The organism is Methylosinus sp. RM1, assembly GCF_011378635.1.
Lineage (GTDB): Bacteria > Pseudomonadota > Alphaproteobacteria > Rhizobiales > Beijerinckiaceae > Methylosinus > Methylosinus sporium.
Genome location: NZ_WOVC01000019.1, coordinates 1 through 57117, shown reverse-complemented (window position 1 = coordinate 57117; position 57117 = coordinate 1). Strand labels below are relative to the sequence as shown.

46 protein-coding genes and 1 pseudogene (1 of these 47 only partly in view) are annotated in these 57117 nt (G+C 66.2%); 27 read left to right on the top strand and 20 right to left on the bottom strand.

Going from position 1 to position 57117, the window contains the following annotated elements:
• Positions 1 to 1707, bottom strand: partial view of a response regulator gene (locus tag FMZ75_RS13830; protein ID WP_166143573.1) — the 5' portion only. 558 nt of this gene lie to the left of the window's left edge; 1707 of the gene's 2265 nt are visible here — the first part of the coding sequence; it begins with the start codon at positions 1705 to 1707; its stop codon lies beyond the left edge, outside the window.
• Positions 1708 to 1895: 188 nt separating this feature from the next.
• Between FMZ75_RS13830 and FMZ75_RS13825 the strand changes: the two genes are divergently transcribed.
• A complete protein-coding gene (locus tag FMZ75_RS13825) occupies positions 1896 to 6230 on the top strand; it encodes a DEAD/DEAH box helicase (protein WP_166143571.1) in 4335 nt (1444 codons plus the stop codon).
• A 24-nt stretch (positions 6231 to 6254) separates the two neighbouring features.
• Here FMZ75_RS13825 and FMZ75_RS13820 read toward each other — a convergent pair whose 3' ends face one another.
• From FMZ75_RS13820 to FMZ75_RS13810, 3 genes are all read right to left on the bottom strand, one after another.
• Positions 6255 to 7241 carry a sulfate ABC transporter substrate-binding protein gene (locus FMZ75_RS13820; protein WP_166143600.1) on the bottom strand — a complete coding sequence of 329 codons (987 nt, stop codon included), beginning with the start codon at positions 7239 to 7241 and terminating at the stop codon, positions 6255 to 6257.
• Positions 7242 to 7385: 144 nt separating this feature from the next.
• Positions 7386 to 8321, bottom strand: coding sequence for an extensin family protein (locus FMZ75_RS13815; protein WP_166143569.1), 936 nt, complete (start codon positions 8319 to 8321; stop codon positions 7386 to 7388).
• A gap of 152 nt (positions 8322 to 8473) precedes the next feature.
• Positions 8474 to 8962: a DUF2852 domain-containing protein gene (locus FMZ75_RS13810; RefSeq protein WP_108915252.1), complete on the bottom strand. Its 489-nt coding sequence runs from the start codon at positions 8960 to 8962 to the stop codon at positions 8474 to 8476.
• A 204-nt stretch (positions 8963 to 9166) separates the two neighbouring features.
• On the opposite strand from FMZ75_RS13810, the gene clcA reads away from it, so the two are divergent.
• Positions 9167 to 10753 carry a H(+)/Cl(-) exchange transporter ClcA gene (gene clcA, locus FMZ75_RS13805; RefSeq protein ID WP_166143567.1) on the top strand — a complete coding sequence of 529 codons (1587 nt, stop codon included), beginning with the start codon at positions 9167 to 9169 and terminating at the stop codon, positions 10751 to 10753.
• On the opposite strand, the gene FMZ75_RS13800 is transcribed toward clcA, so the two are convergent.
• The 5 genes from FMZ75_RS13800 to FMZ75_RS13780 all read right to left on the bottom strand — a co-directional run bounded on the left by FMZ75_RS13800 (position 10750) and on the right by FMZ75_RS13780 (position 17094).
• A complete protein-coding gene (locus FMZ75_RS13800; RefSeq protein WP_166143565.1) occupies positions 10750 to 11370 on the bottom strand; it encodes a TetR/AcrR family transcriptional regulator in 621 nt (206 codons plus the stop codon). The two genes, clcA and FMZ75_RS13800, sit on opposite strands and share 4 nt — an antisense overlap.
• A gap of 154 nt (positions 11371 to 11524) precedes the next feature.
• Positions 11525 to 13048, bottom strand: a complete 1524-nt coding sequence (locus tag FMZ75_RS13795; RefSeq protein ID WP_166143563.1) for a SpoVR family protein — start codon at positions 13046 to 13048, stop codon at positions 11525 to 11527.
• Positions 13048 to 14355, bottom strand: coding sequence for a YeaH/YhbH family protein (locus FMZ75_RS13790; RefSeq protein ID WP_166143561.1), 1308 nt, complete (start codon positions 14353 to 14355; stop codon positions 13048 to 13050). The genes FMZ75_RS13795 and FMZ75_RS13790 overlap by 1 nt, the downstream gene beginning before the upstream one ends.
• A gap of 33 nt (positions 14356 to 14388) precedes the next feature.
• A complete protein-coding gene (locus FMZ75_RS13785; protein ID WP_108915256.1) occupies positions 14389 to 16332 on the bottom strand; it encodes a PrkA family serine protein kinase in 1944 nt (647 codons plus the stop codon).
• A 318-nt stretch (positions 16333 to 16650) separates the two neighbouring features.
• Complete coding sequence (locus tag FMZ75_RS13780; protein ID WP_166143559.1) at positions 16651 to 17094, bottom strand: Fur family transcriptional regulator; 444 nt, start codon at positions 17092 to 17094, stop codon at positions 16651 to 16653.
• A gap of 165 nt (positions 17095 to 17259) precedes the next feature.
• Between FMZ75_RS13780 and FMZ75_RS13775 the strand changes: the two genes are divergently transcribed.
• Together FMZ75_RS13775 and FMZ75_RS13770 are read left to right on the top strand one after the other, a co-directional pair.
• A complete protein-coding gene (locus FMZ75_RS13775; protein WP_142862170.1) occupies positions 17260 to 18507 on the top strand; it encodes an argininosuccinate synthase in 1248 nt (415 codons plus the stop codon).
• A gap of 131 nt (positions 18508 to 18638) precedes the next feature.
• The gene (locus FMZ75_RS13770) at positions 18639 to 20000 is read left to right on the top strand and encodes a TAXI family TRAP transporter solute-binding subunit (RefSeq protein ID WP_246728970.1); all 1362 of its coding nucleotides are present in this window, start codon (positions 18639 to 18641) and stop codon (positions 19998 to 20000) included.
• Between the two features lie 5 nt (positions 20001 to 20005).
• On the opposite strand, the gene FMZ75_RS13765 is transcribed toward FMZ75_RS13770, so the two are convergent.
• The gene (locus tag FMZ75_RS13765) at positions 20006 to 20779 is read right to left on the bottom strand and encodes a Fic family protein (RefSeq protein WP_166143555.1); all 774 of its coding nucleotides are present in this window, start codon (positions 20777 to 20779) and stop codon (positions 20006 to 20008) included.
• Between the two features lie 207 nt (positions 20780 to 20986).
• Between FMZ75_RS13765 and typA the strand changes: the two genes are divergently transcribed.
• Together typA and FMZ75_RS13755 are read left to right on the top strand one after the other, a co-directional pair.
• Positions 20987 to 22807, top strand: a complete 1821-nt coding sequence (gene typA / locus FMZ75_RS13760) for a translational GTPase TypA (RefSeq protein ID WP_166143553.1) — start codon at positions 20987 to 20989, stop codon at positions 22805 to 22807.
• Between the two features lie 198 nt (positions 22808 to 23005).
• Positions 23006 to 23509, top strand: coding sequence for a hypothetical protein (locus FMZ75_RS13755; protein WP_166143551.1), 504 nt, complete (start codon positions 23006 to 23008; stop codon positions 23507 to 23509).
• A 25-nt stretch (positions 23510 to 23534) separates the two neighbouring features.
• Here the strand turns inward: FMZ75_RS13755 and otsA are convergent, their stop codons facing one another.
• The 3 genes from otsA to otsB are packed head-to-tail and all read right to left on the bottom strand — an operon-like array spanning position 23535 to position 27486.
• The gene (gene otsA, locus FMZ75_RS13750; RefSeq protein ID WP_166143549.1) at positions 23535 to 24923 is read right to left on the bottom strand and encodes an alpha,alpha-trehalose-phosphate synthase (UDP-forming); all 1389 of its coding nucleotides are present in this window, start codon (positions 24921 to 24923) and stop codon (positions 23535 to 23537) included.
• On the bottom strand, positions 24920 to 26740 hold the full coding sequence (locus tag FMZ75_RS13745) for a glycoside hydrolase family 15 protein (RefSeq protein WP_166143547.1): 1821 nt from the start codon (positions 26738 to 26740) through the stop codon (positions 24920 to 24922). Before FMZ75_RS13745 ends, otsA begins: the two co-directional genes overlap by 4 nt.
• A complete protein-coding gene (gene otsB / locus FMZ75_RS13740) occupies positions 26737 to 27486 on the bottom strand; it encodes a trehalose-phosphatase (protein WP_166143545.1) in 750 nt (249 codons plus the stop codon). The genes FMZ75_RS13745 and otsB overlap by 4 nt, the downstream gene beginning before the upstream one ends.
• A 240-nt stretch (positions 27487 to 27726) precedes the next feature.
• On the opposite strand from otsB, the gene putA reads away from it, so the two are divergent.
• The 8 genes from putA to FMZ75_RS13700 all read left to right on the top strand — a co-directional run bounded on the left by putA (position 27727) and on the right by FMZ75_RS13700 (position 39648).
• Entirely contained in the window at positions 27727 to 30795 is a 3069-nt protein-coding gene (gene putA / locus FMZ75_RS13735) for a bifunctional proline dehydrogenase/L-glutamate gamma-semialdehyde dehydrogenase PutA (RefSeq protein ID WP_166143543.1), read from the top strand.
• 90 nt (positions 30796 to 30885) lie between these two features.
• A complete protein-coding gene (locus FMZ75_RS13730; protein ID WP_166143541.1) occupies positions 30886 to 32055 on the top strand; it encodes an isovaleryl-CoA dehydrogenase in 1170 nt (389 codons plus the stop codon).
• 39 nt (positions 32056 to 32094) lie between these two features.
• Positions 32095 to 33702 (top strand): carboxyl transferase domain-containing protein, encoded by a 1608-nt coding sequence (locus tag FMZ75_RS13725; protein ID WP_166143539.1) that lies wholly within the window; start codon positions 32095 to 32097, stop codon positions 33700 to 33702.
• 44 nt (positions 33703 to 33746) lie between these two features.
• A complete protein-coding gene (locus tag FMZ75_RS13720) occupies positions 33747 to 34517 on the top strand; it encodes an enoyl-CoA hydratase-related protein (RefSeq protein WP_370464719.1) in 771 nt (256 codons plus the stop codon).
• Positions 34507 to 36492, top strand: coding sequence for a biotin carboxylase N-terminal domain-containing protein (locus FMZ75_RS13715; RefSeq protein WP_166143535.1), 1986 nt, complete (start codon positions 34507 to 34509; stop codon positions 36490 to 36492). Before FMZ75_RS13720 ends, FMZ75_RS13715 begins: the two co-directional genes overlap by 11 nt.
• Positions 36489 to 37409, top strand: coding sequence for a hydroxymethylglutaryl-CoA lyase (locus FMZ75_RS13710; RefSeq protein WP_166143533.1), 921 nt, complete (start codon positions 36489 to 36491; stop codon positions 37407 to 37409). The genes FMZ75_RS13715 and FMZ75_RS13710 overlap by 4 nt, the downstream gene beginning before the upstream one ends.
• A complete protein-coding gene (locus tag FMZ75_RS13705) occupies positions 37406 to 38455 on the top strand; it encodes an enoyl-CoA hydratase/isomerase family protein (RefSeq protein ID WP_108915269.1) in 1050 nt (349 codons plus the stop codon). The genes FMZ75_RS13710 and FMZ75_RS13705 overlap by 4 nt, the downstream gene beginning before the upstream one ends.
• A complete protein-coding gene (locus FMZ75_RS13700; RefSeq protein WP_166143531.1) occupies positions 38452 to 39648 on the top strand; it encodes an acetyl-CoA C-acyltransferase in 1197 nt (398 codons plus the stop codon). The genes FMZ75_RS13705 and FMZ75_RS13700 overlap by 4 nt, the downstream gene beginning before the upstream one ends.
• A 3-nt stretch (positions 39649 to 39651) precedes the next feature.
• Here the strand turns inward: FMZ75_RS13700 and FMZ75_RS13695 are convergent, their stop codons facing one another.
• Positions 39652 to 40773, bottom strand: coding sequence for a Glu/Leu/Phe/Val dehydrogenase (locus FMZ75_RS13695; protein WP_166143529.1), 1122 nt, complete (start codon positions 40771 to 40773; stop codon positions 39652 to 39654).
• A gap of 150 nt (positions 40774 to 40923) precedes the next feature.
• On the opposite strand from FMZ75_RS13695, the gene pdhA reads away from it, so the two are divergent.
• The 7 genes from pdhA to FMZ75_RS13660 all read left to right on the top strand — a co-directional run bounded on the left by pdhA (position 40924) and on the right by FMZ75_RS13660 (position 47965).
• Positions 40924 to 42009, top strand: coding sequence for a pyruvate dehydrogenase (acetyl-transferring) E1 component subunit alpha (gene pdhA / locus FMZ75_RS13690; RefSeq protein ID WP_166143527.1), 1086 nt, complete (start codon positions 40924 to 40926; stop codon positions 42007 to 42009).
• Complete coding sequence (locus FMZ75_RS13685; RefSeq protein ID WP_166143525.1) at positions 42002 to 42982, top strand: alpha-ketoacid dehydrogenase subunit beta; 981 nt, start codon at positions 42002 to 42004, stop codon at positions 42980 to 42982. The genes pdhA and FMZ75_RS13685 overlap by 8 nt, the downstream gene beginning before the upstream one ends.
• Positions 42979 to 44103, top strand: coding sequence for a dihydrolipoamide acetyltransferase family protein (locus tag FMZ75_RS13680; protein ID WP_166143523.1), 1125 nt, complete (start codon positions 42979 to 42981; stop codon positions 44101 to 44103). The genes FMZ75_RS13685 and FMZ75_RS13680 overlap by 4 nt, the downstream gene beginning before the upstream one ends.
• A 78-nt stretch (positions 44104 to 44181) precedes the next feature.
• A complete protein-coding gene (locus FMZ75_RS13675) occupies positions 44182 to 44526 on the top strand; it encodes an SPW repeat protein (protein ID WP_142862153.1) in 345 nt (114 codons plus the stop codon).
• A gap of 510 nt (positions 44527 to 45036) precedes the next feature.
• A complete protein-coding gene (locus FMZ75_RS21350; RefSeq protein WP_207783438.1) occupies positions 45037 to 45546 on the top strand; it encodes a hypothetical protein in 510 nt (169 codons plus the stop codon).
• A gap of 232 nt (positions 45547 to 45778) precedes the next feature.
• The gene (fixJ, locus tag FMZ75_RS13665; RefSeq protein ID WP_142862152.1) at positions 45779 to 46402 is read left to right on the top strand and encodes a response regulator FixJ; all 624 of its coding nucleotides are present in this window, start codon (positions 45779 to 45781) and stop codon (positions 46400 to 46402) included.
• 6 nt (positions 46403 to 46408) lie between these two features.
• A complete protein-coding gene (locus FMZ75_RS13660) occupies positions 46409 to 47965 on the top strand; it encodes an ATP-dependent DNA helicase RecQ (protein ID WP_166143521.1) in 1557 nt (518 codons plus the stop codon).
• A gap of 20 nt (positions 47966 to 47985) precedes the next feature.
• Here the strand turns inward: FMZ75_RS13660 and FMZ75_RS13655 are convergent, their stop codons facing one another.
• Complete coding sequence (locus FMZ75_RS13655) at positions 47986 to 49836, bottom strand: cation:proton antiporter (protein ID WP_166143519.1); 1851 nt, start codon at positions 49834 to 49836, stop codon at positions 47986 to 47988.
• Positions 49837 to 50042: 206 nt separating this feature from the next.
• Between FMZ75_RS13655 and FMZ75_RS13650 the strand changes: the two genes are divergently transcribed.
• Complete coding sequence (locus tag FMZ75_RS13650) at positions 50043 to 50741, top strand: spore coat biosynthesis protein F (RefSeq protein WP_142863421.1); 699 nt, start codon at positions 50043 to 50045, stop codon at positions 50739 to 50741.
• 27 nt (positions 50742 to 50768) lie between these two features.
• On the opposite strand, the gene FMZ75_RS13645 is transcribed toward FMZ75_RS13650, so the two are convergent.
• Positions 50769 to 51077 (bottom strand): carboxymuconolactone decarboxylase family protein, encoded by a 309-nt coding sequence (locus FMZ75_RS13645; RefSeq protein ID WP_166143517.1) that lies wholly within the window; start codon positions 51075 to 51077, stop codon positions 50769 to 50771.
• A gap of 109 nt (positions 51078 to 51186) precedes the next feature.
• Between FMZ75_RS13645 and FMZ75_RS13640 the strand changes: the two genes are divergently transcribed.
• Positions 51187 to 51738 (top strand): TetR/AcrR family transcriptional regulator, encoded by a 552-nt coding sequence (locus FMZ75_RS13640; RefSeq protein WP_142863423.1) that lies wholly within the window; start codon positions 51187 to 51189, stop codon positions 51736 to 51738.
• Here FMZ75_RS13640 and cobU read toward each other — a convergent pair.
• From cobU to FMZ75_RS13625, 3 genes are all read right to left on the bottom strand, one after another.
• Positions 51717 to 52232: a bifunctional adenosylcobinamide kinase/adenosylcobinamide-phosphate guanylyltransferase gene (gene cobU, locus FMZ75_RS13635; protein ID WP_108915282.1), complete on the bottom strand. Its 516-nt coding sequence runs from the start codon at positions 52230 to 52232 to the stop codon at positions 51717 to 51719. The two genes, FMZ75_RS13640 and cobU, sit on opposite strands and share 22 nt — an antisense overlap.
• Positions 52233 to 52282: 50 nt before the next feature.
• Positions 52283 to 52705: a SufE family protein gene (locus FMZ75_RS13630; protein WP_108915283.1), complete on the bottom strand. Its 423-nt coding sequence runs from the start codon at positions 52703 to 52705 to the stop codon at positions 52283 to 52285.
• 102 nt (positions 52706 to 52807) lie between these two features.
• On the bottom strand, positions 52808 to 53158 hold the full coding sequence (locus FMZ75_RS13625; RefSeq protein WP_166143515.1) for a hypothetical protein: 351 nt from the start codon (positions 53156 to 53158) through the stop codon (positions 52808 to 52810).
• Positions 53159 to 53407: 249 nt separating this feature from the next.
• Here FMZ75_RS13625 and FMZ75_RS13620 point away from each other — a divergent pair, with 249 nt between their 5' ends.
• The 4 genes and pseudogenes from FMZ75_RS13620 to FMZ75_RS13605 form a co-directional block, all read left to right on the top strand.
• Complete coding sequence (locus tag FMZ75_RS13620) at positions 53408 to 55249, top strand: PAS domain-containing sensor histidine kinase (RefSeq protein ID WP_246728969.1); 1842 nt, start codon at positions 53408 to 53410, stop codon at positions 55247 to 55249.
• Complete coding sequence (locus FMZ75_RS13615) at positions 55242 to 55910, top strand: peptidoglycan-binding protein (RefSeq protein WP_166143513.1); 669 nt, start codon at positions 55242 to 55244, stop codon at positions 55908 to 55910. The genes FMZ75_RS13620 and FMZ75_RS13615 overlap by 8 nt, the downstream gene beginning before the upstream one ends.
• 74 nt (positions 55911 to 55984) lie before the next feature.
• A complete protein-coding gene (locus FMZ75_RS13610) occupies positions 55985 to 56335 on the top strand; it encodes a DUF1491 family protein (protein ID WP_166143511.1) in 351 nt (116 codons plus the stop codon).
• 168 nt (positions 56336 to 56503) lie between these two features.
• Positions 56504 to 56713, top strand: a pseudogene (locus tag FMZ75_RS13605) (transposase); the annotation flags it as partial.
• A 163-nt stretch (positions 56714 to 56876) separates the two neighbouring features.
• Here the strand turns inward: FMZ75_RS13605 and FMZ75_RS13600 are convergent.
• The coding region (locus FMZ75_RS13600) for a transposase (protein WP_207783437.1) at positions 56877 to 57117 on the bottom strand (241 nt) is incomplete at its 5' end.

The window sequence follows — 57117 nt, the reverse complement described above, 5'->3', positions numbered from 1 at the left end:
CCGGCGCTTCCACGCCTCCTCGGCGAGCTTGCGGCCATTGGTGTCCGGCATCACCACATCGGTGAACAACAGGGAAATATTCGGGCACACCTCGAGCTGGCGCAGCGCGGCGGCGGCGCTCTCGGCGGCGAGCACATTATAGCCGAGCTCGGCGAGCGTGTCGGCGGTGAGATCGCGCACGCGCACATCGTCCTCGACGATCAATATCGTCTCGCTCTTCTCACTGCGCGGCGTGGAGCGCGCATGAGTGGCCGCGGCCGGCGCCACAGTCGCCGGACCGTGATGGCGCGGCAGATAGAGCTTGATCGTCGTGCCGAGGCCCTGCTCCGAATAGATGCGGACATGGCCGCCCGATTGCCGCACGAAGCCATAGACCTGGCTGAGGCCGAGCCCGGTGCCGCGGCCGGCCGGCTTGGTGGTGAAGAAAGGATCGAAAGCGCGCGCGACAGTGTCGCGGTTCATTCCGGTTCCGGTGTCGGTGACGGCGATCAGCACATATTGGCCCGGCGGAATGTCCAGCTCGCGCGCGGAATAATTCTCGTCGAGATAGGCGTTGCTCGTCTCGATCGTGAGCTTTCCGCCTCGAGGCATGGCGTCGCGCGCATTGAGCGCGAGATTGAGGATCGTCGTCTCGAGCTGGCTCGGATCGGCGAAGGCGCGCCACAGGCCGCCTGCGAAGACCGCCTCGAGACACACATCCTCGCCGAGCGTGCGGCGGAGCATCTCGGCCATCGTCGAAACCATTTTATTTGGGTCGATCGGCTCTGGCGCGAGCGGCTGGCGCCGCGAGAAAGCGAGCAGGCGATGCGTCAACGTCGCCGCATGTTCGGCGCCTTCCAACGCGCCGTCGAGATAGCGCAGCGTCTCCGCCGGGTCGGTCGAAAGTCGTCGCTTGGCGAGATTGACGCTGCCGATGACGACGGCGAGCATATTGTTGAAATCATGCGCGAGCCCCCCGGTGAGCTGGCCGATCGCCTCCATTTTCTGCGATTGCCGCAATTGCTCGGCGAGCTGCTCGCGCTGCGCCGCCTCCGCCGAGAGAGCGACATTGACGTCGCGCAGCTCCGCTTGCGCGGAGGCGATTTCGTTGAGCCGGTTGCGCAGCAGGCCGATCGTCGCCGCGCCGATGAGAATGGTGACGGAAATGGCGATCGCCGCTCCTGCGCGCAGCAGCGATCCGCTCCGCTCCACGATGCGCGATTGCGTGTCGATCATCTGCTGTTGCCGCGCGGATTTGGCGTCGAGACCGACGCGCAGGCGCTCCATGCTCGCCCGGCCGGAGCCCGCGCGCACGACCGCCAAAGCTTCCTCATGCCTTCCGCTCGCCTGCAGCTCGACCGTCTTGCGCATTTCGGCGAGCTTTTCATTGGCCAATCCGCGCAGCGCCTCCAGCGCGTCGCGCTCCTCGCCGGGCTCGCTCCCGCGCGTGAGAACGTCGAAATCCCCGGCGATATGGGCCGTCGCGGCGTCGAGCGGGGCGAGATAGGCCGCGTCATTGGTGAGCAAATATCCGCGCTGGGCCGATTCGGCCTCCTGGAGGCGATCGAGAATGCTGTGCTGAATCTGCTTTTCGCCGATCAGCTGGCCGACGTCGCGATAATCGGTCGCCTGCTTGCCGACGAAAGCGAAGGCGGCGAACAAGGACGCCGCGAGTATGGCGAAGCCCGCGTAGAGAAAGGACGATGTGTCGATGAATCTGGTGCGCATGTAACTCCTTTCGGCGCAATGGCGGGTTCGTCCGCTCGACGGCGGCGTGGCGCGCCCGACGGCAATGCTGGTCGCAATTCGCCTGCGGCTCGTCGCGCGCGGGCGAAATTTCCAATTCTCGCTGTTGGCCTGCGGGCTGTTCGCCGCTAGCCTAAGAACTCTCCGGGGCCCTTCCTCACCAGGCGGCCATGCATCTGTCGCACCTTTTTCATCCGGCGGTTACGGCATGGTTCGCCGATCATTTCCGCAATGCGACGCCGGCGCAAGCGGAAGCTTGGCCTCAAATCAAATCCGGCCGAAATATTCTGATCGCAGCGCCCACCGGCTCCGGCAAGACGCTGGCCGCCTTTCTCGCGGCCATCGACGATCTCATCCGGCAAGGCCTCGCCGGAACGCTGCCGGACGAGACGCGTATCGTCTATGTGTCGCCGCTCAAAGCGCTTTCCAACGATGTGAGCCGCAATCTCGAGGCCCCGCTGGCCGGCGTGCGCGAGCGATTGCGACAGGCCGGCCTGCCGGACGTCGACATTCGCGTGCTGGTGCGCACCGGCGACACGCCCTCGGCCGAGCGCGAGCGGATGCGCAAGCGCCCGCCGCATATTCTCGTGACCACGCCCGAATCGCTCTATGTGCTGCTCGGCTCCGAATCGGGCCGCAAGGCGCTCTCGACGACGCGCGCCATCATCGTGGACGAGATTCACGCCGTCGCGCCCAATAAGCGCGGGGCGCATCTTTCGCTCTCGCTGGAGCGGCTCGCCGCGCTCTGCGGCGACGGATTGCAGCGCATCGGCCTCTCCGCCACGCAGAATCCCATTTCCGCAGTGGCGCATTTTCTGGTCGGCGCGGGATCGGAGGCGACGCCGGCGCGCGAGCCGGGAATCGTCGATTCCGGCCATCATCGCGCCCGCGATCTCGCCATAGAGGTTCCCGGCGCGCCGCTCGAGGCGGTGATGTCGGCGGAGGTCTGGGCTCAAGTCTACGACCGGCTCGCCGAGCTGATCGCCGAGCATCGCACCACTCTGGTCTTCGTGAACACGCGCCGCCTCGCCGAGCGCATCGCGCGGGAATTGTCGGACCGTCTCGGCGAGGAGGCCGTCACCTCGCATCACGGCAGCATGGCGAAGGAGCATCGCCTGCTCGCCGAGCAGCGGCTGAAACGCGGCGAGCTGAAAGCCCTGGTGGCGACCGCCTCATTGGAGCTCGGCATCGACATCGGCGATGTGACGCTCGTCTGCCAGATCGCTTCGCCGCGCTCCATCGCGAGCTTTCTGCAGCGCGTTGGACGCTCCGGCCATGTCGTCGGCGGCCTGCCCAAGGGGCGGCTGTTACCCTTGTCGCGCGACGATCTCGTCGAATGCGCGGCGCTGCTCGACAGCGTGCGCCGCGGCGAATTGGATCAGCTCACAATTCCGCATCGCCCGCTCGACGTGCTGGCCCAGCAGATCGTCGCCGAGGTGGCGGCGCAGGAATGGGGCGAGGCCGAGCTCTATGAGCGGTTCAAGCGCGCCTGGCCCTATCGCGCATTGGAGCGCGCCGAATTCGACGATGTGGTGAAGATGCTCGCCGAGGGCTATGCGACGCGGCGCGGACGGCGCGGCGCGCTGCTGCATCATGATGCGGTGAATCACATTCTGCGCGAGCGGCGCGGCGCGCGCATGACGGCGCTCACCTCCGGCGGCGCCATCCCCGAGACCGCCGATTATCAAGTGCTGCTGGAGCCGGAGAATCACATCGTGGGCACGGTGCATGAGGATTTCGCCGTCGAGAGCATGGCCGGCGACATCTTCCAGCTCGGCAATGCCTCCTATCGCGTGCAGCGTGTGGAGCGCGGCACATTGCGCGTGGAAGATGCGCAGGGCCAGCCGCCGACCATTCCCTTCTGGCTCGGCGAGGCGCCGGCGCGCGCCGATGAGCTGTCGCTCTCCGTCTCGCGGCTGCGCGCCGAGATCGCCGAGCGTCTGCGTCGCGATCCCGGCGGCGGCGAGGCGCAGCGCTGGCTGATGGAGGAGGTCGGCGCCGCGCCGCCCGCCGCGGAGCAGCTGGTCGACTATCTCGCCGGCGCGCTCGGCGCCTTCGGCGGCGTGCTGCCGACGCAGGATTGCCTCGTGCTCGAGCGCTTCTTCGACGAAGCGGGGGGAATGCAGCTCGTCGTGCATTCGCCTTTCGGCGGGCGCATCAATCGCGCTTTCGGCCTCGCGCTGCGCAAGCGTTTTTGTCGCAAGTTCAACTTCGAGTTGCAGGCGGCGGCCACAGAGGACAATATACTCCTCTCGCTCACCACGGCGCATAGTTTCGAGCTGGCCGAGGTCGCTCATTATCTTCATTCCAACAGCGTGCGCGGCGTGCTGGTGCAGGCGATGCTCGCCGCGCCCATGTTCATGACGCGCTGGCGCTGGACGGCCGGAATCTCGCTCGCTCTGCCGCGCTTCCAGGGCGGCAAGAAAACGCCGCCGCAATTTCTGCGAATGCAGGCGGAGGATCTCGTCGCCGCCGTCTTTCCCGATCAGATCGCCTGCGCCGAAAATCTCGCCGGCGAGCGCGAGGTTCCCGACCATCCGCTGACGAACCAGACCATATGGGACTGTCTGCACGAGGCGATGGATATCGAAGGGCTGGAGCGCCTGCTGCGGCGCATGGAGTTGGGCGAGGTTCGCGTCGTCGCCTGCGATCTCACCCAGCCGTCGCCGCTGGCGCTGGAGGTGCTTTCCGCGCGGCCTTACGCTTTCCTGGACGACGCGCCGCTCGAGGAGCGCCGTGCGCAGGCGGTGATGGCGCGCCGCTGGCAGGACCCGCAGAGCGCCTCCGATCTCGGCCGGCTGGACGAGGAGGCGATCGCGCGCGTGAAGTCGGAAGCCTGGCCCGAGCCGATCGACGCCGAGGAGCTGCATGACGCGCTGCTATGGATCGGCTGCCTGACCGAGGCCGAGGTCGCCGGCGCGCCGGACTGGGCCGGCTGGCTCGAGGCGCTGGCTAAGCAAAAGCGCGTCACACGCTTCGAGACCGGACAGGCGGCCTTTTGGGTCGCGGCGGAGCGGCTGACGCAATTTCACGCGCTCTGGCCCAAGGCGCGGCTGGCGCCGACGATTTCGCCGCCCGAGAGCGAGGCGTCGGCGCTATGGTCCAGCGAGCAGGCGCTGATCGAGATTTTGCGCGGCCGGCTCGAGGGGCTGGGCCCGGTTACGCAGACGGGGCTCGCCGCAGCGCTCGGCCTCGAGCCCGCGAGTCTTGCAACCGCGCTCGTCGCGCTGGAGGCCGAGGGCACGATCATGCGCGGGCGTTTCCTGCCCGGCGCCAATGACGAGCAATGGTGCGACCGCCGCCTGCTGGCGCGCATCCACCATTACACGATCAAGCGTCTGCGCGCCGAGATCGAGCCAGTGGCGGCGCGCGACTTCCTGCGCTTTCTCTTCGATTGGCAGCATGTCGCCGAGGATTCGAGGCTGAAAGGGCCGGAGGCGCTGCCCGCCGCGCTCTCCGGGCTCGAGGGCTATGAAGCGCCGGCAGGGGCGTGGGAGACCGAAATTCTCCCTGCGCGCCTCTCCGATTACGAGACCGGATATCTCGACTCGCTCTGCCTCTCAGGCCGCATCGCCTGGGCGCGGCTGACGCCGCCCGCCGCCGCCAAAGGCGCCCGCGCCGTCTCGCCGATCAAGAGCTCGCCGGTCGCCCTTTTGGAGCGGCGACGGCTCGGCGATTGGACCTCGATCGCCACCCCCGCCGAGCCGCCGGCGCTGAGCGGCCGCGCGCAATTGGCGCTCGAGACGCTGCGCGCAGAGGGAGCGCTGTTCTTCGAGGAGCTGGTCGACGCCTCGCGCCTGCTGCGCTCCGAGCTGGAGACGGCGCTGGGCGAGCTGGCGGCGCTCGGCCTCGTCACCTCGGATAGTTTCGGCGGGCTGCGCGCGCTGCTCGTGCCTTCCGAGAAGCGCAAGCCTTTCGAAGGCGCGCGGCGGCGCGGCAAGGTGCTTTCCTTCGGCATGGAGAGCGCCGGCCGCTGGTCGCTCATTCGCCGGGCCTATGCGGCGCCCGGCTCGCAAGCGCGTCACGCTTGCGTGGAGCATATCGCGCAGGCGTTGCTGCGCCGCTATGGCGTCGTCTTCTGGCGTCTGCTGGCGCGCGAAGGCGGCTGGCTGCCGCCCTGGCGCGATCTGCTGCGCGTCTATCGACGGCTCGAGGCGCGCGGCGAAATTCGCGGCGGGCGTTTCGTCGCCGGCTTTTCCGGCGAGCAATATGCGCTGCCGGACGCGGTCGGCCTGCTGCGCGAGATTCGCCGACGGCCGGCCGACGGGCGATATGTGTCGCTGTCGGCGGCCGATCCGCTCAATCTCATCGGCGTGCTGACTCCGGGCGGGAAGCTCGCCGCGCTCACCGGCAATCGCCTGCTCTATCGCGACGGATTGCCGATCGCCGCGCTCGCGGGCGGCAAGATCGAATTTCTGACGAGCGTCGACGAAGCGACGCGGTGGGAGGCGGAGAAGCGCCTCATCCGCTCGGCCGCGCGCGGGCAGCTCGCCGATCTGGCGTGAGGCGCCGGTCGCACGCCGCCGCTGTCAGGGCTTCTGCATCTCGTCGAAGAGTGCGCCATCGACGAAGAATTTCTTCTGCGCCGCCGGCCAGCCGCCGAAGCTCTTGTCGATCGTCACCAGCTCGAGCTTGTGGAAGCGCTTCAAATCCTCGGGCGCCGCGAATTCCGGCTGCGACGGGCGATAGCCGTGCTTGGCGATCAGCGCCTGTCCCGCCGGCGTATAGAGAAAATCGAGATAGGCTTCCGCCGCCTTGCGGGTCCCCTTGGCGTCGACATTGCCGTCGACGACGGCGACGGCCGGCTCGGCGAGAATGGAGAGCGAGGGAACGACGATCTCGAATTTGTCCTTGGCGAATTCGCCGAGCGCGAGAAAGGCCTCGTTCTCCCAGGCGATGAGCACGTCGCCGAAGCCGCGCTGGGCGAAGGTCGTCGTCGAGCCGCGCGCGCCGGAGTCGAGCACCGGGGCGTTCTTGTAGATCGCCTTCACCAGCGCGGCCGTCTTGGCCTCGTCGCCGTCGAACTTCTTCAGCCCATAAGCCCAGGCGGCGAGGAAGTTCCAGCGCGCGCCGCCGCCGGTCTTGGGATTGGGCGCGACGACGACGACGCCGGGCTTGGCGAGATCGTCCCAATCCTTGATCCTCTTGGGGTTGCCCTTGCGCACCAGCAGCACGATCGTCGAGGTGTAGGGCGAGGAATTATTGGGCAGGCGCTTCTGCCAATCGGCCGGAATCTTGCCGGTCTTGCTGGCGATGGCGTCTATGTCATTGGCGAGAGCCAGCGTCACGACATCGGCGGCGAGCCCCTCTATGACGGATCGCGCCTGCGCGCCGGAGCCGCCATGCGAGGCTTGAATCTGAATGTCCTGGCCAGTCTTCTTCTTCCAATCGGCGGCGAAGGCCTTGTCGACGGCTTTGAACAATTCCCGCGTCGGATCATAGGAGACATTGAGCAGGGTCTCGCAAGAGGCCTCGGTCGAAAAGCTCACGAAAAAGGCGAGGCCGATCGCGCGCATGAGCGTGCGGAACGGGAAAAGGCCGGAGGTCGTCTGCATGTCGCTCCTCGAATGACGATCGTCAGCTAGTCTATGAGATTGGTATTCATATCGGCAAAGCAGCGCCGCGCGCAACCGGGCCGCCGACGAAAAGCGCTTCGGCGATCAGCGATTGCGGGGGCGGATGCTGGAGGTGACGTCCCAATCCTTGGGCGCGCCCTCCGCCGGGGCGAGCGCGGCCGGCCTCGGCCGAATGGGCGGCAAGGGAGCCGCCAGAATGAGGCTGTCATTGACGCCGCGCGAGGCCTGCGCCTGAAAGGCGGCGAGCGGCGGCTGGCCGCCGGGCGTGTCGACATCGTCGTCGTCCGGCCCATGGGCGACGAGCTGCGGGTCCTGCCCCGGCGGCGGCGAGACGTCGCGCGGAACCGGCTTGCAGATGCGCCGGTCGCCATGACGCCCATGCATGGCGAGATCGACGTGAATATGATTGTAGTGGAAGGAGTTGGAGCCCGGCGACAGCACGGTGGTGAAATGCCGGCACGAGCCGCCATGCACTTCGGCGAGAAAATCCTGCACCTGCTGATCGCCGCGCGTCCAATCGCGCACGATGGAGATTTCGCGCCCGTCGGCGAGCACGAAGCCGCCTATGTCCAGCGCATTGCCGAAGGAATGTTCCGAGAGCGGCGCGCCGGCCTGGGCGTTCATGCCGCGGCAGGCGTAGGAGCCCATCGAATTGATCTGCGCCACCGGCTGGCCGAAGCGCGCCATGGCCGAGGGCTGCACCACATCGGCGAGCCATTGGTCGAGCTCGGCCACCATGGAGCAATCGAGCGTCGCCCGTGCGTTGAAAGCGACGGCGCCGCCCTGCAACGCCGTGACTTTCAGCGGCCGTGTCATGCCGCAAATGCCGGGGCCGTCGATTTCCGGCGCGAATTGCACATAGGCGGAGGGCTGCACGCGCTTTTCGGCGAGGCAGGCGTTCTCCGCCTGCGCGCGCCAGGCCGGGCGCTGCGGCTTGGCCATGAAGCCGCAGCCCGACAGTCCCGCCGCGGCGAGCGGCGTCAGCAGGAGAAGCAGCAATGGCGTTACGCGACGAGCCATAGCCGCGACAATGGCGGGGGAGCGTTAACGCGGCGTCGAAAAGCTTGGTTAACGCCAACGCTTTCTCGGCTTTGCGGCCCGCGGCGACGACGAAAAAGCAGCGCCGCGGACGTCTTCGTCCGCGGCGCATTCGTCGAATTCGCGGGAGGCGATCAGCCCTGCGGCTGCTCGCGGTCGCGGCGCGCGCGCATGAAGGATTCGAACTCCGCGCGGTCGCGGGCGCGACGCAGCTCTTCGATATGCTCGGCGAATTCGCGCTCGGCTTCCGCGAGCTTGCGCCGCTCCTCCTCGAGGCGGGCGAGCTCGCTCTCGCGCCAATCGTCGAAGGCGACATTGCCCGAGGAACGCATGAAGCCCGGGCCGCGCCAGCCGCCCGAGGAGCGGCCGCTCTGCCGCCCGCTGGCCTCGTTCCAGCGCGCCTGGACATCGGCCGCGCGTTCCTGCGCGAAGGCGAAGAGATCGCCCTCATAGCCGAATTTGCGCTGCCAGACCTTGAAGAGGACGATAGCGAGCCCGATCGGCCAGAAGACGATGAAGCCGAGGACCATCGCGAAAATTTCGAGCGGCTTCCACGGCCGTCCGCAATCTCCGAAGCGATCTTGCGGATCGTAGCCCATGCGGGAGTGACGATGACAGCCCATATTCGGACTCTCCAGTTCCTTCGCCCATCGCAGGCGCGCGCGGACGATCCACGCGCCGCCGCTGCGATGTAAATGTAATATACATTAACATCACTGTTTCGCCAAGGGGTCCCCGCCATTGGTCCCCGCCATTTCGGCCGCCCTCATTTCGATTCCGGCGCGCCGGCGCGCTATGCTGCGCGCGGCTCTCTGGCGAATCGCATCATGCCCGAATTTTCCGAGGAGAACGCCCGCGCGCTCCTCGCTCTGGCGACCTTCATCGGCGCCGCGGCGCTGCCTTTTCTGTTCCGCGTCGCCTTCGGCCGGCGCAGGCGCAAGGGTCGTTCGCGCGCTTTCGTCTCGGTCGCGCTCGCGCTCGGCCGGCGGCGACGCCTCGTGCTGCTGCGCACTGCCGGGGCCGAGCGGCTGCTCCTGCTCGGCGAAAAGAGCGATCTCGCCATCGAAGCCGACGTCGCCGCCGCCGCGCCGCCGCCGGCCGAGGAGCCGCAAGAGCCCTCTCAGCTCCGAGGACTGTTTCCGCTCGGCCTCGTCTCGCTCCTCGCCGGCGTCGCCGTGGGGACGCTCTGCGGCGCCTTCCGCCTCGCGCTGGACGCCGCCGGACGTCTGCGCTCCTCGATCCCCGATTGGTTCGCGGACCGCCCTCTGCTCGGCGTCGCGATCATGGCGGCGGGCGCGGCGCTCGCCGCGGGGCTCGCCGCCTTTCTGGTGCGCCGTTTTGTTCCGGCCGCGGTCGGCAGCGGCATTCCGCATGTCGAATCGGTGATCGACGGCGACGAGCCGCCTTCCCCGCCGCTGCTGCTGCCGGTGAAATTCGTCGGCGGCCTGTTGGCGATCGGCGCGGGCCTCGCGCTCGGCCGGGAGGGGCCGTCGGTGCAGATGGGCGCGACGCTCGCCCATCAGTTCGGCTGCTATTTCCGCTATGACTGGCGCGATCAGCAATCGCTGCTCGCCGCCGGCGCCGGAGCCGGGCTCGCCGCCGCCTTCAACGCCCCGCTCGCCGGCGCGGCCTTCGTGCTCGAGGAATTGCTGCGCCGCTTCGACATGCGCCACGCGACCATAGCGCTCGGCGCTTCGGTCGGCGCCATATCGGTGGTGCGATTGATGGACGGGCCGACTCCGGAGCTGAGCGTCGCCACACATTATCAGACCGGAACATTGGACATTCCCCTCGGCCTCGCGCTCGGCGCCGCCATGGGGCTCGCCAGCCTCGCCTATAATCGCGCCATTCTCGGCGCGCTGGACATCGCCGATCGCTCGCGCTGGCCGGCCGAGACAAAAGCCGCGCTCGTCGGCGCCGGCGTCGGCGCCATCGGCTTTCTCGCGCCCGACCTCGTCGGCGGCGGCGATAATCTCACGCAAAAGACGCTGGACGGCGCCTTTGCGCTCGACGTTCTGCCGCTCGTCTTCGCATTGCGCTTCGCGCTCGGAGTCGTCTCCTATGCAGCAGGGACTCCCGGCGGCTTATTCGCCCCGCTGCTGGCGCTGGGCGCCGAGATCGGCCTCTTCTTCGGCCTGCTGATCGCGGGCCTTTTCATTCCCGGCGAGGATGCGCAGGCGATGGGCATGAAATTCGCGCTCATCGGCATGGCGGCTTTCTTCGCCGCCGTGGTGCGCGCGCCGCTGACCGGCATGATCCTCATCACCGAGATGACGGATAATTCCGAGCTTCTGCTGCCCATGCTGGCGGCCTGCTTTTCCGCAATGGCGATCGCCGCCGTCTGCCGCAACGAGCCGATCTACGACGCGCTGAAGGATCGCTCGGCGCGTCTCGCGCGGCGGGCGGAAACTTAAGCCGAGGGGGTCTCCGCCCGGCGGACGGCAGCCTCCATCAAATTGCGCGCCGCCGCGTCGAGCACGGGCGCAGGATCGAGCCCCTTGGCGGCGTCGAGATGGCCGGAGATGGACAGCATGGCGACGCCATGGGCGAGCGCCCAGAGCTGCAGCGCCAGCTTGCGCGCGCCCTGGGCCGGCGCTCCGCGCTGCTGGAGAAAGGCGACCACCGAGCGCCAGAGGATTTCCAGCGCATGATCGGCGGCATCGGCGGAGGGCTCGCTCGCCAGCGTCGCCGCCGAGCCGAACATTGCGGCATAGAGGCCCGGCTCGTCGCGGGCGAAGGCGAGATAGGCCGCGCACATGCGCCACAAGGCGGCCGCGGCGTCGGGGCGCCCTTCGTCCCAGGCTTTCTCGATCGCCGCGCCGAAGGAGAGAAAGCCGCGGCGCGCGACCTCGTTCAGCAAATCCTCGCGGCTGGCGAAATGGCGATAGGGCGCGGCCGCGGTCACGCCGACGCGCTTGGCCGCCTCGCCGAGGCTGAGATTGGCCGGCCCGCCTTCCGCCAGCAGCTCGAGCGCAGCCTCGACCAGCGCCTCCTTGAGGGCGCCATGGTGATATTTGCGCTTGATGGTCATTCCAGGCGGCGTGCGTCGTGGCGAAAAGTTCGGCGCAGGGGTCGCACAGATGGGCGAGGAAGGGAAGCGGGCGCGCCGAACGGTCGGGCCCGGCGTGCTTCGAGACGCGCCTTTCGAGCGCTCCTCGGCGCGACGAGCTCCAGAAGGCGGAAGTTTAGCCCTGCTCCGGCCGCACCATATGCTCTTTGAGCACCTGCTCCGTGCCGGCGTCGATCTCTTGCAGCAGCACCTCATAGCCCCAGAGATTGGCGAGATGCCCGAGCACCATTGCGGCGTTGGTCAGTTCCAGCATCTTGCCGTCGCGCACGCGATGATGCAGCACCAGCTTGCGATTGCCGGCGAGATCGACATCGACGATCTGAATGTCCGGCGCGTATCCCCCCACCTCGTATTGCGCGGAGAGGCTGCGGCGCAGATCGCGATAACCGCGCTCATTATGGATCGCCGAGACCTCGAGATGCGGCTGCTCGCGATCGTCGACGACATGGAACAGCCGCCAATTGCGAATGAGCCGCGGGCTCAGGAATTGCGCGATGAAGCTGTCGTCGCGATAATTCGCCCAGACATGGCGCAGCACTTCCATCTCGTCGCCGGTTCCGGCGATCTCGGGGAACCAATAGCGGTCCTCCTCGGTCGGCTCGCGCACGATGCGCTCTATGTCGCGCATCATGTCGAAGCCGAGCGCATAAGGATTTATGCCGCTATAGGAAGGGCTGTCGTAGAAGGGCTGCCGCGTGGCGTTGGTGTGCGAGGTGAGAAACTCGAGGAAGCTGCCGTCGTCGATCTGTCCCGTCTCGTGCAGGCGGCCCAGCAGACGATAATGGCAATAGGTGGCGCAGCCCTCGTTCATCACCTTGGTCTGCTGCTGCGGATAGAAATATTGCGCGATGAGCCGCACGATGCGCAGCACCTCGCGCTGCCAGGGTTTTAGACGCGGCGCGGCCTTCTCGAGGAAATAGAGGATGTTCTCCTGCGGCAGGCCGAGCAGGGCGCGGCGCTTGTCGCCCGCCATCTGCTTTGCGCCGCGCGCGCGGCCGGGCACGGTGCGCCAGAGATCGTCATAGACGCGCTCGCGCTCCTCCTTGCGATCCTGCTCGCGCTTCTCCTCCATATGGAGATTGAGCGGACGCTTGCGCGGATAGCGGTCTATGCCTTGCGGCATCAGCGCATGGGCGGCGTCGAGCAGGCGCTCCACTTCCGCATGGCCGTAGCGCTCCTCGCAATTGGCGATATAGGCCTTGGCGAAAGAGAGATAGTCGAGAATGCCTTCGGGATCGGTCCATTGCCGGAACTGGTAATTATGCTTGAAGAAGTGATTATGGCCGAAGGCGGCGTGCGCGATCACCAGCGTCTGCATAGTGGCGGAATTCTCCTCCATTATGTAGCTGATGCAGGGATCGGCGTTGATGACGATCTCATAGGCGAGGCCCTGCAGCCCCATGCGGTAGATGCCCTCGTGCTGGGCGAAGCGCTTGCCGAACGACCAATGCTTGTAGAAGAGCGGCATGCCGGTCGAGGCGTAGGCGTCGAGCATCTGCTCGGCGGTGATGATCTCGATCTGGTTGGCGAATGTATCGAGCCCGAGCTCCTTGTGCGCAATGTCCGCGACCGCGTCGTGGATGCGCTGGATCGTGCCGAAATCCCAGTCCTTGCCTTCATAGAGCAGCTCGCCGCGCATCAGCCGACCTCCGCCGTCTTGGCCACGCGCCGCTGAAACAATTGCCGGAACACGGAATAAATATGCTCGCGCCGCGAGACTCGCCGCATCTGGAATTTCTCATTTTCCTTTTGCAGCGCGGCATAGGTGAGCCACAGCGAGCTCTGCCCGTGATGCGGCACATAGCCATGCGTCTCGGCATTCGGCCCGCTCACTTCCACATAGGCGAAATATTGGCACAGCGGCAGAATGTGATTTTGCAGCAATTCGCGCGTCTGCGGATTGTCGCTGGAGAGATTGTCGCCGTCGGACGCCTGCGCGGCGTAAATATTCCAGACGCCGGGATCATAGCGCTCGCGAATGACCTTCAGCATCTCCTGCAGCGCGGAGGAGACCATTGTGCCGCCGGTCTCGGCGGAGCGGAAGAATGTGTCCTCGTCCACCTCGCCGGCGCGATCCGTATGGCGGATGAAGACGATCTCGACGCGCTTGTAGCGGCGCGTCAAAAACACATGCAGCAGCATGAAGAAGCGCTTGGCGAGATCCTTCATATGCTCGGTCATGGAGCCGGAGACGTCCATGAGGCAGAACATCACCGCCTGCGTCACCGGCTTGGGAAAACGCTCGAAGCGGCGATAGCGCAGATCGATGGGATCGAGATAGGAGATGCGCGCCCTTTTGTGGCGCAGCGCCTCGAGCTCGGCGGAAAGGCGCTCGACCTCCGCCTCGTCGCGGCTCTGCGCCTCCGCGAGGCGGCGCTCGAGATCGTCGACCGCCGATTGCTTGGGACGCTTCAGCGCGATGCGGCGCGAGAGCGATGTTTGCAGCGTGCGATGCAGCGCGAGATTGGCCGGCGTTCCCGTGGTGGTGTAGCCGGCGCGGCGCAGCCCTTCCTTCTCTGTCTGCGCGACGCGTCTTTTGGCGAGATCGGGCAGCTCGAGATCGTCGAGGAATATGCTCAAAAATTCGTCACGTGTCAGGATGAAGCGAAATGCGTCCTCCTGGCCGTCGCCGCGGCCGACCTGTCCGCCGGAGCCGTCGCCATCGCCCTCGCCACGCGGACGCTCGATGAGATCGCCCTCGACATAATCCTTGTTGCCGGGCAGCACGAGATCGCGCCGCGAGCCTTGCGTATGGCGGAAAGTGGGCTCGCGCGTGCCCTCGGAGGGAATGGAAATCTCTCCGGGGCTATCGAGGTCGCCGATCGCGCGGTCCTTGCTCGCCTCGCGAACCGCCTTCTCCACCATATCCTTGGCGCGGCGCAAGAAGCGCTGGCGGTTCGCGAAGCTCTTGCCTCCGGGATTGAGCCGACGATCGACGATGTGCATCGTTCCATCACCCGTTCTTCGCCGGCGCTGCGTTCAGCCGGCCTGCTTTACACGCATGTACCACTCGACCAGACGGCGCACCTGGCGCTCCGTATAGCCGCGAGCCATCATGCGGCTTACGAATTCTGCATGTTTTTTTTCTGTCTGCGTGTCTTTTTTCGACCCGAAGGAAATGACCGGCAGCAGCTCCTCGACTTGCGAGAACATGCGCCGCTCGATGACGTCGCGGATCTTCTCATAGCTCGCCCAGGAGGGATTGCGCCCCTCGTTCGCCGCGCGCCAGCGCAGCGCGAACTTCACCACCTCATTGCGGAAGTCCTTGGGATTGGCGATGCCCGCGGGCTTCTCGATCTTGGTCAGCTCCTGATTCAGCAGGTCGCGGTCGAGCATTTGGCCGGTGTCCGGATCCTTGAAGTCCTGATCCTCGATCCAGGCGTCGGCGTAGTCGATATAGCGGTCGAAGAGATTCTGGCCGTAATCCTGATAGGACTCCAGATAGGCCTTTTGAATCTCATTGCCGATGAATTCGGCGTAACGCGGCGCGAGCTCGGCCTTGATGAACTCGAGATAGCGCTTCTCGGTCTCCGGCGGCATCTGATCGCGGCGCAGCGACTGCTCCAGCACATACATGAGATGCACGGGATCGGCCGCGACCTCGACCGTGTCGTGATTGAAGGTCGCCGCCAACACTTTGAAAGCGAAGCGTGTGGAGCAGCCGTCCATGCCCTCGTCGACGCCGGCGGCGTCCTTGTACTCGAGCATACTGCGCGCGCGGGGGTCCACCTCCCGCAGGCTCTCGCCGTCATAGACTCGCATTTTGGAGAAGAGATTGGAGTTCTCATGCGGCTTCAGCCGCGAGAGCACGATGAAGCGCGCGAGCATCTCCAGCGTGCTCGGCGCGCAGCTCGCCTCGGCGAGCTCCGAGCCGCGCAGCAGCTTCTCGTAGATATGCTGCTCCTCCGTCACCCGCAGGCAATAAGGCACCTTGATCACATAGATGCGATCGATGAAGGCCTCATTGTTGCGGTTGTTCTTGAAGCTCTGCCATTCCGCCTCGTTGGAATGGGCCATGACGATGCCGGAGAAGGGAATTGCGCCGATATTCTCGGTGCCGATGTAATTTCCCTCCTGCGTCGCCGTCAGCAGAGGATGCAGCATCTTGATCGGGGCCTTGAACATCTCGACGAATTCGAGCAGGCCCTGATTGGCGCGATTGAGGCCGCCGGAATAGCTGTAGGCGTCCGGGTCCGCCTGCGCGAGATTCTCGAGCTTGCGAATGTCCACCTTGCCGACGAGCGAGGAGATGTCCTGATTATTCTCGTCGCCCGGCTCGGTCTTGGCGATGGCGATCTGGCGCAGGCGCGAGGGCGTGATCTTCACCACGGTGAATTTGGTGATGTCGCCGCCGAATTCGTCGAGACGCTTGAGGCACCAGGGGCTCATCAGCCCGGTGAGCCGCCGGCGCGGAATGCCGTAGCGCTCCTCGAGCATGTCGCCCGCGATCGCCGGGTCGAAGAGGCCGAGCGGGCTCTCGAAGACGGGCGAGAGCTCGTCGCCGGCCTTGAGCACATAGATCGGATCGATCTCCATCAACGCCTTGAGGCGCTCGGCGAGCGAGGATTTGCCGCCGCCGACCGGGCCGAGCAGATAGAGGATCTGCTTGCGCTCCTCGAGCCCCTGCGCCGCATGGCGGAAGAAGCTGACGATCCGCTCGATCGTCTCCTCCATGCCGAAGAATTCGGCGAAGGCGGGATAGACGCGAATGGTGCGGTTCATGAAGATGCGGCCGAGCCTAGGGTCGCGCGAGGTGTCGATCAGCTCCGGCTCGCCGATCGCGTCGAGAATGCGCTCTGCCGCGCTCGCATAGGTCTTCGGATTTTCGCGGCATAGGTCGAGATAGTCGGAGAGCGTCATCTCGACCGCCCGTCTGCCTCTGTAGCTCCGCGCAAAATCCGCAAAAACGTCCGAGTTCGTCATGGGGCACCTGTCGCTGGAGCGCTATGGCTCACGATCATCGAGACGGCGCGAACACATCGGCCGCCCTCTCGTCTTCGCCGTCGACCGCCCCACCCCTGTCGACTGGTCCAGGACCGAGTTCGGGAGTTTCGTGGCAAGGTTCATGCCGGTCGCGGCGGGAAGCCTTATCCTCATATGAGCATCGATCGTCGCTCAGGGTAGACGTAACGGTGGATTCCCTCATCAGTTGGGGCGCGACCAACGATATTGACGAAGATCGGCGCACGCGTCGACACTAATCCTTCGTCCGATGGTAAAGTTCTCGAGCAGAAGCGGCCTTCAGCCCTCCTTTCGCTCCGCGGCGGCGCAGCAGCGCCCGCACAGGCCCGCGATCTCGACGACGCGCGTGCGCGGCTGGAAGCCGGCCGCCGCCGTGAGCCCGGCGAGGCCGCTGGTCAGCTCGGGGGAGGTCGCCTCGCTCACCTCGCCGCATTCGTCGCAGATGAGGAAGATCACCGGCTCGCCGGCCTCATGCGCATGGCCGCAGACCACGAAAGCGTTGCGGGAGGCCAGCCGATGGGCGAGGCCCTGGTCCAGCAGATAGCCGAGCGCGCGATAGACGGAGATCGGCGCCGGGCGCTTGCCCTTCTCATCGGCGAGAAGATCGATCATCTCATAGGCGCCGACCGGGCGGTTCGCCTTGATGAGAATATCCAGCGCGGCGCGGCGCGCCGGCGTGAGGCCCCGCGCCATCGTTCCGGGCGCCGCTCGCTTGGTGGTCATGCGCCATTGTAGCGCGTCGCGGCCGCGCTGACGAGAGTGCGCCGGTGGTCACACGCCGGCTGTCGATAAGCTGTCGATAGCTCCGGCTTGCGCGCGCGCGGCGCGCCTCTATAGTCGCGGCGCGATGCGCGCCCGCGCGAGGCGGCGCCGAAAGAAGAATCTCGAATGACCCGCTCCAAGAAAGACATCAAACGCGTCGTTCTCGCCTATTCCGGCGGCCTCGACACCTCGATTATCCTCAAATGGCTGCAGACGACCTATGGCTGCGAGGTGGTGACCTTCACCGCCGATCTCGGCCAGGGCGAGGAATTGGAGCCCGCCCGCGCCAAGGCCGAGCTGCTGGGCGTCAAGCCCGAGCATATTTTCATCGAGGATCTGCGCGAGGAGTTCGTCCGCGACTTCGTCTTCCCCATGTTCCGCGCCAACGCCCAATATGAGGGGCTCTATCTGCTCGGAACCTCGATCGCCCGCCCGCTCATCGCCAAGAAGCAGATCGAGATCGCCCGCAGGCTCGGCGCAGACGCCGTCTGCCACGGCGCCACCGGCAAGGGCAACGACCAGGTCCGCTTCGAGCTCGGCTATTATGCGCTGGAGCCGGACATCACCGTCATCGCCCCCTGGCGCGAATGGGATTTGACCTCCCGCACCGCGCTCATCGATTTCGCCGAGAAGAACCAGATTCCGATCGCCAAGGACAAGCGCGGCGACGCGCCCTTCTCGGTCGACGCCAATCTTCTGCACACCTCCTCGGAGGGCAAGGTGCTCGAGGATCCGGCGGAGGAAGTGCCGGATTATGTCTATTCCCGCACCATCGATCCCGAAAAGGCGCCGGACGTCCCGCAATATGTCACCATCGATTTCGAGAAGGGCGACGCCGTCGCCGTCGATGGCGCAGCGCTCTCGCCGGCCGCCCTGCTGACCAAGCTCAACGAGCTCGGCCGCGCCCATGGCATAGGCCGGCTCGATCTCGTCGAGAACCGCTTCGTCGGCATCAAATCGCGCGGCATGTACGAGACTCCCGGCGGCGCCATCCTGCTCATCGCCCATCGCGGCATAGAGAGCGTGACGCTGGACCGCGGCGCGGCGCATCTGAAAGACGAGATCATGCCGAAATACGCCGAGCTGATCTACAATGGCTTCTGGTTCGCCCCGGAGCGCGAGATGCTGCAGGCCTTGATCGACAAGAGCCAGGAGTTCGTCACTGGCCGCGTGCGGCTGAAGCTCTACAAGGGCTCTGTCCATGTCGTCGGCCGCGAGAGCCCCTATTCGCTGTACGATAAGGAGCTCGTCACCTTCGAGGAGGGCGCGGTGGCCTATGACCATCGCGACGCCGAGGGCTTCATCAAGCTCAACGCGCTGCGCCTGCGCACGCTGGCCAAGCGCGGCGCCCGCGGCGCGAAGGAAAAGCCCTGAGCGGCCGCCTACGACGAAAGCTGGAGCATTTTTGCGCAGAAATGCTCTAGCCTCCACGACTTCGCCTTCAAGAACTCGAGAAACGGTCGCACTATATGAGGAAATTCGGCTTCGCAACCGAGGCTGATCCCATGCTGCGAACCATTCTCGCGGCGCTGATCGTCTGCCTCGCCCTCGTCGGCGGGGTGGCGACTGCGCTCCATCTCTACAACCGCCCGGCGGAGCTACGCGTCGCCGTCGTTCAAGGGACGCAGGATTTCCGCCTGCTGACCGCGGCGGCGCAGACTTTCTCCCATCAGCACGAGCCGGTGCGGCTGAAGGTCACGCCGGTCGCCGATGCCGCCGCCGCCGCGACCGCGCTGGAGCAAGGCGCGGCCGAGCTGGCGGTGGCGCGCAGCGATGCGCTGCCGCCCTCGGCGCAGGCGATCGTCGTGCTCCATCGCAACGCCGCCGTGCTGGTCGCGCCGGGCGGCTCCAAGATCAAGCGCGTCGCCGATCTGCGCGGCAAGACGATCGGCGTCGTCCAGGAGATCGCCGGCGCGCGCGGCAATGTCCGGCTGCTCGAGACAATCCTGGCTCAATATGACATTTCCGAGCAGGGATTTGCGACAGTCACGCTACAGCCGGCGGAGGTCGAGGCGGCGCTCCGAGCGCAAAAAATCGACGCCGTCTTTCTGGTCGCAATTCCGCAGATCGGTCCGGCCAGCGACATCATCCGCAAGATCGCCGCGAGCGGAGCCAAGGGCAAGCCGCCGGTCTTTCTCGCGGTGGCGGAGGCGAAGGCGATCGCCAAGCGCTATCCGACGCTCGAGCCGACCGAGATCGTCCATGGCGCCTTCGGCGGCGATCCGCCCCGGCCGGACCAGGCGCTGGAGACCACCAGCGTCGCCGTGCTGCTGGTGGCGCGGCCGTCGCTCCAGGGAAGCGTCGCCGGCGAGGCGACGCGCGCCTTTCTCACCAGCCGCTCGGCCATCGCCGCTCTCGCGCCGCTCGCCAATAATATGGAGGCGCCCGCCACCGACAAGGATTCGGTCGTGCCGGCGCATCAGGGCGTGATCGATTTCATCGACGGCGAGGAACGCGGATTCTTCGACAAATACAGCGACTTCTTCTATCTCGGCGCGATGCTGGCCTCGCTCGTCGGCTCGGCCGCGGCGGCGCTCGCCAGCCGCGTGCGGACAAAGACGCACGAGCATTCCGAACGGCTGATCGAGCGCCTGCTGGAAATCCTGCCCGCCGCCCGCGCGGCGCAGGATTTCGCCGAGCTCGACGATTATGAGCGCGAGCTGGATCAGGCGCTGGTCTGCTCCGTCGCCGATCTCCGCCTGCGCCATATGGACGGAACCTCGCTGCATGTGGTCTCGCTGGCGCTGGATCAGGCCCGTCTCGCCATACAGGATCGCCGCCGCGCGCTGTGCGAGGCGAAGGGGGAGACCGCAAAGGGGGAGGTCGCCGCCTTTCCGGCGCTGCGGAAGATTCCGGCGGCGGAATAGGCGCGTCAGCCCTCGGGAGGATCGCCTTCCGGCGGAAGCGCCTCCTCCAGCACGCCGATATATTCGGCCAAAGTCGCATCGAGCCGCTCGCACATGAACGTCCGATAGGGAATGGCGTCGTCGGCGAGCGAGGCGCGCTCGAGGCTGTCCAGATAGGTTTTGCGATCCTCCGGCCGCACCGAGACCGGAGGAAAGCCGCCGCGGATGAGCAGCAGATTCATCAGCAGTCGCGCCGTTCGGCCATTGCCGTCCGCGAAGGGATGAATCGCGGTCAGCCGGAAATGCGCCTCGAAGGCCGTGAGCGGCTCGGCGGCGGCGGCCGACAGCAGCCATGCGCCGAACTGCTCCATCAATTGCGGAATCTTCGCCGGATTGGGAAAAGTCACGGCCGAGCCGGCGATACGGCGAGGATTGCGGCTGTAGATTCCGGCGATGCCCGGCTGGCTTCGCGCCACGATCCGCCGATGCAGCTCGCACACCGTATCCTCGCCGACGAGACCGCTCTGCGCCGCCAGCTCACGCATCCAGAGCAGGGCGTCGTAATGGTCGACCGCCTCGAGATGCTCGCGAAGCGACTTGCCGCCGACGGTGACGCCATGCTCGACGACCTCGGCGGTCTCTCGCAGCGTCAGCGTGTTTCCCTCTATGGCGTTGGACGAGTAGGTGAGCTCGACGTCATAGTGCTTTTGGAGCTGAGCGACCGCATCGGCCCGCAACGGACGCAGCCGATCGAGCCGGGCCTTTTTTCTCGCAATGCTGTCAAAGAGATCGCCAGCCATGCGAATCTCATATCAGATAATTGAAATCACGTCATGTTTCACGAAAGCCCGAACCGGTCTGGCGCGGTTCCGTCCCCCTGCCGCCACGCTTCCCATTCGCGTCGCGCTCCTGTATGAGATGCCGCACTGCAAAAAGCCGCGGTCCGCCTCGCGCCCGAAAGGAGCGCCGGGCCGCGCTTCGCCCGCGAACCGATCGGCCATAATCCCATGAAGCTGCGCAACATCGCCATCATCGCCCACGTCGACCACGGCAAGACGACGCTCGTCGACCAGCTGCTCCGGCAATCGGGCGCCTTCCGCGAGAACCAGCGCGTCGCCGAGCGGGTGATGGACAGCAACGACCTCGAGAAAGAGCGCGGCATCACCATCATGGCCAAGGCGACCTCGATCGCCTGGAAGGACACGCGCATCAATATCGTCGACACCCCCGGCCACGCCGATTTCGGCGGCGAGGTGGAGCGCATCCTCTCCATGGTGGACGGCGCCATCGTGCTGGTGGACGCGGCCGAAGGCCCGATGCCGCAGACCAAATTCGTCGTCGGCAAGGCGCTGAAGATCGGCCTCAAACCGATCGTGGCCATCAACAAGGTCGACAAGCCCGACGCCCGCATCAGCGAGGTGGTGAATGAGGTGTTCGACCTCTTCGCCGCGCTGGACGCCACCGACGAGCAGCTCGATTTCCCGATCATCTACGGCTCCGCCAAGCAGGGCTGGATGGCGGAGGAGCCGACCGGCCCGCAGGACGGCATGGCCCCGCTGTTCGATCTCGTCATCGAGCATGTGCCGGAGCCCAAGATCGAAGAGGGCGGCTTCCGAATGCTCGGCACGCTGCTCGAGGCGAATCCCTATCTCGGCCGCATCATCACCGGCCGCGTCTTCGCCGGCAGCGTCAAGCCCAATCAGGCGGTGAAGGTGCTGGACCGCTCCGGCAAGGTCGTCGAGCAGGGCCGCGTCTCCAAGATTCTCGCCTTCCGCGGCATCGAGCGCCAGCCGATCGACGAGGCGGAGGCGGGCGATATCGTCGCCATCGCCGGCCTCGAGAAATATAACGTCGCCGACACGCTCTGCGCGCTCGAGGTCAATGAGCCGCTGCAGGCCCAGCCGATCGACCCGCCGACCCTCTCCATGACTTTCCTCGTCAACGACTCGCCGCTCGCCGGCACCGAGGGCGACAAGGTCACGAGCCGCATGATCCGCGCCCGCCTGTTCAAGGAGGCCGAGGGCAATGTGGCGCTCCGCGTCGAGGATTCGCCCGGCGGCGAGAGCTTCATCGTCTCCGGCCGCGGCGAATTGCAGCTCGCCATTCTGATCGAGACCATGCGCCGCGAGGGCTTCGAGCTCGGCGTCTCCCGCCCCAAGGTCGTGTTCCAGAAGGACGAGGCCGGCGAGATATTGGAGCCGATCGAGGAGGTCGTGATCGACGTCGACGAGGAGCATTCCGGCGTCGTCGTGCAGAAAATGTCCGAGCGCAAGGCCGAGATGATCGAGATGCGCCCCTCCGGCGGCAATCGCCTGCGTCTCGTCTTCCACGCGCCGACGCGCGGCCTCATCGGCTATCAGGGCGAGCTTCTCACCGACACGCGCGGCACGGCGATCATGAACCGCCTGTTCCACGAATATGCGGCCTATAAGGGCGAGATCGCCGGCCGCCGCAATGGCGTGCTGATCTCCAACGAGCAGGGCGAGGCCGTGGCCTACGCCATGTGGAAGCTCGAGGATCGCGGCCCGATGATGATCGAGCCGGGCTGGAAGGTCTATCGCGGCATGATCGTCGGCGAGCATACGCGCGACAACGACCTCGAGATCAACGTCCTCAAGGGCAAGCAGCTGACCAATATCCGCGCCGCCGGCAAGGACGAGGCCGTGCGCCTCACCCCGCCGATCAAGATGACGCTGGAGAAGGCGCTGGCCTATATCGAGGACGACGAACTGGTGGAGATCACGCCCAAGTCGATCCGCCTGCGCAAGACCTATCTCGATCCCAATGAGCGCAAGCGCGCGCGCGGCAAATCGGCTGCGGTAGCATAAAGCACGGAACGCCTTCCCGAGCGCCTTAGGCGCTCGGGAAGCGCCTGAGCCGGCAAAGCGACGCCGCTATTTCATTGTCGGCGCCTTGCTCGCTGAGCAACTCTATTTTATGCTACTACCATAGAGAAAATGTTCTCTTCGGCTTAGCGAGGAGGACTTTGCGGAAATTTTTCGATTTTCGAATTTGGAGAACGCAATATGACGGAACTCGACCCCGACGGCCCGGTCACTCCGATCGCCAAGGTCACGGAAAAAGTCACAAAAGGGCGAATTCTTATCGGCGAGTTCGGTAAGCTTTTTAAAGAAGTAGGTATTTTGTTCGGGACCGTGAGCGCCGTCGCAGGAACAATGTACGGGTTTCGGACGCCCTTGATCGATTACTCATGCAAAAACGGACTCTCGCTTTTCGATTTCTGTGGCGAAAGCGCTTACGTCATCGTTTCATCGATACGCAAGCCCCACCCAAAGCAGGCGGACGAATGCTCCAAGCAGATGTCGGACGAGCGCGACAATTTGGCGGCCTGCACGTCGGAAAAACTATACATTGTGGACTCCGGGCAAAACAATAAGAGCTTTGCGCCCGATACCTGCGCGATCGTATCAGGTCCAGCGTATCCGGTGGTCGTGAATCAGGTGCTCGAGCAATTCGCCAAATGCGATATTTTCAAGGGCGCCGCTCAGCGACAAGCCGCAAAGGATTAGAATCAAATCGTCTTCGTATGCCTCCTCACGCCGCGAGCGGCAGCCGGCAGGCGCTGAGCGCGCGCAAAAATCCATCCATCCAATTATAAGAATCATGCTTGCGCACGCGCGCGAGCAGCGCCGCATGGCGCTCCTTGCGTTCGCCGAGCGGCATCACGATCGCCTTTTGCATCGCATTGGCGACCTCGTCCGCGTCGTAAGGATTGACGATCAGCGCCTCTTGCAGCTCCTCCGCCGCGCCGGCGAAGCGCGACAGCACCAGCACGCCCGGATTCTCCGCATCCTGCGCGACGACATATTCCTTGGCGACGAGATTCATGCCGTCGCGCAGAGGCGTCACCAGCCCCACTTGTGAACCGCGATAGAGCGCCGCCAGCGTGTCGCGATCGACGCGACGATGCAGATAGCGCACCGGCGTCCAGTCGAAATCGCCGAACTGCCCGTTGATCTCGCCCGACAAGGCCTCCAGCTCGTGACGTATGTCGGCATAGGCCTGCACATCCTCGCGCGTCGGCGGCGCGATCTGCATCAGCGTCACCGCCTTGCAATTCTGCGGATAGATTTCGAGCAGGCGCTTGAAGGAACGCAGCCGATCCGGAAGGCCCTTGGTGTAGTCGAGCCGATCGACGCCGATGACATTTATGCGCGGCTCGCCGGCGCGATGCAGGCGCTCGATGCGCTTCGCCGCGCTCGGGCTCTCGGCCATAGCGGCAAAAGAATCGACATCTATGCCGACAGGAAAGACAGACGCCGTCACCGTCTTGCCGCCGACGCGCACGAGATCGGGCGTCAGCATCTCGCCCTGCATGAAGTCGCACATGAAGCGCAAGAAATTCGCTTGATCGGTCTTCGTCTGAAAGCCCACGAGATCATATTCGACCAGCGCGCTCATCAGCCATTCGTGCTCCGGCATGGCGCAGAGCACATCCGGCGGCGGAAACGGAATATGCAGAAAGAAACCGATGCGATTGGCGACGCCGCGCTCGCGCAGAGCGGCGCCGAGCGGGATGAAATGATAATCGTGCACCCAGACGAGATCATTGCCCTTCAGCATGGGCGCGAGCTTTTCCGCGAAGCGATCGTTGACCCGGCGATAGCCGTCGATCGCCTCTTGCGTGAAGCGCGCGAGATCGAGCCGGTAATGATGCACGGGCCATAGCGCCGCATTGGCGAAGCCGAGATAATAATCGCGATAGTCGCGCTCGGTGAGCGGCATTGTGGCGAGCGTCAGCTCGTCGAATTTGACGCGCGATACGTCGATCTCGGCGTCGTCCGGCACGATTTCGCCATTCCAGCCGAACCATACGCCGCCGCGCTTGCGCAGCGCGTCGAGAATGCATACGGCGAGCCCGCCGGCGGCATGACTGCAGCCGGGCTCGGCGACGCGATTGGAGACGACGACGAGGCGTTTCATATGGCTTTCTCCCAAGAACGCGACAGCCTCATGGCGCAGTTGATGACGCCGACCATGGAATAGGTCTGCGGATAGTTTCCCCAGGCTTCGCCGGTTTTGACGTCTATGTCCTCGGACATCATGCCGAGCCGGTTGCGTTGCGCGAGCAGCGCCTCGAAATAGTCGCGCGCCTCCTCGCGGCGCCCCATGCGCGCGAGCGCGTCGATGCGCCAGAAGGAGCAGGTGGTGAAGGCGGTCGTCGGCTCGCCGAAATCATCGGCCGCCTCATAGCGCATCATATGCGCGCCGCGACCGAGCGCCGATTCGATCTGCTCGAGCGTCGAAACCATGCGCGGATCATTGGGATCGATGAAGCCGACCTCGGTCATCAGCAAAACGCCGGCGTCGAGATACTCGCCGTCGAGCGATTCGACGAAGGCCTGACGCTTTTGCGACCAGGCCCGCTCGAGAATCACCTGCTTGATGCGTTCGGCCTCCTGCCGCCAATCGCGAGCGCGCTCCGGCTCGCCAATGTAATCGGCGATGCGCGCGAGGCGATCGGCCGCCGCCCAGCACATGAGACTCGACGTCGTGTGAATGCGCGCGCGCGAGCGCAGCTCCCACATGCCGGCGTCGGGCTTGTCGTAGCAGGCGAGCGCCTGCCGGCCCATATCCTCGAGCCGCAGGAAATCCATGCGCGTCGGCGGCGACATCAGGCGCCGATCGAGAAAGGCCTGCGCGACGCCGAGGATCACATTGCCATAAGAATCGTGCTGAAAATGCTGATACGCCTGATTGCCGACGCGCACTGGCCCCATGCCGCGATAGCCGGGCAGATTGGGAATGATGCGCTCGGTGAGCTCCGATTCGAGGCCGAGCCCATAGACCGGCTGAATATGCGAGCCGGCCGCCGAAGCGACGATATTCATCAGCCAATCGAAATAATTCTCCATCTTGCGCATCGCCGCCATGCGATTGAGCGCGCGCACGACGAAGTAGGCGTCGCGCACCCAGCAATAGCGATAATCCCAATTGCGCTGCGTGCCCGGCGCCTCGGGAATGCTCGTCGTCAGCGCGGCGACGATGGCGCCGGTTCCTTCATAGGTGCAGAGCTTCAGCGTGATCGCGGCGCGCAGCACCGCGCTCTGCCATTCGAACGGAATCGCCAGCCGATGCACCCAGCGGCGCCAATAGTCGCGCGTGCGCTCCTCGAAATTGCGCGCCGTATGCGCGATGCCCTCGTGCAAGGTCTCGTCCGGGCCGAGCAGGAGATCGACAGGGCTGCTCAGATTGAACAGCGTCTCCTCGCGCACATAATCGAGCGGCGCATTGGTGGTGAGCCGCAGAACCGAATGCGGGCCGACATAGCGAATGTGATGCGAGCCGAAGGTGAGGCCGGGAAGAGCCGCGCCATAATCGTAGCGCGGCCGCAGCCGAATACGAATGCGCGGCGTGCCGGAGACCGGCGTGAGCCGGCGGATCAGCATGTTGGGATGATAGAGACGATCGCGCCAGAAGAAGCGCGGCGCAAAATCGGTGACGCGCACCGAGCCCTGCTTACCATGCAGCACCGTCTCGAGCACCGCCGTGTTGCCGCAATAATCCTGCTCGCTGTGAACCCGATCCTCGAGATCTATCGCGAAGAAGCCGCCATCCTCCATGTCGGGTGGCGAGCCGAGCAGGCTGTGGAACACGGGATCGCCGTCGAAGCGCGGCAGGCAGCACCACACGACGCTGGCGTCGCGATCGATCAGCGCGGCGAAGGAGCAATTGCCGACGACGCCGAGCTCTAGATCGCTGACCTTGCGCTCCTGCTGCTGCTGCTGCGCATCGCTCATCGCGCCCGCTCCGCTTCCGCTACGCGCGCGAGCTCGGCGAGCCAGCGATGCAATTCGTGCAGATCCGCCGCTCTATAATGCGCCAGAGTGGCGCTTCTCCCCACTTTGATGGAGATGCCGCCGCGCGCATTGACGACGCCGAAGCCGACCTCATCCGTCACGTCGTCGCCGGCGAAGATCGGCACGCGTCCGCGAAACGGCTCTTCCTTCAGAAATGCCTCGATCACGTCGCCTTTGTCGCCGCCCTGCGAGCGAATCTCGAAAACTTTCTTTCCAGGCAGGACCTCGAGCTCGGGATGATCGCGCACGGCGCGCTCCGCAATGGCGCGGCATCTCGCCTCCAGTTCCGGGCGAAGGCGATAGTGGAGAGCGACCGCGCCGGTCTTGCGCTCGACGATGACGCCGGCGTCGTCGACGACATCCGCTTCTATCGCGCGAATGACCCGCTCGAGATCGGCGCATACGTCGCCGCTCCGATGCAGGCGCCCCGCTGCGTCGCGGCGTTGCAATCCATGCACGCCGGCCACCGGGAGCCGAAGCGGGCTGAGCAGAGCGTCGATGACGGCGATGTCGCGGCCTGAGACCACAGCGAGAGCGTCGCCGGCGGCGCGCCGCAATGCGCCGAGAAGCGCGATGGTCGACGCTTCGACTCGCACGGCCTCCGGTCGCTCGGCGATTTCGGCGACCGTGCCGTCGAGATCGAGAAACAGCGCGAAACGGCCGATATCATCGACTTTGGGCAACATCGATCGAGCGTCTCCCTCCGGCCGCATCTTGCCGCGGCGACCCGTCATGCACATTTCGGATGTGAGGGAACAGCGACGTTCGCGCCGATTCGCGCTCTCGCGTTCGTTCCCGCCCTCGCTTGTGAAACAACTATGGACGACTTCGACGTTTTCAATGACGCTGCCACAGCGATGTAACGGCGACGCTCGCGCCTCCTTTTCGCGAGCCGGGCCGCTGGACATGTGTCGGGACGGAGCCAGATGCCGCGACTGAAGCCGTTTTGTGCGCCTTGGTTTCCCGCCGATGAGGAGATCGCGGCGGCGCTCCTGTCCGCGCCTTTCGATCTCGAGCATAGCGCGCGCGCCGACAAACTGGCGCAGCGCCTGCTCGCGGCCGTGCGCGCGCCCGAGGGAATCGGCCATATCGAGCGGCTGATGCAAGAATATTCGCTGTCGACCCGCGAGGGCGTGGCGCTGATGGCGCTCGCCGAATCGCTGCTGCGCGTGCCCGACGATTCGACTCTCGATCGTCTCATCGCCGACAAGCTCGCCGCCGGCGCATTCGATCGTCACGCGCCCGTCTCCGACGCGCTGCTCGTGCAGGCGACCGCCTTCGCGCTCGGCGTCTCGACGAAGATTTTCGCTGCGGATGAGACGCCGCGCAGCCTCGTCGCGCAAGCGGCCCGGCGGCTCGGCGCGCCGGCGCTGCGCAGCGCCGCCCGACAGGCCATGCGACTGATGGGCGATCATTTCGTTCTCGGCGAGACGATCGAGGAGGCGCTCGCCAACGCATCCGCCGACTCGCGCTGGCGCTACTCGTTCGACATGCTCGGGGAAGGCGCGCGCAGCGCCGCGGACGCCGAGCGCTATTTCCAGTCCTATGCTTCGGCGATCACAGCCATAGGCGCGAAGGCCGGCGCGCGCCCTCTTCCCGACCGGCCCGGCGTCTCGGTCAAGCTCTCTGCTCTGCATCCGCGCTTCGAGCCATTGTCGCAGGAGCGCGTGCTGCGCGAGCTCACGCCCCGTCTGCTCGAGCTCGCGCGCCTCGCCAAGATTCACGATCTCGCCTTCACGATCGACGCAGAGGAGGCCGAACGTCTCGAGCTGTCGCTCGACGTGATAGACGCCGTCGTCGCCGACCCCTCGCTCGCCGGCTGGGACGGCTTCGGCCTCGCCGTCCAAGCCTATCAAAAACGCGCCGCCGCCGTGATCGATCATATCGAAGCGCTGGCGGAGGCGCATGACAGGCGCTTCATGATCCGCCTCGTCAAAGGCGCCTATTGGGACACGGAGATCAAACGCGCGCAAGAACGCGGGCTCGCAGACTATCCGGTGTTCACGCGCAAGGCGATGACCGATCTGAACTACGCCGCCTGCGCCGACCGCCTGCTCGCAGCGCCGCGCATTTTTCCACAATTCGCGACGCATAATGCGCTGACCATCGCGACGATCGTCGAGAGCGCCCGCGATCCGTCGACCTATGAATTCCAGCGCCTGCATGGAATGGGCGCGGAGCTCTACGCGGCGCTGCTCGACGAAGAGAAGCGCGCACGCTGCCGCGTTTACGCGCCGGTCGGCCCGCATCGCGATCTGCTCGCCTATCTCGTGCGACGCCTCATCGAGAACGGCGCCAATTCCTCCTTTGTCGCGCGCGCCGCCGACGCCGCGACGCCGCAGAGCGAATTGCTCGCGCCGCCGCGCGCGATCATCGGCGACGCTATGCGCGCTCGTCATTCTCGTCTGCCGCTCCCCTCCGATCTCTATCGGCCGCTGCGCGCAAATTCCAAAGGCGTCGAATTCGGCGATCGTCGAGCGTGCGACGCTCTGCTGGCGGAGCGCGACGCCGAGCACAACCGGCTGCGCGTAGCGGCGCCGTCATATGGAAAAAGCGGCGTCGCTCCGCGTGATTTGCGATCGCCGATCGACGCCGCGCTCATCGGCTCCGTCGTCGAAGCAGATGCGCAGACCGCGCGCGACGCCATGGCTGCCGCCGCTCGCGCCTTTCCCGCATGGGAAGCGACGCCCGTCGAAGCGCGCGCCGACATTATCGAGCGCGCCGCCGATTTCATCGAGGCGCGACGCGGACTCTTCATCGCGCTGCTGCAGGACGAAGGCGGCAAGACGCTCGACGACGCGCTCGCGGAAGTGCGCGAATCCGCCGATCTCTGCCGCTACTATGCGGGACAGGCCCGTCGCCTCTGCGAGGAGAAGGCCCTCCCCGGCCCCACCGGCGAAGACAATCGCCTGCGCCGGCGTGGGCGCGGCGTTTTCGTCTGCATCTCGCCGTGGAATTTTCCGCTGGCGATTTTTATCGGCCAGATCGTTGCGGCGCTCGTCGCCGGCAATGCCGCAGTCGCCAAGCCAGCCGAGCAAACGCCGCTCATCGCGAGCGAAGCTGTCGCGCTTCTGCACGAAGCCGGCGTTCCGCACGAAGCGCTTCATTGTCTCCCCGGCGATGGCGCGCTCGGAGCCGCGCTCATCGGCGACGCCAATGTCGCCGGCGTCGTCTTCACCGGCTCGACCGCAGCCGCGCAATCCATTCATCGAGCGCTCGCAGCGTCGACTGGGCCAATCGTTCCATTCATCGCCGAGACCGGCGGCGTCAACGCCATGATCGTCGATTCGACGGCTCTGCTCGAGCAAGTCGTCGACGACGTCATCGCTTCCGCCTTCCGCTCCGCCGGTCAACGCTGCTCGGCGCTGCGGCTTCTCTGCCTCCAAGAGGATATAGCGCAGGATGCGCTCGCTATGCTGATCGGCGCGACGAGAGAGCTTCGCGTCGGCGATCCACGCGATCCATCGACACACATCGGGCCGGTCATCGACGACACGGCGAAAGCGCGGCTCTGCGCCTATCTCGCGCAGCGCCGTGCGGAGGGGCGCGTGTTCTATGCCGGCGCGGCGCCCGAGAGCGGCAGCTTCGTCGCGCCGCATATTGTGAGGCTCGATCGCGCCAGCGATCTCCGCGAGGAGATTTTCGGCCCCATTCTCCATGTCGCGACATGGCGCGCGCAAAAAGACGAGGATTTTTTAACGCTGGTCGAAGACATTGCGGCCAATGGATTCGGCCTCACAATGGGCCTGCATACGCGCATAGAGACGCGCATTCGTGCGCTCGCCGAGGCGACGCCCGCCGGCAATCTCTACGTCAATCGCAATATGATCGGCGCCGTCGTGGGCAGCCAGCCTTTCGGCGGATCCCGCATGAGCGGCACCGGGCCCAAGGCCGGAGGCTCCGACTATCTGCGCCGCTTCCTGCGTGAAGAGACCGTGAGCGTCAACACCGCCTCCTTCGGCGGCGACGCGCGGCTGCTGGCGATGAAGGAGTGACGCAAGGCGACACTCGCCAGCGTTCTCGGTCTTGAAACCGCGCGCCGGCGCCAAATATACGCCCCTATCGCGTCCGGAGGCTCGGGACCGATGCGTCACTGGATTCCTTCGCTCGATTTCGCGCTCGGCGAAACCGCCGATATGTTGCGCGACCAGGTCGAATCTTTCGCAGCGCGAGAAATCGCGCCGCGCGCCGCGACGATCGATCGCGAGAATGATTTCCCTTCCGATCTCTGGCGCAAAATGGGCGCCCTCGGCCTGCTCGGCGTAACCGTCGAGGAGGACTATGGCGGAGCCGGCCTCGGCTATCTCGAGCATGTCGTCATAATGGAGGAGCTGAGCCGCGCTTCCGCTTCCGTCGGCCTCTCCTATGGCGCACATTCCAATCTTTGCGTCAATCAGCTGCGCCGCAATGGAACGAGCGAGCAGAAGCGCCGCTATTTGCCGAAACTCGTCTCCGGCGAGCACATCGGCGCCCTCGCAATGTCCGAGCCCGGCGCCGGCTCGGATGTCGTGAATATGTCGATGCGCGCCGAAAAGCGCGGCGATCGCTATGTGCTGAACGGCGACAAGATGTGGGTGACGAATGGTCCCAACGCCGATGTCGTGATCGTCTATGGCAAGACCGACCCTGGCGCCGGCGCGCATGGCATAACGGCTTTCATCATCGAAAAAGGCTTCAAGGGATTCGAACGCACGCAAAAGCTCGACAAGCTCGGAATGCGCGGCTCCAATACCTGCGAATTGCTGTTCTCCGATTGCGAGGCGCCGGAAGAAAATGTCCTCGGCCTGCCCGAGCGCGGCGTGAATGTGCTGATGAGCGGGCTCGATTACGAGCGCGCCGTGCTCGCCGGCGGCCCCATCGGCATCATGCGCGCCTGCCTCGACATCGTTGTCCCCTATGTGCACGACCGCAAGCAGTTCGGCCAACCGATCGGCGAATTCCAGATCATGCAGGCCAAGCTCGCCGATATGTATACGACGCTCAACGCCGCGCGCGCCTATGTCTACGCCGTCGCGCGCGCCTGCGACCGCGGGCGCACCACCCGCAAGGACGCCGCCGGCGCCATTCTTTTCGCCGCCGAAAGCGCGACGCGCATGGCGCTGGAAGCCATTCAATGTCTCGGCGGCAATGGCTATATCAACGACTATCCCACTGGCCGGCTGCTACGCGACGCCAAGCTCTATGAGATCGGCGCCGGCACCAGCGAAATCCGTCGCATGTTGATCGGTCGTGAGCTCTTCAGCGAGACTGCGTGAGGCTTCGCGGCGGCCTTCGTCGCGACGAGAGAATTGCCAATGCCCGTTTTAGAAACACGATTGGACACGAGCTCCGCGGAATTCGCGGCCAATGCGCAGGCGATGCGCGGCCTCGTCGCGGATTTGGGCGCCGAGGCCGCGCGCATCGCCGAGGGCGGCGGCGCGACGGCGCGCGAAAAGCATGTCGCCCGTGGCAAGATGACGGCGCGCGAGCGCATAGACGCGCTCGTCGATCCGATGTCGCCCTTTCTTGAGATCGGCCAATTCGCCGCCTATGATCTCTATGATGGAGAGGCGCCATGCGCGGGCGTCGTCGCGGGCGTCGGACGCATTCGCGCGCGCGCCTGCATGATCGTCGCCAATGACGCGACGGTGAAGGGCGGCGCCTATTTTCCGCTGACCGTGAAAAAGCACCTGCGCGCTCAGGAGATCGCCGCGCAGAACCGGCTTCCCTGCCTCTATCTCGTCGATTCGGGCGGCGCCAATCTCCCACGCCAGGACGAAGTGTTTCCCGATCGCGAGCATTTCGGCCGCATCTTCTATAATCAAGCGCAAATGTCGGCGTCCGGCATCGCGCAAATCGCCATCGTCATGGGCTCCTGCACCGCCGGCGGCGCCTATGTGCCCGCCATGTCCGACGAGACGATCATCGTGCGCGACACCGGAGCCATCTTCCTCGCCGGGCCGCATCTGGTGCGCGCGGCGACGGGCGAAATCGTCAGCGCCGAAGATCTCGGCGGCGCCCGCGTCCATACGCGCCAATCCGGCGTCGCCGATCATTATGCGGAAAGCGACGCCCATGCGCTCGGCCTCGCGCGAATGATCGTCGCCGATCTCGGCGCGCCGCCGCAGTCGTCGCTCCAGCGCGACGCGCCGCGCGAACCGATTTATGACGCCACGGAAATCTATGGACTCGTTCCCGCGGATCGTCGCCGGCAATATGACGCGCGCGAGCTCATCGCACGGCTGGTCGACGCCAGCGAATTCGACGAATTCAAGAAGCTCTATGGCGAAACGCTCGTCGCCGGCTTCGCGCATATTTGCGGCTATCGCATCGGCGTGCTCGCCAATAATGGCGTGCTGTTCGGCGAGAGCGCGCTCAAAGGCGCGCATTTCATCGAGCTCTGCGCGCAACGCGGCATTCCGCTGCTATTCTTGCAAAACGTCACCGGCTTCATGGTCGGCCGCGATTACGAAGCGCGCGGCATCGCCAAAGACGGCGCAAAGCTGGTCACGGCGGTGGCGACCGCAGCCGTGCCGAAATTCACGATCATCGTCGGCGGCAGCTTCGGCGCCGGAAATTACGCAATGTGCGGCCGCGCCTATAGTCCTCGCTTTCTGTGGAGCTGGCCCAATGCGCGCATCTCCGTCATGGGCGGAGAACAAGCCGCGGAAGTGCTGACGCGCGTGCGCAGCGACAGCTACGCCGCCAAAGGGCTCGACTGGCCACAGTCGGAGCATGACGCTTACCGAGCGCATATCCGCGAACAATACGAGCGACAAGGCCATCCCTATTATGCGAGCGCGCGTCTTTGGGACGATGGCGTCATCGACCCGCTCGACACGCGCCGCGTGCTCGCGCTCTGTCTCGCAGCGGCGTCCAATGCGCCTCTCGAAGCGACGCGTTTCGGCCTGTTTCGCATGTGAGGCCCGGCATGTCCTTTATCGCTTCATCACTCGATTCCCGCGGCGTGGCGACTCTGACGCTCGCGCGACCGGAACGCCGCAACGCTCTCGATTACACGATGACGACGCAGCTCGTCGCCGCTCTGGAGCAAGCCGCGCATGACGCCGAGACGCGCTTGCTCGTGCTCGCTGGCGCAGGCGCGGCCTTTTGCGCGGGCGGCGACCTAGAATGGATGAAGCGCGTCGCCGAAGACACGTCACAGGCCAATGAAGACGACGCGCTTCTGCTGGCGCGCGCGATGCACACGCTCGACTCTCTGCCCAAGCCGACGATCGCCCGCGTCCATGGCGCCGCCTATGGCGGCGGCGTTGGGCTCGTCGCCTGCTGCGATATCGCTTTGGCCGCCGATACCGCGAGCTTTTGCCTGAGCGAGGTGCGGATCGGCCTCACGCCCTCGGTCATTGGCCCTTATGTTCAGCGCGCGATCGGCGCGCGCCAGGCGCGGCGCTATTTCCTCACCGCAGAGACGATCCCTGCCGCTCATGCGCGCGCGCTCGGTCTCGTTCACGAGATCGCGCCGATCGAGGAGATCGATGCGCGCGTCGCACGAATAACGGAAGCACTATTGCTGGGCGCGCCGGGCGCCCAAGCGGAGGCGAAGGCTTCGACCGCATTGTTCGGCGATGTCGCGATCGATGACGCGCTGATGCGCGCCACCGCGAAACGAATCGCCGCCCGGCGCGCGTCTCCCGAAGGACAGGAAGGCCTCGCGGCCTTTCTGGAGAAGCGCCCGCCCTCTTGGCGAAGAGATCGGAACGTCGACGATGTTTCGTAAAATCCTCATCGCCAATCGCGGCGAAATCGCCTGCCGGATCATCGCCACCGCCGAACGCTTGGGCGTTTCGACGACGGCCGTCTATTCGGACGTCGACCGGCATATGCTTCATGTGGCGCGCGCGGATGAAGCCTATCCGCTGGGGGCCGCGCCTGCGCGCGAGAGCTATCTCTCGATCGAGAAAATCCTCGCTGTCGCGCAATCTGCGGGCGTCGAGGCCGTGCACCCCGGCTATGGCTTTCTGTCGGAAAATGCGCAATTCGCCGAGCGCTGCATCGAGGCCGGCCTCGTCTTCATCGGGCCGACGCCTCTAGCCATACGCCTCATGGGCTCCAAGGCGCAGGCGCGCTTGACGATGGAGCGCGCCGGCGTGCCGATCATCCCCGGCTTTCATGACTCGCAGGACACGGCCAGTCTCGTCGAGGCGGCGGCGCGCATCGGCTATCCTGTTCTCGTCAAAGCCTCGGCCGGCGGCGGCGGCAAAGCGATGCGGCTCGTCGCCACGGCGAGCGAACTGCGCGGGGCGATAGAGAGCGCGCGACGCGAGGCGGCTTCCGCATTCGGCGACGACTCCTTGCTGATCGAAAAGGCGCTCGAGGCGCGTCATGTCGAAGTGCAAATCTTCGGCGATGCGCATGGCGGCCTCGTGGCGTTCCCGGAGCGCGACTGCTCGATCCAGCGCCGTCACCAGAAGATCATAGAGGAGACGCCCGCACCGGGGCTCTCGACCGAGCTGCGGTCTGCGCTGCGCGAGGCCGCCCTCGCCGCCGGCCGCGCCGTCGCTTACATCGGCGCAGGGACGATCGAGTTCCTCGTCATGGGCGAGAGCTTCTATTTTCTCGAGATGAATACGCGGCTGCAAGTCGAGCATCCGATAACCGAAATGATTTCGGGAATCGATCTCGTCGAATGGCAATTGCGGGTGGCAGCCGGCGAGCCTCTGCCGGCGACGCAGGAGAAGATTGCGCTTCAGGGACATGCGATCGAAGCGCGACTCTATGCGGAAGCGCCGGCGCAGGATTTTCTTCCCTCCGTCGGTCGGCTCGATCACTGGCGCACGCCGCGCGAAACCATTTCGATTCGTGTGGAGACGGGCGTGCGCGAGGGCGACGTCGTCACACCCTTCTACGATCCGCTGCTCGCCAAAATCGTCGCGCAGGGACCGGACCGCAACGCCGCGCGCAGGGGTCTGCTCGCGGCCTTGCGCGCCTGCGAGATCGTCGGCGTGAGCACCAATCTGCTCCTGCTGCGCGCGATTCTCGACAGTGAAGCCTATGGAGCGGCGCGCATCGATACGCAATTTCTGCCGCGCCACCTCGATCTGATCCTCGCGGGAGAAGAGGCCTTGGATGAAGAAGCCGAGACCATCGTCGTTTCCGCAGGGGCCGCGGCCTGGCTCGCCGCTCTTCGCGCAGAATCTGGCGATACGACGCCATGGGATGCGACCGACGGCTGGCGCCTCAATGGCGCGGCGCGGCAGAAGCTCTGCTTTCGTCTCGGCGATCGCGACATTGCAGTCGCGCTCGCGCCGCTGGCGCCGGGCGCCTTTCGGCTCGAGACGCCGAAATCGCATGTCCTCGTCGAATATGAGACGAACCAGCGCCGCATGAGCCTGCGCGTCGACGGTGTCGAGCGAAAGCTCTCCATCATCGAACGCAGGCAAGGCTTCGTCGTCATATCGGATGGACGAAATTTCGAGCTGTCGGTCGTCGATCCGCTCGCGCCGCCGCGCGCGCAGAGTGAAGCCGACGCGGAGCTCACGGCTCCGCTGCCGGGGCGCGTCACCGGTCTCTATGTGGGCGTCGGCGAAAGCGTGAAGAAGGGCGCCCAGTTGCTGACGCTCGAGGCGATGAAGATGGAGATATCATTGTCCGCGCCGCGCGACGGGCGCATATCCTTAATTCGTCCGGCGGTCGGCGACATGGTGAAGCAGGGCGAAGCGCTGGTCGTCTTCGCCGAAGGGAAAGCGACATGACCATTCCAAAGCGCGTGCGCATCGTCGAGGTCGGCCCGCGTGATGGGCTGCAAAACGAAAGCGCGATCGTTTCCGTGGAGGCCAAGGTCGCTTTGATCGAGAAGCTCGCCGCCGCGGGGCTTCGCAATATAGAGGCCGGGAGCTTCGTCTCGGCGCGTCGCGTTCCGCAAATGGCGGAAACCAAAGCCGTGCTCGCGCGGCTGCGGCCGCCGCCGCATGTCCATTTGTCCGTTCTCGTTCCTAATATGCGCGGGCTCGAGGAGGCCATCGCCTGCGGCGTACGCGGCGTCGCCGTTTTCGTGGCCGCGAGCGAGAGCTTCTCGAAGCGGAATATCGGCTGCGCCATCGCCGAGAGCCTTTCGCGCTATGCGCCGGTGGTCGAAGCGGCGAATGGCGCCGGGCTCGAGGTGCGCGGCTATATATCCTGCGCGCTCGGCTGTCCTTATGAAGGCGATGTCGCCCCGCGCGCCGTCGCCACGCTGGCGCGCGATCTCTGTGCGCTCGGCTGCCATGAGATTTCGCTCGGCGACACGATCGGCGTCGGCGCGCCGCTACAGGCGCGCCGATTGTTGGAAGAGGTCGGCCGCGATATTCGAATGTCGCAGATCGCCGTGCATTTCCATGACAGCTACGGCCAGGCGCTCGCCAATATTTTCGCATCGCTCGAGATGGGCGTCGCGACCATCGACTCTTCTGTCGCAGGCCTCGGCGGCTGTCCATTCGCGCCCGGCGCGAGCGGCAATGTCGCAACCGAGGATGTCGTCTATATGCTGGAGCGCTCCGGCATAGAGACCGGCGTCGATCTCGCCGCGCTCATCGACGCCGGCGTCTTCATTTGCGAAAGGCTCGGCCGGACGACTCGCAGCCGCGCCGCGCTCGCGCTGCTGGAAAAGCGGCGCAAGGACGGCGTCGGATGAATGATATTCTCGTCGCGCGCACGCGCAATGTCGGCTCGATCGCGCTGAATCGGCCCAAGGCTCTCAACAGCCTGACGCTCGACATGGTCCGAGAGTTCAGACGCGCGCTCGATTCATTCGGCGCGGATCGCGAGATCGTCGCAGTGGTGGCGACAGGCGAAGGCCAACGCGGCTTTTGCGCGGGCGGCGACATACGCGCGCTCTATGAGCTGCGCAGCGACGAGCGTAACCTCTATCAGACATTCTGGCGGGAAGAATATGAGCTGAACGCGCGCATCGCCGCCTTTCCCAAGCCTTATGTCGCGGTGATGGACGGAATCGTCATGGGCGGCGGCGTCGGTCTTTCCGCGCATGGAAATTTGCGTATCGTGACCGAGCGCACACGGCTCGCCATGCCGGAAACAGGCATAGGCTTCATTCCCGATGTCGGCGGCTCGTGGCTGCTCACGCGCAATGGCGGCGTCGGTCGTTTCATGGCGCTGTCGGGTGAGACGGTCGGTCCGCATGATGCGATTTTCGCCGGCCTCGCCGACGTGCTCGTCGATTCGGCGTCGCTGCCCGAGCTGCTCGCGCTCCTGCGCGAGATAGGCGACGCCGAGGAGGCGCGGCCGCTGCTGGCGCGCTTTGCGAAATCGAGCGGCCTCGGCGCTCTGTCGCGGCGCGAAGCGCTGCTGCGCCGCGTGATGGCGCATTCGAACGTCGAGCGCATCATCGCCGCGCTGGAGATGGAGGGTTCCGATTTCGCGCGCGAAGCGGCGGCGACGATCTCGAAGCGCTCGCCGACGGCGCTGAAAGCGACGCTGCAGCTGCTGCGCCGCGCCGCCGAAGCTCCCTCTCTCGAGACGTGTCTGCGCCAGGAGTTTCGGACCGCTTGCAATATGCTGTCGACGCATGATCTCTTCGAGGGAATACGCGCCGCCGTCATCGACAAGGACCGCGATCCGCATTGGTCGCCGGCGACGCTCGCGGAAGTGGACGAGGCTTCGGTGAAGGCTCTGCTCGACGGCGGCGCGGCGCCGGAGCTCGCGTTTAGGAGCTGGACATGACGACGAGCGAGATTACGGATCCCGTCGTCGTCATCGGCGCGGCGCGCACGCCGATCGGCGCAATGCTCGGCGAATTGAAGAGCCTCGAGGCGCCGCAACTCGGCGCTGCCGCTATTCGCGCGGCCGTTGCGCGCGCCGATGCGCCGACAGATCAGATCGACGATGTGCTGATGGGCTGCGTGCTCTCGGCGGGCCTCGGCCAGGCGCCGGCGCGTCAGGCGTCGCTCGCCGCCGGTCTGCCGGAGGCGGCGGGCTGCGTGACGATCAACAAAATGTGCGGCTCCGGCATGAAGGCGGTCGCGCTCGCGCATGATCAATTGCTGGCCGGCAGCGCGCACGCGATCGTCGCCGGCGGCATGGAGAGCATGAGCAATGCGCCTTATCTTCTCGCGCGCGTGCGCGAGGGCTATCGCATGGGTCATAAAAAGCTCGTCGATCATATGTTTCTCGACGGGCTCGAGGACGCCTATGACAAAGGTCGGCCGATGGGCGATTTCGCCGAGGATTGCGCGACGACACATCAATTCACGCGTCTGATGCAGGACGATTATGCGATGCTCTCGCTGACGCGCGCGCAGCAGGCGGCGCGCGAGGGCGCTTTCGATTGGGAGATGGCGCCGATCGAAACGCAGGGTCGCGCGACGGCGACGATCGCGCGCGATGAATTGCCGGCGAAGGCGAAGATCGAGTCGATCGCCGATTTGAAGCCGGCGTTTCGCGATGGCGGCACGGTGACGGCCGCCAATTCTAGCGCCATTTCGGACGGCGCCGCCGCACTGGTGCTGATGCGGCGTAGCCGCGCCGAGCGCGCCGGCCTCACGCCGCTCGCGATCATCCGCGCCCATGCGACTCATGCCGGGCCGCCCAATCTTTTTCCGACAGCGCCGATCCTCGCCATGCGCAAGCTCGCCGAGAGGGCCGGCTGGCCGCTCGCGAGCGTCGATCTCTTCGAGATCAACGAAGCTTTCGCTGTTGTCGTGATGGCCGCCATGCGCGAGCTCGGCCTGCCGCGCGAGAAAGTGAATGTGCATGGCGGCGCCTGCGCGCTCGGCCATCCGATCGGCGCCTCGGGCGCGCGCATCGTGGTCACGCTGCTGGCGGCGCTGCGCAAATATGGGCTGCGGCGCGGCGTCGCCGCACTGTGCATAGGCGGCGGCGAGGCGATCGCGCTGGCGATAGAAGCCGTGAATTGACGTTCAGCGCCAGCGCTGCGTCGCCATCATCTCGCGCAGACGCTCCTGGACCAATGCAGTGGCGGCGTCGCGCAGCGAGACGCGCCCGAGGGATGCGCGCGCGATGATCTCCTGCATGTTGCGGGAGATTTTTTCGTCTATGGCGGCGAAGGCGGCTTTCTCGTCGCCGCCGGCATATTCGACCGATGCGCAGATGACGCCGCCGGCGTTGGCGATGAAATCCGGCGCGCTGACAATGCCGCGCTCGAACATCTCACGCTCCGCCTCTGCGGTCGCCGGAATATTGGCGCCCTGCACCACGAGCTTGCATTGCAGCCGGCCGACATTGTCGGCGCGCAGCACATCCGGCCGCGCGGCGGGGATGAATATATCGCAGGGCGCGGCGAGCAGCGCATCGGGCGCCAGCGCTTCGCCGCGCGCATGGCTGGCGACGCTGGCGCCTTCTCTGCGCAGTTGCGCCAATGCGTCTATATCGAGACCGGCGGCGTCATAGATCGCGCCGCGGCTATCGGAGGCGCCGACCAATATCGCGCCCTTGCGCGAAAGGAATCGCGCCGCATGTCGCCCGACGGCGCCGAAGCCTTCGACGACGACGCGGGCGCCGGCGAGCGTCAGCCCGGCGAAGGGCGCGGCGGCTTCCGCGGCTATGGCGACGCCATAGCCGGTCGCGCCGATTTCATCGAGCGGAATGCCGCCGAGCGCGGCGGGCAGTCCGACAGCGCGGCCGATCTCGTCATGCACATAGGCCATGCAGGTTTCATTCGTGCCCATGTCGGGCCCCGGAATGTAATCGGTCAAGGGCTCGATCGCCTTCGCGAAGGCGCGAATGAGCTGCTCCTTCTCCTGGCGCGGCATTGCGGGATCGCCGAAAATGACGGATTTTCCGCCGCCATGGCGCAGGCCGCAGGCGGCGTTCTTCAGCGTCATCGCGCGCGCGAGGCGGAAGCATTCCTCGACGCCGACGTCCGGGGCCATGCGCACGCCGCCGATCGCGGGGCCGGCGGCGACATTGTCGATCACGACGATCGCCTCGAGGCCGACGCCGGGCGTGCTGGCATAGACGATTTTCGCCGGACCGAATTCGTCGACGAAGGAGAAAGCGTCAGATTTGAACAACGCGGACATGGACCAAAAACTGGGCGCGAGGCGAGGCGCATTCAAGCGCGCGCGGCTCGCGGCGGCAAAAAATTCCGTAGAGGCCAAAAAATTCCCTAGAGCCGATGAAAAGCGCGACGCGGCGCCTTACCTCACTTCGACGAAGCTCGAGGCAGGCCGATGACCATTGGCGTCTCCTTCCAGATCGACTTTCTTCGTTTCCTCTCCGCGGCGGGCGAGCTCGACCCAGCGACCCCGCGCGAAGCGATAGACCCCGAGCTTCTGCTCGGACTCTATCGCGCCATGACGCGCACGCGCACTTACGATGGCAAAGCCATAGCTCTGCAGCGCACCGGCAAGCTCGGCACTTTCGCTTCCGCTCTAGGGCAGGAGGCGATCGGCGTCGGCATAGGCTCGGCCATGCGCAGCGAGGATGTGCTCGCTCCATCTTATCGTGACCATGCCGCGCAATTGCTGCGCGGCATGACCATGGTGGAAAATCTCGTCTATTGGGGCGGCGACGAGCGCGGCAGCGATTACGCTGTTCCGCGCAGCGATTTTCCGATCTGCGTTCCCGTCGGCACGCAGATCGCCCATGCGGCGGGCGCGGCCTACGCCTTCGCACTGCGCAAGGAGAAACGCGTCGCGGTGACGATCATCGGCGACGGCGGCGCCTCGACCGGCGATTTCTATTCCGCCTTGAACATGGCCGGCGTTTGGCGCGTTCCGCTCGTCGTCGTCATCAATAATAATCAATGGGCGATCTCGACGCCGCGCGAGCGCGAATCGGCGACGGTGACGCTCGCGCAAAAGGCGGTCGCCGCCGGCGTCGAGGGATGTCAGGTCGACGGCAATGATGTGATCGCCATGCGTCATGTCGCGCGCGCCGCGATAGAGAAGGCGCGCGACGGCGGCGGGCCGACGCTGATCGAGGCGCTCAGCTACAGACTCGGCGATCATACGACGGCCGATGACGCCTCGCGCTATCGCGATGGCGAAATCGTGCGGCGCGAGGCGGAGAAGGAGCCGATCGCACGGCTGCGCAAATATCTCACAGCGCGCGGATTGTGGAGCGAGGAGCAGGAGAAGGCGCTCGCGAAGGATTGCGCAGACGAAGTGGAGCGCGCCGTCGCCGCCTATCTGGCGACGCCGCCGCAAGAATTCTCGGCGATGTTCGATCATCTCTTCGCGCATCTGCCGGAGTCGATGCGCGATCAATATGAGGAGGCGCGGCGTTTCGCTCCGAAGGGAGGCGGCAATGGCTGAGCTCACTCTCGTCGAAGCGGTCAATCGCGCGCTGGCGCATGAGCTCGAGCATGACCCCGCCGTGCTGCTGCTCGGCGAGGACATAGGCGTCAATGGCGGCGTGTTTCGCGCCACGCTCGGCTTGCAACAGCGTTTCGGCTCGGCGCGCGTCATCGATACGCCGCTCGCCGAGGCGGCCATCGCGGGCGTCGCCGTCGGCATGGCGGCGATGGGGCTGAAGCCGGTGATGGAGATTCAATTCAGCGGCTTCATCTATCCGGCGATGGATCAGCTCATCAATCACGCCTCGCGCCTGCGCAATCGCACGCGCGGGCGGCTCACCTGCCCCATGGTCTTGCGCGCGCCGAATGGCGCCGGCATTCATGCGCCCGAGCATCACTCGGAAAGCCCCGAGGCCATGCTCGCGCATACGCCGGGCTTGCGCGTCGTCATTCCGTCTTCGCCCACACGCGCCTATGGATTGCTGCTCGCCGCGATACGCGATCCCGATCCGGTCGTCTTCCTCGAGCCGACGCGGCTCTATCGCCTCTTCAAGCAGGAGGTGATCGACGATGGCGAGAGCCTGCCGCTCGACACATGCTTCGTCTCGCGCGAGGGACGCGACGTCACGCTGATCGCCTGGGGCGGCATGTTGCACGAGGCGCTCGCGGCCGCCGAGAGTCTCGCGAGCGAGGGCGTCGATTGCGAGGTCGTCGACGTCGCGACGCTGAAGCCGCTCGACGCCGAGACGATTCTTCGTTCGGTCGAGAAGACCGGCCGTTGCGTCATCGTGCAGGAGGCCGCGCGCACCGCCGGCTTCGGCGCCGAGATCGCGGCGATAATCGCCGAGCGCGGATTGTATTTTCTGCAAGCGCCGGTGCGGCGCGTCACCGGCTATGACGTCGTCATGCCGCTGGCGCGGCTCGAGGGACAATATTTGCCGAGCGTCGCGCGCATCGCCGACGCCGTGCGCAAGACGATGGAGGCGGAATGAGCGTCTTCAAGCTTCCCGATCTCGGCGAGGGCCTGCAAGAGGCCGAGCTGGTGCAATGGCATGTCGCGCCGGGCGAGGATGTCGCCGTCGATCAGCCGCTCGTCTCCGTCGAGACGGCCAAGGCGGTGGTCGAGATTCCGTCGCCGCAAGCCGGACGCATAGAAAAGCTGTTCGCGCAGGCGGGCGAGATCATCCGCATCGGCGGGCCGCTCATCGCTTTCGTCGGCGACGGCGAAGCGCCGCAGCAGGCGCGAGAGGACAAGGGAACCGTCGTCGGCGCGATGGAGACGAGCGGCCGCGTGCTGCAAGAGGGCGCGGCGCCGCTCGGCCGCAATGGCGCCGGCCTGCGCGCGACGCCGGCGGTGCGCGCGCTGGCGCGACGGCTCGATGTCGATCTTGCGATGGTGACGCCCTCCGGCGCCGATGGGGTCATCACCGCGGCCGATGTGCAGCGCGTCGCGCGCATATTGTCGGAGGCGGCGCCGGCCGAGCCTCTGCGCGGATTTCGTCGCGCCATGGCGCAGAATATGGCGCAGGCGCAGGCCGAGGTGGCGGCGGCGACAGTGGTGGACGACGCCGACATAGAGGCTTGGCCCCAGGGCGAAGATACGACATTGCGGCTCATTCGCGCGCTCGTCGCGGGCTGCCGCGTCGAGCCGGGGCTCAACGCCTGGTTCGAATCCCATGCGCTGGCGCGGCGCGTGCTCGCCAAGGTCGATCTCGGCATCGCCGTCGATTCCGCCGAGGGCGGGCTGTTCGTGCCCGTGCTGCGCAATGTCGCCGAGCGCGATCCTTCCGATCTGCGCGCCGGGCTGAACAAAATGCGCGCCGACATCGACTCGCGCCGCATTCCGCCGGACGAATTGCGCGGCGCCACCATCACCCTCTCCAATTTCGGCATGATCGCGGGGCGCTACGCCGCGCCCATCGTGCTGCCGCCGACCGTCGCCATTCTGGGCGCGGGGCGCATTCGCCGCGCGATCGTCGCCGATGACGAGGGCCGTCCCGTCGCGCGGCGCATGTTGCCGCTGAGCCTCACTTTCGACCATCGCGTCGTCACCGGGGGCGAGGCGGCGCGTTTCCTCGGCGCCGTCATCGCCGATCTCGGGAGCCCCGTCTGAGCGACCGCTTGAAGGCGGGGCCGCCCGACGCCATATGCGCCGCTCATCGTCCAAAGGCTGGGCGGGCGGGAAGGCATCATGCCGACGCAGCGCATCTCTCACACTCCCGATTGGAGCAGCCTCGCCGTCGCGGCGATATTGCTGCTCGCGCCCTGGATCCTCCACTACACGAGCTGGATGGCGACGCTGGCGACGAGCTTCTCGGCCGTCATCCTGCTGGCGCTTTCGGCCGTCGCTTTCGCGGAGCTCGACGACAGCGAAACGCCCGAATATCTCATCGTCGGCGTGTGGCTCGTGATCTCGCCCTGGATGCTGGGCTTTTGGCCCGACACGCGGGCGCTGCTCGTGCATCTCCTATTCGGCGGCGGACTCGTCGCCTATGTCGCTTGGGAAATCTGGGGCGTCTCCGCCTTTCGCGATTAGACTCGGGCCATTCCCGGCGAGCGTCGCCTTCAGCGCGCGGCTCGGGCCCGAATAGATCGAATTTGAATAGATTTGTAGTATATTGGACCGATAAATGAATAGAGTTTTCTGTTCTTTCGTCCAACATCGCAGAAAAGCGCTCCGGACGCGCCTTGCGGCCTCCCATTCAACATATTGAAAAATAATACGTTTGCTCGTAGCCCGCGGCGCGTGCGCGGCGTATAAGTACATGTCCTAATTTTGGTTTTGCCGAGCAACAAGTATTGACGATCTACAAGGCCTGCCGCGATCCGGCCGACCAGGGAGATTTGGCGCAGATGACATCCATCCATCAATTTTATCTCCGTACGCAACCGATCAATTTGAAGCAATTCTTCCGGCGTCTCGTCTATTGCGATCCGCTCGTCCGGTCCCTTTGCCCATTCGCCGACAGCCGCGCATCGTTTGTCGCCGGCTGACCGCATCTCCATCGAACTGTAACGAGTTTGCGTAACGCGTAAGGAGCGTCCCATGATTACCGTGTCGCAATGCGCGGCCCAGGCGGGCCTGGCTTCACACGAGCTGGTTCTCGGCGCCGTCCCCTCTCCCGAGCATGACGCGCTGCTCGAGAGCTATCTGCTCAACGGCCATCGCGGACTTTCCGCCGTGCGCGAGATGATCGTCGCGGATCTGCGCGGCTTTCTCGATCTCGGCGTGACCGCGCGCGCCGCCGATCTCATGATCGTGCTGCGGCTGCTGCTCACCGCCCATCCGGAGGCCGGCATCGTCGCCCGTCCGCGTGCCGCCGAGGCGACCTTCGAGGCCGCTCTGCTCGGCCATTACCTCGACGTCCGGCGCGGTTGCGCCTCCGGCGGCGGGGCTTTGCGCGAGCCGGGAGTGGTGCTCTCCTTCGCGCGGGAGTCCGCGCGCGAAGGACGCCGGCGCTCTTCGCGGGGCGAGTCGGCGGAGCCGCTGCGAGGCGGCGAGCCGATCATCGCCCGCTTCGGCTCGCGCCTATTCTATCAGCGGGGCGAGCGCTGACCGCGCCGCCGCCCTCTTCGTCGATTTTCGTCGGCGCTCCGGACCGGAGATGTGACCAGAGGCCCGGGGCTATTGCCAATCGGCCCGCCGCATAGGATCATCCCGGCTCGACAGCGCCTGTCGGGGCGCAGAACCGCCCGGGTGGTCGGACCCTATTCTCGATGCGACCGAACGGTTTTTTCGATCTCGGCTTTTCAGGCGACGGCCGGTCTCGGCGCGGCGGAGGCCGGCTATGACGAGCGCGCCGGCCATCGTTCATATCGTCGACGATGACGCCGCCGTCCGCGATTCCCTGAAGCTTCTCTTGAAGACGGAAGATTTCGACGTGCGCGCCCACGCCTCCGCGCGCGATTTTCTGGCGAGCGTCGGCCGGGGCGAAGGCGGCTGCGTCGTCACCGACGTGCGTATGCCGGAGATCAGCGGATTGGAGCTGCTCGCGGAGATCGAGGCCCGCGGCCTCGATCTGCCGGTCATCGTCATCACCGCCCATGCCGATGTGGCGCTCGCTGTCCAGGCGATGAAGGCCGGCGCCGTCGATCTGCTCGAGAAGCCTTTCGACGACGAGTCTCTGCTCGACTCCGTGCGCCACGCTCTCGGCGGACGCGGCGGAGCCGGGGGCCTCGGCTCCGAGGCCGCGGCCGCGCGCGATCGTCTGGCGAGCCTCACCTCGCGCGAGCGCGAGGTGCTGGTCGGCGTGCTCGACGGCCGGCCCAACAAGATCATCGCCCATGAGCTCGGCATCAGCGTGCGCACGGTGGAGGTCCATCGCGCCCGGCTGATGGTGAAAATGCGCGCCAAGAGCCTCTCGGAGCTGGCGCGCATTTCGGTGCTCGTCCCGCGCGCCGCGTCGATCTGAGCCGCCTTGCGCCGCGCTCCCGCCGACCTGCACGAGGCGCGGCGCATTCTGCGCGCACGCTTCGGCCATGACGATTTTCTTCCCGGCCAGGAGGCGGCTGTCGCCGCTCTGCTCGAGGGGCGCGACGTCCTCGCGGTGATGCCGACAGGCGCGGGCAAATCGCTGCTCTATCAATTGCCGGCGGCGATGGGGATCGCCCCGGCAGTCGTCGTCTCGCCGCTCATCTCACTGATGCGCGATCAATTGCGCGGCCTCGAGCGCTCGGGCGTCGCCGCGGTCGCGCTCCACTCGGGAGAGAGCGAGGAGGATTATGGCGAAGCCGTCGCCGCCATAGCGGACCGACGGGCGCGGCTCGTCTATCTCGCGCCGGAGCGCCTCGCCAAAGACGGAACCATCGAGCTTCTGCGCGGCGCCGGAGTCGCGCTGCTCGCGGTAGACGAGGCGCATTGCGTCTCGCATTGGGGTCACGAATTTCGCCCCGATTACGCCCAGCTCGGCGAGATCGCGGCGCGGCTCGGCGCGCCGGTGCTGGCGGTGACGGCGACCGCCGGCCCGCGCACGCGCGCCGACATCATCGCCAGCCTGTTCGCGCGCGAGCCGGAGGTTTTCGTCTCCTCCTTCTCGCGGCCCAATCTGCGCCTCTCCTTCGCTCCGCGCGGCGATGCGCTGGGGCGGCTGACGCGCTTCCTGCGCCGGCGAGAGGGCGAGAGCGGGGTCGTCTATGTGAATTCGCGCCGCAAGGCCGACGCTATGGCGGCGACGCTGCGCCGGCTCGGCTTCGACGCGCTCGCCTATCACGCCGGCCTCGATGCGGCGACGCGCGCGGCGCATCAGGACGCTTTCTTCGAGCGCGCCGGCGTCACCATGGTCGCGACCATCGCCTTTGGCATGGGCGTCGACAAAAAAGACCTGCGCTTCGTTTTCCACGCCGATACGCCCGATTCGATCGAGGCCTATTATCAGGAGATCGGCCGCGCCGGCCGCGACGGCCTGCCCGCCGACGCGCTGGCCCTCTTCGATCCGCGCGAGCTCGCCGGCCGCTTCGGCTTCGCGCCGCCCGCCGACGATCCCATCGCTTTGGGAGAGACGGAGCGCCGTCGCGCTATGGCGCGGCTCTGCCTCACCCCCTCCTGCCGTTTCCAGACGCTGCTCGCGGCCTTCGGCGAGGAGAGCGGCCGCTGCGGCCGTTGCGACAATTGCCGCGGCGGCCTGCTGGCGCTGCCGCGCCGCGCCGGGCTGGTGACGCTCGGCTGGCGCGTCGCGGCGCTCGCGCGCTTTGCCGGCGCGAACGCCGAGAGTCTGGACGAGCCGGAGGAGACGCCTATCCCCGCCGCAGCGCCGGGCCTCTCCGTCGAGCCGACAAAGGAGCGGCTCAGCGTGGCCGAGGAGCGGCTCTATCGCGAGCTGATCCGGCTGCGTCTCGATATCGCCAAGCGCCGCCGTCTCGCTCCGCGCGCGGTGGCGAGCGACGCCGTGTTGCGGCGTCTGGTCCTCACCCGGACGCTCGATGGCGAGAGCGTCATCGCGGCGGAGGAGTTCTTGCGCGCGATCGCGGAAGATTGAGCCCAGGAGCGGACGCGTCGCTACGCTTCGTCTTCCAGCCCCTGCGCCGGCCGCGCGCGCCGCTTCTTCAGCTCCAGCAGCCGCGTCGAGGCGCGATCGGCGCGCTGGCGCGCCGCCTCGCCGGTCGGCTGCAAAAGCTTGCGATATTCGTCGCGCTTCTCGTGAATGGAGGCGATCACATAGCCCATGGGCACGCCGACATCGACGAGCACCGTCTCGGCGAGCTGCAGGCTCGCCTCGATCGTCTCCGGTATCGCGTCGCTGGCGCCGAGCTCATAGAGATCCGTGGCGTGCCAGGCGTCGCGAGCGCGCGCGACGATCGTCAGATCGGCGCGCTCCTGATGGGCGAGGCGCACGATCTCCTGCGCCGCCTGCGGATTTTCCACCGTCACCACCAGAGCGCGCGCCTGCGCCACGCCGAGCAGCACGAGAAACTCGCGCCTCATGCAATTGCCCCAGCAGATATCGACGCCCTTGTCGCGCGTCTGCGCGACGAGATTGACGTCATTGTCCACGGCGACGTAAGGAATCTCGTGGCGGCCGAGCATATCGCCGATGAGCGCGCCGACGCGCCCATAGCCGACGATGACCACTTTGCCGGCGGCGACATCGCCTTCCGGCGCGAGATGCGCGAATTCGGCCTCGTCGTCTTGCAGACGGCGGCCGGGATTGAGCCATTCGCCGAGCCGCGCCAGCGCCGGCAGCGCGAACAGGCCGAGCGTCACGGCGAGCATGGCGTCGGCGCCGAGATTCCTCGGCAGCACGCCGGAGGCGATGGCCGCGCCGCCGAGAATAAAGGCGAATTCGCCGCCGGGCGCGAGCAGCAGCGCCACTTCCGCCGCTATGCGCGGACGCATCCGAAACGCGCGGCCGAGCAGAAAGACGATGAGCGTCTTGATCGCGATCACGCCTATGGCGATGACGAGCACCTGCGGCAAATCTTCGATCACGCGATCGAAATCGAGCCCGGCGCCGACGGAGACGAAGAAGAGGCCGAGCAGCAGTCCTTTGAACGGCTCGATCGTCACCTCGATCTCGCGGCGATATTCCGTCTCGGCGAGCAGCAGGCCGGCGATGAAGGCGCCCATGCCCATCGAAAAGCCCGCCGCGGCGCTGGCGACGCCGGCGCCGATAATGACCAGCAGACTCGTCGCGGTGAAGAGCTCGATCGATTGCGCCGCCGCGACGAGATGGAACAAAGGCCGCAGCAAAAGGCGGCCGCCGACGATGAGCGCGGCCATGGCCACGAGCGCCGGCAGAAAGGCGAGCAGCGCCTTCAGCCCTTCGGTCTCGGCATGGGGCTCGGAGAGGAAGGAGATGAGGAACAAGAGCGGCGCGACCATCAGATCCTGCAGCAGCAGCACCGAAAAAGCGGCGCGGCCGGCGGCGCGATTGAGGCGCCGGCGCTCGGCGAGCAGAGGAATGACGATCGCCGTGGACGACATTGCGAGAGCCGCGCCCAGCAGCGCCGCGGGAGCCGGGCCGAGCCCGGCCCAGAACACGCCCGCCGCCGCCATCGCGCCGCCGCAGAGAACGACTTGCGACAGGCCGAGCCCGAAGACGAGCAGCCGCATCCGCGCGAGGCGCTCCCAGGAGAGCTCGAGGCCGATCATGAACAGCAGAAAGACGAGGCCGAATTCGGCGATTTTGGCGACGCCCTCGAGATCGCTCAGCGCGATGGCGGAGAGAAATTCGTGACGCTCCGCGAGCTTGCCGAGGCCGAAGGGCCCGAGCGCCGCGCCGGCCAGCAGAAAGCCGATGATGGGGCTGACGCGCAATCGATGAAACAGCGGCGCGACGACGCCCGCCGTGCCCAAAAACAGCAGAGCCTCGCGATATTCGCCCCACTGGAACGCAGCAGTCCCCGACATCGCCATCCTTTCCGCATCGCGGCGCGCTGTTCCGCGCCGATTCGCGGTTCAGCATAAGGGCTCCGGCGCCCGCTTACGAAGCCGATTTACGCGGCGAGAGCTTCGCGTCGCGACGAGCCTGTCGGCGACATGGCGCATCGCTTGCTTTTGCTGCGTGCGGAAAGGCCGCCGTGGGCGGCCGCGCTCTGCGATGAAAGGCGGCGTTCATGAACGTCCTCGCCATTATTTCCGCTACGACGATGCAGGACGGCCGCGAGACCGGCGCGCTGGCGCCGCTCGCCGGCGCGCCTCTGCTCGGGCGGCTGCTCGATCGACTGACCCATGCGGAAAAGCTCGTCGGAATCGTCGTGACCACCAGCGACGAGCCGGAAGACGCGCCGATTCGCGATTTTTGCGCCGCGCGTGGAACGCCTTGCCAAACCGGCGAGCGCGACGATCTCATCGGCCGCCAGCTCGCGGCGATGGCGGCGGCGGGCGCCAAGGGCGGCATTTCGCTCGACGCGCGCAATCCGCTGATCGACCCCGCGCTCGTCACGCAAGTCGCCGATCTGTTGCAAATGACCGATGGAATGCTGGATTGGATCGGCAATACGCTGGCGCCGGCCTATCCGCGCGGCATGGAGATCGACGGCTTCACCGCCGCGGCGCTGACCGAGGCGGAAAAGCGCTGCGGCGAGCCGGAGCAGCGTCGCCGCGGCCCCGCCTTTCTGCGCGAGAACAGCCGCATCTATCGCCCGCTGAGCCTGAAAGCCCCGGCGGAGGTCGCGCGGCCCGATCTGCGGCTCGGGCTCGAGAGCCTCGCCGATCTGCCGCGCCTGGAGGCGATCTTTCAGAGCTTTGCGGGCCGCACCGATTTCACTCTGGCGGAAATAATCGCCGCGGCCGATCGGCTCGCGGCGCAATGAGCTCGGGCGAAATCTGTCGGGAAAGACTCACTCCATGCCGGCGATATGCGTCCCATGGGTGACGGCGGCGCCGGCGCGCAGCGCGGCGGCGATGAAGACGGTCTCGGCGAGCTCGGCCTCGGTCGCGCCAGCGGCGAGCGCCTGCTTGCGATGGATTTCGAGGCAATAGGGGCATTGCGTCGTCATGGCCACGGCGAGGGCGATCAGCTCCTTGTATTTCTTGGGGATGGCGCCCTCGGCCATGGCCGCCGCGTCGAATTGCTTGAACGCCTCCCAGGCCGTGGGCGCCGATTCGCCGACCGCTTTCAGCCGCTTCACATTCTGCATGTCGTACATGGCCTTCCCTCCTTGCGATGAGCGCTTACCTATCAGATGATAGGTGAACCATGCGCCATTGACGAAGGGCCTGTCAATGCGCTTCCTCTCCTGGGAAAGGATGAGACGGATGGCGACGGCGCGACGCGGCGAAGGGACAGCCGCGAGAATTCTCGACAGCGCGGAGGAGCGGCTCTGCCGCTACGGCTATAATGGCGTGAGCTTTCGCGACATCGCCGCCGATGTCGGAGTGAAGAGCGCCAGCGTCCATTATTTTTTCCCCACCAAGCCGGCGCTGGTCGCCGCGGTGGCGCGGCGCTACGCCGATCTCTGCGTCGAGGAACTCGGCGATCCGCTGACCCGCACGCCAGCGGAGGCGGTGGGGATGCTCGCGGAAATGTTCCGCCGCACCGTGGCCGAGAAGAAGCGCATGTGCCTTTTCGGCATGTTGGCGGCGGAGGTCGGCGGCCTGCCCTCCGAGGTCGGCGCCGAGGCGCGGCGCTTCTTCGCCGAGACGCTGGCCTGGCTGCGCGTCGCGCTGCGCGGCGACGCCGCCGAGGCGGAGGCGATTCTCGCGGCTTTCGAGGGCGGCGTGCTGCTCGCTCGCGCCATGGACGATCCGGCCATGTTGGAGAAAGCGACCGCGCGCATGGCGGCGCGTCACTTCACCGCGAGCGGATAACCGGCGACGACGAGATAGAGCCGCCCCGCAGCGCCGGCGACCGCCTGATGCAATTCGCCGGCGGCGTCGCGAAACCGCCGCGCCAGCGCATTCTCCGGCACGATGGAGAGGCCGACCTCGGAGGAGACCACGACGGTCGGCGCGCGCCGCTCGGCGAGGGCTTCGAGCAGCGCCGCGCGATCGGCGCGCAAATCCGCCTCCGCCAGCAGGCGGTTGCTCAGCCAGAGCGTGAGGCAATCGACCAGCAGCGGATGCTCTGCCGGCGCTTCGCCAATGGCCTGCGCCAGCGCCTGCGGCGCTTCGATCGTGCGCCAATCGCCGGCGCGCCGCTCTCTATGCGCGGAGATGCGGCTGCGCATCTCCTCGTCGAAAGCCTGCGCGGTGGCGATATAGGTCCAGGGACCGGGCCCGGCGGTGACGAGCCGCTCCGCGAAGCCGCTCTTGCCGGAGCGGGCCCCGCCGAGGACGAAGGTCAGATGCGGGTTTTCAGTCATGCTCCGTCACGCCCGGGCGGGATTTACCCCGTTCGCGAGCGACGGGCAAATCACGCCGCGAGAGCGGCGCGGGCTTCGTTCTTGATGCGCTCGACCATGGCGCGGACGCCATTGCTGCGCTGGGGCGTCAAATGCTGGGCGAGGCCGAGCTCGGTGAACAGCGGCATGGCGTCGAGACCGGCGATCTCATCGGCCGGCCGGCCGGAATACAGCGCCAGGATCAGCGCCACGAGCCCGCGCACGATATGGGCGTCGCTGTCGCCGCGCAGCGAGAGGATCGGCGCGCCGCGGCCTTCGCGGATCACCTTGCTCTCCAGCCACACCTGGCTCGCGCAGCCGCGAACCTTGTTCTCTTCCGTATGGGCTTCGTCCGGCAGCGGCTCCAGAGTGCGGCCGAGCTCGATGAGATATCGATACCGGTCCTCCCACTCGTCGAGCATTTCGAAATTGCCGATGATCTCGTCTATCACCATTGTTCGCTCGCCCGCTGGAGACGCCATGCCGACTTCTATATGGCCACTGTCCGTTTTGGCGCAATCGCCGGCGCATTGGCTCGATCGCCTGCGTCGATGCAATCACGGCGCCGCGCCGAGGCCAGTGGGGCGCCGCGGCGGCTCGACCGGCGCCGTCGCCCGGCCGATTCGCTCGGCCGCCTGCAGACATTCCATCGGATGCGCCATGCAATGATCGCGGGCCACGGCGGCGATTCGGCCCGCCGCCTCTTCCGCGAGCTCCGAAAGGGCGCCGCGCGCCGTCTCGACCGGCGAGACCTTGCGCTCGGCGCTCGAAGCCGGCTCGGCCCGAGCCGCGGCGGGAAAACGCGCCGGCGCGGCGCGCTCGCGCGGGGCCGGATCGTGGTCCGCGTCACGCATGACGAGGAGACAGACCACCCCTAAAAAAAACAGAGTTTTGAGCAAGAATCCCACGATCGCCGCCTCGCTTCGCCGACGCGGAGCCGCCGCGCGTCGGCGAAACGTTCGCCTGTGTCCCTTACCGCTTCGTAAATGTCGAGTGTCGCGAAACACGCCGGCGCGAGCGGGGCCGGAGGGCTAAGAAGTCGCAAACCATAAGCCGCTTTCCGTCCCGACGAGAACGGATTTCTTCCATTTCTATGGTCGGTTTAGCAGTCACTTAACACCGATTTGTCACATTGGGCCTCGATCGGGAGCGTGAATTTGCGTAAGCCAACTGCACCTTGGGCGGCCGTGTCGAGTGAGTGGATCGAGCGTCTGGCGCAATCCGGACGCCCGATCACTTCGATGGAGCGCGCGCGGCGCGAAGCCTTCCTCCTCTCGCATCTGGCCCTGGCCGCTGGCGTGCTCATCGCCGCCCCGCTGTGGATCGTCGTCCATGGCGCGCCGACGCTCGGCGAGAGCGCGATCTTCGCTCTGGCGCAATTGCCGCTCTTGTCGGTGGTCGCTCTGCTGCGCCTCGACGATCTGAAGGTCGCGCAGTCGATCGCCGCCTTTGGCTGGCTCGCGCTCGCGGCCGCCTGCCTCGCGGCCGGCGAGCACTCCGGCGCCGCGGCGCCGTTCGGAGCGCTCGCCCTCATCGAGGCGACGCTCGCGCTCGATCTCACTCTGGTCGCCACCGTCGCCTTCGGGGCGCTCGCGGTTCTGGCCGCCGCCGCTCTGACCGCCACCGCTCTGACCGCGGCCGACGGCGGCGGATTTCTCGAGACGCTGCTCGCGGCGCCTCTCGTTCTCTATGTCGTTCTGCTCGCCCGCTGCGCGGCGCGGGTCGAGACGATCCGCTCTCGGGCGGAGGCGCGCAGCGCCCGCGATCTGCGGCTCGTCTCGGAGGCCGCCGGCGATCTCGTCATCGGCTTCGACGAAGGCGGCGCGGTCTCCACCCTCATCGGCGACGCGGCCGAGGCTTACGGCCTCGACGCCCGCGAATTGATGGGACGCGGCTTTTTCCAGCGCGTCCATGTCGGCGACCGCCCGGCCTTTCTCAAGCTCGTCTCCGACGCCATAGCGACCGGCGAGACGATACGGGCGACGCTGCGGCTGCGCATCGGCCATTCGCGCAACGAGCAGGGCGAGTTCCTCGAGCCGGTGTTTCATTTCTTCGAGGCGCGCAGCAGCCAGATGGAGGCCGTCGAGGGGGAAACCGCGGCCGGCGTCGTCTGCATTCTGCGCGATGTGACGGCGCAGCGTCACGCCGCCGAGACGATCGAAGCGGCGCGCCGCGAGAGCGAGATGGCCGCCGCCGGCAAGACGCGCTTCCTCGCCAATGTCAGCCATGAGCTGCGCACGCCGCTCAACGCCATCATCGGCTTCTCGGAAATGCTGGCGAGCGAGCAGCTCGCGCCCGCCGATCCGGCCAAGCGCCGCGAATATGCGGAGATCATCCGCAATTCGGGCCAGCATCTGCTCGCCGTCGTCAATACGATTCTCGACATGTCGAAGATCGAATCGGGCTCGATGCAGCTTTCGCCCGAGCCTTTCTCTCTGCCCGAGCTCGTCGAGCAATGCGTGAGCATGATGCAGCTGAAGGCCGAGCAGGGCCAGGTGACGCTCGCGCGCGATTATGGCGAGCGGCTCGAGGAGATCGTCGGCGACAAGCGCGCCTGCAAGCAGATCATCATCAATCTTCTCTCCAATGCGGTGAAATTCACGCCCGCCAACGGCCGCGTGCGCATCCGCCTCGCTCCGGACGGCAATTGCCTCGCGCTCTCCGTCACAGACAGCGGCATCGGCATTTCCGCCTCCGATCTCGGCCGGCTCGGCGATCCTTTCTTCCAGGCCAGCGCCAGCCATGACCGCGCCTATGAAGGCACCGGCCTCGGCCTCTCCGTGGTGCGCGGCCTCGTCGGCCTGCACGGCGGAACCATTGCGGTGGAAAGCGCGCCGCGCAGCGGCACCAGCGTCACCGTGCGCCTGCCGCTCGATTGCCGTCCCTTTCAGAACAAAGCCCCCGCTCTCGCCAGGATCGAAACGATCGCCCGCCGCGGCGTCATCCGTCCCGCCGAGGAGCTCGAGGCCGCCGAAGACAGGGTGAAGAAAATTGCGTGAAGCTCTCGCCGGCGCCAATCATGATTTCCTGCTCCGCGACGAGGATCGCGGCGAAACGCGGCGCGGCCGCGGCTCCAAGGCCAGCGCCAAGGCCGAAAAAGGCCCGCTGACGAGACTGTTCGGCGGCCGCAGGCGCGGGATCGTCTTCCTCTGCCTCGCCGGCGTGACGGCGATCGGCGTGCCGTTGAACGCGCTCTATTTCCAGGACGGACGCCATCCGGCGCCGCTGTTCCGCTCCTTCGCGCCCGAGCCGCGCGCCGCCGCCGAGGCGCAGGCGCCGCTCCCGCCCGCACGCCCGCAGGCCGTGGCGGCCCCGGCGCAGCCCCCGGCGATCCAGCCCGCGCCGACGGCTCATGCCGCGGCCAAGCCCACAGCCAAGCCGGAGTCGACACAGGCCGAGAAACGCGACGCGATCGGCGCGCTGCTCGCGCCCAAGAAGGACGCCCATAAGACGGATGAGGCCGACAAAAATGTCCTGGCCGCCCAGCGCGCGCTCGCCAAGCTCGGCTATGCGCTGAACGCCGACGGCAGGATGGGCGGCGCGACCAAGCAGGCGATCGAGAAATTCGAGCGCGACAATCACCTCCCCGTCACCGGCGCAGTGACGCCGAAACTGCTGCACAAGCTGGAGCAGCCCCGAGCGCGCCTCGTCGCGCATTGACGGGGTCGTCGGTGAAAGCCCTGTCGTCGGTGAAGGCCCTTGCGCGGACGGCCTCGATCGGCTGAAAAGAACTCATGCGTCTGCGCTCCGACTTCTATGTCTCCGCTCTCATCCGCCGCGCCGAGACGGCCGGTTCCGTCGCCATGCTGCGCCGTCGCGGCTCCGAGGAGGCCGGCGCGATCTTCGTCAAGATCGATCGGCTGGACGGACGCGCGGCGCTGCTCGGCCCGGCGCCGCAGAGCTTCGACCTTCCCGAAGGCGTCGACCGCCTCTTCGCCCGGCTGCATTCGGAAGAATGGGTGACGCCGCTCGAGGCCGAGGAGCGCGCGCGCAAGGAAATCGCTTTCGACTCCGATCTCTGGCTGGTCGAGATCGAGGATCGCGAGGGCCGCGGCTTCGTCGATATCGCCGCTCGAGAGCAATAGAGCGATTCCAGCCGAAGTAGACCGCTTCATCGGCGCGCCGCGCCAGCAACTCGCCACCTAGCGCCTGTCATCGATTGGTAAGGCGCCCCACGGGCAGGCTTGCCGATTCCCAAGATCGAGTTTGCGTGATTCATAGGTGGTTGGCCGAATCGGTGGGGCCGACCGATGGTGCGACGTCACGCCTTGCGCAATGATCAATGGCTGCGCATCGAGAGTTTGCTTCCCGGGCGCGAGGGAACGGTCGGCGTGACCGCCAAGGACAACCGGCTTTTCGTCGAGGCGGTGCTGTATTGCTATCGCGCCGGCATACCCTGGCGCGATTTGCCGGAGCGCTTCGGTGATTTTCGCGTCGTGCACACGCGATTCAGCCGCTGGGTGTTTGATCTTTATCGCCGGGGTTCAGATTCGGCGACGTCGTGGCGGCCGATCGGATCAGCGCCTCCTCCGACACGGGACCGAGATTCGTCCCTCGATCGTGCCCCAGAGCGTGGTGTAGCTGGATCGAGGCGGACACCGGGATTTCCGGCTTTGGCCGGAATGTTCAGGCGGTCACGGCGGACAGCTTGACGATGGGATCATCGCTCAAAGGCGCGATCGTGGCCAGCGTCATGTAGCGACCGCGCTGCACGGCCCATTCATCGTTCGTCTCGAGCAGGATCGCGCCGACGAGACGGGTGATCGCGCCCTCGTTGGGAAAGATGCCGACGACCTCGGTGCGGCGTTTGATCTCGCCGTTCACCCGCTCGAGACCATTCGTCGAATAGATCTTCTGCCAATGGTCC

What these genes read in the sequence shown, in the direction of transcription:
- FMZ75_RS13825 (WP_166143571.1), top strand. Translation starts at nt 1,896, where the DNA reads ATGCATCTGTCGCACCTTTTTCATCCGGCGGTTACGGCATGGTTCGCC.
- FMZ75_RS13820 (WP_166143600.1), bottom strand. Translation starts at nt 7,241, where the DNA reads ATGCGCGCGATCGGCCTCGCCTTTTTCGTGAGCTTTTCGACCGAGGCC.
- FMZ75_RS13815 (WP_166143569.1), bottom strand. Translation starts at nt 8,321, where the DNA reads ATGGCTCGTCGCGTAACGCCATTGCTGCTTCTCCTGCTGACGCCGCTC.
- FMZ75_RS13810 (WP_108915252.1), bottom strand. Translation starts at nt 8,962, where the DNA reads ATGGGCTGTCATCGTCACTCCCGCATGGGCTACGATCCGCAAGATCGC.
- clcA (WP_166143567.1), top strand. Translation starts at nt 9,167, where the DNA reads ATGCCCGAATTTTCCGAGGAGAACGCCCGCGCGCTCCTCGCTCTGGCG.
- FMZ75_RS13800 (WP_166143565.1), bottom strand. Translation starts at nt 11,370, where the DNA reads ATGACCATCAAGCGCAAATATCACCATGGCGCCCTCAAGGAGGCGCTG.
- FMZ75_RS13795 (WP_166143563.1), bottom strand. Translation starts at nt 13,048, where the DNA reads ATGCGCGGCGAGCTGCTCTATGAAGGCAAGGACTGGGATTTCGGCACG.
- FMZ75_RS13790 (WP_166143561.1), bottom strand. Translation starts at nt 14,355, where the DNA reads ATGCACATCGTCGATCGTCGGCTCAATCCCGGAGGCAAGAGCTTCGCG.
- FMZ75_RS13785 (WP_108915256.1), bottom strand. Translation starts at nt 16,332, where the DNA reads ATGACGAACTCGGACGTTTTTGCGGATTTTGCGCGGAGCTACAGAGGC.
- FMZ75_RS13780 (WP_166143559.1), bottom strand. Translation starts at nt 17,094, where the DNA reads ATGACCACCAAGCGAGCGGCGCCCGGAACGATGGCGCGGGGCCTCACG.
- FMZ75_RS13775 (WP_142862170.1), top strand. Translation starts at nt 17,260, where the DNA reads ATGACCCGCTCCAAGAAAGACATCAAACGCGTCGTTCTCGCCTATTCC.
- FMZ75_RS13770 (WP_246728970.1), top strand. Translation starts at nt 18,639, where the DNA reads ATGCTGCGAACCATTCTCGCGGCGCTGATCGTCTGCCTCGCCCTCGTC.
- FMZ75_RS13765 (WP_166143555.1), bottom strand. Translation starts at nt 20,779, where the DNA reads ATGGCTGGCGATCTCTTTGACAGCATTGCGAGAAAAAAGGCCCGGCTC.
- typA (WP_166143553.1), top strand. Translation starts at nt 20,987, where the DNA reads ATGAAGCTGCGCAACATCGCCATCATCGCCCACGTCGACCACGGCAAG.
- FMZ75_RS13755 (WP_166143551.1), top strand. Translation starts at nt 23,006, where the DNA reads ATGACGGAACTCGACCCCGACGGCCCGGTCACTCCGATCGCCAAGGTC.
- otsA (WP_166143549.1), bottom strand. Translation starts at nt 24,923, where the DNA reads ATGAAACGCCTCGTCGTCGTCTCCAATCGCGTCGCCGAGCCCGGCTGC.
- FMZ75_RS13745 (WP_166143547.1), bottom strand. Translation starts at nt 26,740, where the DNA reads ATGAGCGATGCGCAGCAGCAGCAGCAGGAGCGCAAGGTCAGCGATCTA.
- otsB (WP_166143545.1), bottom strand. Translation starts at nt 27,486, where the DNA reads ATGTTGCCCAAAGTCGATGATATCGGCCGTTTCGCGCTGTTTCTCGAT.
- putA (WP_166143543.1), top strand. Translation starts at nt 27,727, where the DNA reads ATGCCGCGACTGAAGCCGTTTTGTGCGCCTTGGTTTCCCGCCGATGAG.
- FMZ75_RS13730 (WP_166143541.1), top strand. Translation starts at nt 30,886, where the DNA reads ATGCGTCACTGGATTCCTTCGCTCGATTTCGCGCTCGGCGAAACCGCC.
- FMZ75_RS13725 (WP_166143539.1), top strand. Translation starts at nt 32,095, where the DNA reads ATGCCCGTTTTAGAAACACGATTGGACACGAGCTCCGCGGAATTCGCG.
- FMZ75_RS13715 (WP_166143535.1), top strand. Translation starts at nt 34,507, where the DNA reads ATGTTTCGTAAAATCCTCATCGCCAATCGCGGCGAAATCGCCTGCCGG.
- FMZ75_RS13710 (WP_166143533.1), top strand. Translation starts at nt 36,489, where the DNA reads ATGACCATTCCAAAGCGCGTGCGCATCGTCGAGGTCGGCCCGCGTGAT.
- FMZ75_RS13705 (WP_108915269.1), top strand. Translation starts at nt 37,406, where the DNA reads ATGAATGATATTCTCGTCGCGCGCACGCGCAATGTCGGCTCGATCGCG.
- FMZ75_RS13700 (WP_166143531.1), top strand. Translation starts at nt 38,452, where the DNA reads ATGACGACGAGCGAGATTACGGATCCCGTCGTCGTCATCGGCGCGGCG.
- FMZ75_RS13695 (WP_166143529.1), bottom strand. Translation starts at nt 40,773, where the DNA reads ATGTCCGCGTTGTTCAAATCTGACGCTTTCTCCTTCGTCGACGAATTC.
- pdhA (WP_166143527.1), top strand. Translation starts at nt 40,924, where the DNA reads ATGACCATTGGCGTCTCCTTCCAGATCGACTTTCTTCGTTTCCTCTCC.
- FMZ75_RS13685 (WP_166143525.1), top strand. Translation starts at nt 42,002, where the DNA reads ATGGCTGAGCTCACTCTCGTCGAAGCGGTCAATCGCGCGCTGGCGCAT.
- FMZ75_RS13680 (WP_166143523.1), top strand. Translation starts at nt 42,979, where the DNA reads ATGAGCGTCTTCAAGCTTCCCGATCTCGGCGAGGGCCTGCAAGAGGCC.
- FMZ75_RS13675 (WP_142862153.1), top strand. Translation starts at nt 44,182, where the DNA reads ATGCCGACGCAGCGCATCTCTCACACTCCCGATTGGAGCAGCCTCGCC.
- FMZ75_RS21350 (WP_207783438.1), top strand. Translation starts at nt 45,037, where the DNA reads ATGATTACCGTGTCGCAATGCGCGGCCCAGGCGGGCCTGGCTTCACAC.
- fixJ (WP_142862152.1), top strand. Translation starts at nt 45,779, where the DNA reads ATGACGAGCGCGCCGGCCATCGTTCATATCGTCGACGATGACGCCGCC.
- FMZ75_RS13655 (WP_166143519.1), bottom strand. Translation starts at nt 49,836, where the DNA reads ATGTCGGGGACTGCTGCGTTCCAGTGGGGCGAATATCGCGAGGCTCTG.
- FMZ75_RS13650 (WP_142863421.1), top strand. Translation starts at nt 50,043, where the DNA reads ATGAACGTCCTCGCCATTATTTCCGCTACGACGATGCAGGACGGCCGC.
- FMZ75_RS13645 (WP_166143517.1), bottom strand. Translation starts at nt 51,077, where the DNA reads ATGTACGACATGCAGAATGTGAAGCGGCTGAAAGCGGTCGGCGAATCG.
- FMZ75_RS13640 (WP_142863423.1), top strand. Translation starts at nt 51,187, where the DNA reads ATGGCGACGGCGCGACGCGGCGAAGGGACAGCCGCGAGAATTCTCGAC.
- cobU (WP_108915282.1), bottom strand. Translation starts at nt 52,232, where the DNA reads ATGACTGAAAACCCGCATCTGACCTTCGTCCTCGGCGGGGCCCGCTCC.
- FMZ75_RS13630 (WP_108915283.1), bottom strand. Translation starts at nt 52,705, where the DNA reads ATGGTGATAGACGAGATCATCGGCAATTTCGAAATGCTCGACGAGTGG.
- FMZ75_RS13610 (WP_166143511.1), top strand. Translation starts at nt 55,985, where the DNA reads ATGCGTCTGCGCTCCGACTTCTATGTCTCCGCTCTCATCCGCCGCGCC.